Here is a 56,794-nt window from a genome sequence, read left to right as displayed (position 1 = left end):
GCCGACCGCCTCATAGAAGGCGACCGCGCGGGGCAGGTCGGTGACGGGCAGGTTGACGAAGATCATTTTGCTCATCGGATGAACTCCAGTGGGTATGCGTTGTGAGTGTTCTCTTGGCGATTGTCCCGCAAAGGACGGTTGGCCCGGCCGCGATCCGACATCGGCTCCAAAATTCTTTCGATATTTTTGCCGGCGGAATTTTTCTCCCCTGCGATCAATATTCTAGCCCGGCGATCTCCGCGTGCAGACGGAATGTCGCATGGCTCATCCTGATTGCGAATTGCGGCGGCGGTGAAATCATCGTTGATTGCCAAAGACGCAAGACGCGTTCGCAGTCGGGTTCGAAACATGTCCTTTTCCTGGGTTTGTTCCGGGCTAGACTGAACGACAATAAAAATACAGCCGGTCCGGGCATCACCCCCGGAATCGCAGAGGGAGAAACACATGTTGCAACGCAATCGCCTTGCTATGTCCGCTGCTGTCGCGCTCGCCGCGGCCGCCACCATGTTCGGCGGTGCAGCCCAGGCGCAGGACTATCCGACCAAGCCGATCACATTGATCGTGCCATGGCCCGCCGGCGGCTCCACCGACATCTCGATGCGCGCCATTGCTGACGCGGCGTCGAAACACCTCGGTCAGCCGATCGCCGTCGACAACAAGGGCGGCGGTGGCGGCACGGTCGGCCCGGCCACTATGGCAGCCGCCGCGAAGCCGGATGGCTACACCATCTCGCAGATTCCCATCACCGTGTTTCGTCTGCCGCTGATGCAGGAAGTCTCGTGGAATCCGGACAAGGATTTCTCCTACATCATCCATCTCACCGGCTACACGTTCGGAATCACCACGAATGCGGAGTCGCAGTTCAAGACCTGGAAGGACGTGGTCGATTTCGCCAAGGCCAATCCGGGCAAGGTGACCTATGCGACGCCGGGCACCGGCACCTCGCTGCATGTCGGCATGGAGCAGATCGCGGCGATGGCCGGCATCAAGCTCACGCAGGTGCCGTTCAAGGGCGGTGCTGAAACCAACGCTGCCGTGCTCGGCAATCACACCATGCTGCAGGCGGATTCCACCGGCTGGCGGCCGCTGGTCGATGCCGGCAAGCTGCGTCTGTTGATGGTGTGGACCGACAAGCGCTCGCCAAATTTCCCGGATGCGCCGACGCTGAAGGAAAGCGGCTATCCGATGGTTTATGACTCACCGTTCGGCATCGCCGGGCCGAAGGGCATGGATCCGAAGATCGTCGCCAAGCTGCACGACGCCTTCAAGAAGGCCATCGAGGATCCCGCCGTCATCGCGACGCTGGCGAAATACGACATGGTGCCGAACTACAAGAACACCGAGGACTACAAGAAATTCGTTGTCGAGGTCACCAATTCAGAGCGCAAGGTGATCGAGGGAATCGGGTTGGGCAAGAAGCCGAATTGATCGTCGAATAACGACGTCAGGCGCATGCGATGGGTCCATCGCATGCGCCTTCATTTCATGTCGATGTCCCGGGACAGAAACGATGACTGATCAAACCCGCCCGCCATTCCGGCTCAACAATTCAGAACTCTGGACCGGCGTGCTCGGCATTGCGCTTGGCGTGTTCGTCATTCGCTCCGGCCTCAAGCTGAAGCTCGGCACCATCAACGATCCCGGCTCCGGCTTCATGCTGTTCTATATTGGCCTGCTGATGTGCGCTTTCGCGCTCACTATCGTTCTCGCTTCGGTAACGGAAGGCGGACCGACCTTTGGCTCGCGATGGGAAGGCGCAAGCTGGGGCAAGCCGGGCGTGATCATCGTCATCCTCTCGGCCTATGCTTTCGCGCTCGAACCGCTAGGCTTCCTGATCTCGACCATTCCGTTGATGCTGGTGTTGTTGCGCGTCATCGATCCCGTGCGCTGGACGCTGGCGATCCCGCTCGCGGTGCTGGCGCCTGTTGGTGTGTGGTGGGTGCTGAAACGCGGCCTGCTGATCCAGTTGCCTTCGGGCATGTTTGAAATCGGCTGACGGGAAACACAGATCATGGATGTTCTCGTCAATGTCATGCACGGCTTCGGCGTCGCGCTGCAGCCCGTCAATATTCTCTACTGCTTTATCGGCGTCTTCATCGGCACCCTGGTCGGCGTGCTGCCGGGCATCGGGCCGATCTCGGCGATGTCGTTGCTGCTGCCGGTGACGCTGTCCGGCACGCCCGAGTCCGGCATCATCATGATGGCCGGTATCTATTATGGCTCGATGTATGGCGGCTCGACCACGTCGATTCTGGTCAACATCCCCGGCGAGGCCGCCTCCGTCGTCACCTGTATCGACGGCCATCAGATGGCGAAGCAGGGCCGCGCCGGTCCGGCGCTTGGCATCTCCGCGCTCGGCTCCTTCATCGCCGGTACTTTCGCGCTGGTGATGCTGATGCTCCTAGCGCCGTCGCTCGCCTCGGTCGCCATTGCCTTCGGTCCCGCCGAATACGCCAGCCTGATGGTGCTCGGCCTCGTGGTGCTGACCTTCCTGACACAAGGCTCGATGGCCAAGGCGCTGCTAATGGCCTGTATCGGCATCGTGCTTGGTCTCATCGGCCTCGACAGTATCACGGCGCAGCCGCGGCTGACCTTCGGCCGGATCGAGCTGATCGATGGCATCGGCCTCGTGCCCGTGGTGATGGGTCTGTTCGGGCTCGGCGAGGTGCTGCTCAACACCGAGCAGGTCATCAAGCGCGACATCATCAATGCCAAGATCACGCAGCTCCTGCCCAACATGGAAGACTGGAAGGCCAGCGCCGGCCCGATTGGGCGTGGCACCATCCTCGGCTTCTTCCTCGGAATCCTCCCCGGCGGCGGCGCAGTGGTCGCGTCCTTCGCGTCCTATGCGCTGGAGAAGCGGCTGTCGAAACATCCGGAGCGCTTCGGTCATGGCGCGATCGAAGGCGTTGCCGGACCTGAGGCCGCGAACAACGCGGCAGCAGGCGGTGCGTTCATTCCGCTGATGACCCTTGGCATTCCGCCGAACGTCGTCATGGCGCTGCTGCTCGGCGCCTTCGTCATTCATGGGCTGCAGCCCGGTCCGCTGCTGATCACGCAGAACCCCGGACTGTTCTGGGGCATCGTTGCCAGCATGTATATCGGCAACCTCATGCTGCTGGTGCTGAACCTGCCGCTGATCGGCATGTGGGTGAAGCTGCTGAAGCTACCTTATAATGTGCTGTTCCCGCTGATCATCCTGTTCACGATCATTGGTGTCTATTGCAGCAGCAACAATGTGTTCGACGTCTATGTCATGATCGGCTTCGCCGTGATCGGCTACTTCATGCGCAAGTTCGGCTATGAGCCCGCGCCGCTGGTGCTGGCCTTTGTGCTGGGTCCGCTGCTGGAGAACAATCTCCGCAAGTCACTGATCCTGTCGCAAGGTAATCTCATGACCTTCATCGAGCGGCCGATTTCGGCGGGGTGTCTTGCGCTGGCAGTGGTGCTGCTGATCGCGCCGCTGTTGCCTGCACTGCGCAAGAAGCGCGAGATGGTCGCGCTCGACGAGGGCGCGTAGCCGGGAGGCATTTGTCATGGACACCGAACTGGCCAGGACATTCCTTGCAGTTGTGAGCGCCGGCAATTTCGTGACTGCGGCGGACAAACTCCATGTCACGCAGTCCACGGTCAGTGCGCGGATCCAGACGCTCGAGCAGTTGCTGCGCGTGACGCTGTTCGTCCGCAACAAGGCCGGTGCGATGCTGACGCCCGCCGGCCGCCAGTTTCAGAAACACGCGTCCACGCTGGTACGTACGGTGGAACATGCGCGGCAGGATGTCGGCATTGCGAAAGGCTTCAGCGGTACGCTGACCGTCGGCGGTCGCATTGGGCTGTGGGAGGAGCATCTGCTGCACTGGCTGCCGCTGATGCGCGCGAAACATCCGGATATCGCGATCCGCGCCGAGAGCGCTCTTGAAGCCGAATTGATGCAGGGCCTCGTCGAAGGCAGGATCGATATCGGCGTGATGTATACGCCGCAGAGCCGGCCCGGTCTCAAGGTCGAGCAGTTGTTCGATGAGCAGCTCATTCTGGTCTCGACCAGCACGCACAGCGCGCCGGAGCCACAGTCGGGTTACGTCTATATCGACTGGGGCCCGGAATTCTACGCCCGCCACATGGCGCTGTTCCCCGATTTCGCCGGGCCATCGCTCACCGCCAATATCGGCTGGCTCGGGCTGCAGCATGTGCTGGAGAATGGCGGCTCCGGATATTTCCCACGCCGCATCGTTGCACCCCAGCTGAAGGCTGGGCGGCTGCATACCGTCGCCGATGCGCCGGAATTTTCGATGCCAGCCTATGTCGTCTATCCCGGCGATCGCGACGATGCGATCATCGCCGAAGCGGTCGCACTCATGCATCGCCTCGCGCGTGACGCGGCCAACAAAAAGCCCGCGCCTGCTGGTCAGGCGAGGGCGCCGAAACGTCCGGCAAGGCGGACGTGATGCGGGGCTGAGGCGCGCCTAGGCGCCGGACGGATATCCCGATGTCGCAACGATGGCCGCGATCTGATCGGCGCGGTGCGGGGAACGCTTGGTGGCTGTCAGGCGTGCGATGATCGCCGCGGCAAAGGCGAACAGCGCGAGAGCGACCGATATGTCGGGGTGGATGATCGTTTTCATGGTCGGCTCCTGTGTGGCCGGGGCGCAGCGTCGCTTCTCGGTTCCATCCAGCTTAGGACTGCCGTGAATTTTGACAAACGAATATTATTCGCGCTTGTAATCGATAATATCGATTTTAAATCGACACGAGCCAAATGCCGTGGCGGTCGCGCGGAGCGCGTCGACAATGGTGCGTGGGAAAGCAGCGTCCTGCACTTTGCGGAATGCAAGGATTGCGAGACAGACACCCGCGGCCACTGCAACAAGGATGTGACCATGCGTGTGCGGCCATCAGCGCCGCGCATGACTCAATCTGCGTGTGAAAACAGCACATCGCGATGTGCGATGAAACAGAGCGGGGCGGTGGCTCGATCGCAAGCGTGCTCGTTGCATCGAGACAAGGCGGCCGCGCCGAATGCACAATGGGATGCAATTGATTCAATGCGAGCACGAACAATTCGCGCTCGACAAATATCAGCCCCAGATTCGTCCGATTGCAGATTCACGCTCCGGCGAAATGAGCTGGGGGCTGCATCATGGCGTTTGTCGGGCTGGAATTTCCCGTCAACAGTACGACGGACTTTGGTCAGGCCTATTCGGCACAGACCACGCTGCCCGATGGCCGGGTGATGGTGGTCTGGAGCTCGGAACTGAGAGATCAGGATGGGTTCACCAGCGGCTTCGAATTGCGTGGCCGCGTGTTCGACGCGAACGGAGCAGCGACAGCATCCGATTTCATCATCGCAACGACATCGCCGCGGGACATCATCCTGCCAACCATTGTCACGCTTGCGGATGGTTCCGCTCTGGTGTCCTGGGGGGCATTTGCATCCGACACGACTGCTGACATCCATGCACGTATCGTCACTGCCGATGGAGTGAGCGGCCCCGACCTCATCGTCAATACGACGCCGACGGCGCTGGGGCAGCCTGGCCCGAATGCGACGGTGCTGGCCGATGGGCACATCCTGCTGACCTGGACCTCGAACGAGGATTCCTCTGGCGGTACGAATCCTTATCCGCTCGAGATCCGCGGGCGTGTTCTTGATGCGCATGGTGCGCCCGAGGGGACCGATTTCATCGTCAATGGCGATCTCGCCGGCAGCCAGCTCGGCGCGAAGTCGATCGCGCTGTCGGATGGACGCGCGCTGACATTCTGGACCGACATCTCCCCGGATGCTGGCGCCCATGTCGAGGGCCGCTTCATCAACAGCGACGGAACATCGACGTCGCCGGACTTTCCGCTGCTGCCTGCATCCAGCATGGACCAGAATGGCATCTCCGCTGCCGAACTCGCGGATGGGCGTATCCTGCTGACATGGACGCAGCAGCAGGTCGGTACATTTTCAAACGATGTGCATGGCCGGATTCTGAATGCCGATGGGTCCGTGAGTGTATCGGACATCATCATCAACGCGTCGAACGCCGCTTATGCCAACTCTCCTGTGGTGGCCGCCTTGCCTGACGGCCGCGCGGTGGTGATTTGGGAAGGCAGTGATTTCAGCGCCGGGACCAATGGGATTCTCGGTCATATCGTGAATGCCGATGGTTCGGTGAGCGGACCGGATTTCGTGGTCAATTCTGCAGTCGGCAATATCGATTCGTTGCCGAGCCTGATCTCGTTGGACGATGGAGAACTGCTCGCGACATGGACAGCCTATGTGCCGCCCCTCGGGTCCGACGACATCCACGGTCGCATCATGTCGTTCAACACGATCACGAACGGCACGCCGGCTGCCGACATGATCTCCGGCACCGCGGATAACGATGTCATTCACGGCGGCGACGGTCGCGATACAATTCATGGCGCGGCGGGACATGACGTCCTGCATGGCGACGGCGGCAACGACTTTCTCTACGGCGATTCGGGCAATGATTTTCTGTTCGGCGGCGATGGTGACGACCGCATGTGGGGCGGTGACGGCAATGACATTTTCGTCGGCGGCAAGGGCGCCGATGCTTTCGCCGGCGCGGCTGGCATCGATACCGTGCGTTACGAGACATCGTCTGCCGGTATTCATGTCGATCTGACACTCGGTACGGGCAGCGGTGGCGATGCCGCCGGTGACAGTTTCAGTTCGATCGAGATCGTCATTGGTAGTCGCTTCGACGACACGTTGATCGGCGACGGTGCCGCCAACACGTTATCAGGCGGCAGCGGCAAGGATGTTCTGGACGGTCGCGACGGCAATGACGTGCTGGATGGCGGCGAAGGCAACGATGCGCTGACCGGCGGCGCCGGCAATGACATTCTGCACGGCGGTGCCGGTAACGATCAGCTTTGGGGCAATGCGGGTGACGATGTCCTCGCCGGCGGCGCAGGTACCGATATGCTTGCTGGCGGCGCGGGTGCCGATTGCTTCGTATTCACGGTGGTCGCCGACAGCACGCCCGGCGCGATGGACCGGATCACGGATTTCGCGACCGGAGACCGGATCGATCTTTCGGCGATCGATGCCGACAGCAATGCTGCGGGCCATCAGGCCTTCGCCTTTGTTGGCGCCGCTGCTTTCGGCCACATCGCGGGACAGTTGCGCTATGCCGATCATCTGCTGCAGGGCGATGTCAATGGCGATGGCAGCACCGACTTTCAGGTCGAGGTCAATGTCGCGAGTCTGAAAGCGGACGACTTCATCCTGTAACCCCGCGGGACATCGTATCGCAGGCCTATGCGGCTGTTGGAGCCCGCATCGTCGCGCCCGGCATCAGTTGGAACGGCTGCTCGATCACGATGCTCGGGCAGCCCAGCGACGCCGCGACCTGGCTGGTCGAGGCGACCACCGCATGGTCGATCTGCGAGCCGGGAATCTGGGCCACGATCAGCTGCGCGATACAGAGTTGTTTGGTGCCGCGCAGGTCGAGATCGACCCGGTAGGCAAACAGCGCATGGACGATATCGCGCCGGTCGCGGATCACGATCAGCCCGTTGTCGCCGCCATCGGCATCGGTCCGCCGGCGCACGAAATCCAGCCATGCATCCAGTGTAACGCTGGCATCATGCAGATAGACGAGCGGATAGGCCGCGCGAGCGTCCGCCCAAGTCATTGGTTGCGCCTGATATTCCTCATTCATGGCCGGATTCTCGCATGGCCTGCGAAATTGGCGGGGATGGGCTGTTCCGACATTGATATGGGTCAAAGCGTCCACGATTGATCCATGTCAAATGGTGTAGAGTGATTTTCAAGACCTGCCACATATGACCAAACCGAAGATGGACAGTGCCATGACCTTCGCGGAACCAGCGGCCGAGACCTGTGCCGGAGAGCGCGACTGCAAGCACGGCCGCAGCAACAACGGCTGCGACGATTGCAAGGTGCGCCTGTTCAGCGTCTGCGGCGCATTGGAACCGGCGGAACTCGACGAACTCGATCGCCTCAGCCAGGTCAAGAATTTCGCGGCCAAGACCATGCTGTTCGATCAGGGCGCGCTGGCCGGCAGCGTGTTCAACGTGACCGAAGGCATCGTCCGGCTCTACAAGTCGCTGCCCGATGGCCGCCGTCAGATCGTCGGCTTCGCGCTGCCCGGTGATTTCCTGGGACTTGCGCTGATGGACCGCTACGGCGTCGCCGCCGAGGCCGTAACGCAGGTGCGAGTCTGCCGTTTCTCCCGCGCCCAGTTTCTCAGCTATGTGGACGGCAAGCCGCATCTGCTGCGCCGCCTGCATGAATTTGCCGGCCATGAACTCAGCCTCGCGCAGGACCAGATGCTGCTGCTCGGCCGCCGCACCGCCGACGAGAAGGTCGCCGCCTTCCTGCTGAACCTGCAGGCGCGCTATGGCCGCATCGGCGCGATGTCGGTCAACGTGCCACTGCCCATGAGCCGCCAGGACATCGCCGACTATCTCGGCCTGACCATCGAAACCGTTAGCCGCACCTTGACCAAGCTCGCCAAGGAAAAGACCGTGCTGGTGGTGCCCGATGGCGTGCGCCTGCTGTCCACCGATCGGCTGGATCAACTCGCCGCGGCCTAGCTTCGTTTTCTTACCTCTCCCCGCCTAACGAAGCTTTGCTTCGCGCGGCGGGGCGAGGGCAGCGCCGCATCTCCCACCGCAATCTTGACCCACCTCAAGGCGCAGTCATCGCGCGAGGCGCAAGCCCTTCTCCGTCACTCAAGGAGAAGAGATATGCCTTTCGACAGTATGCTGGTCGCCGCCGCCGTGGTCACGATGTTCGTCTGCTTCGCCCTGCCGCTGGCCTGGGTCTCGCGCGGGACCTTCGGGCAGTCCTGAGCCCTTCGGCGGCATGCCGGTGCCCCTCATAACCGGCTGATTTGTCCTCCAAAACATGCCATGAGTCCTGACCCCCGCGACGGTTGCGCCGCGTCTGGGGTCTTGGTGTGCGAAGGAGAACAAATGGCTGCTCATGTGAGTCCGCTGGCCGGCAAAACCATCGATCCGTCCCTGCTGGTCAACGTGCCTCGGCTGGTGACGGCCTATTTCGCCGGCAAGCCGGATCCGTCCATCCCCGCCCAGCGCGTCGCCTTCGGCACCTCCGGCCATCGCGGTTCCGCGCTCCATAATTCCTTCAACGAGAACCACATCCTCGCCGTCAGCCAGGCGATCTGCGATTACCGCAAGGGTGCCGGCATCGATGGTCCGCTGTTCATCGGCATCGACACCCATGCGCTGGCTGAACCAGCGCTGGTCAGCGCGCTGGAAGTCTTCGCCGCCAATGGCGTGCATGTGCGGATCGACCAGGACGACGGTTATACGCCGACGCCAGTGATCTCCCACGCCATCCTCACCTACAACAAGGGCCGCTCGTCCGGTCTGGCCGATGGCGTCGTGGTCACGCCGTCGCACAACCCGCCGGAAGACGGCGGCTTCAAATATAATCCGCCGAACGGTGGCCCGGCCGATACCGACATCACCGGCATCATGGAGAAAGCTGCCAACGGCTTCCTCGAGAACGACATGGCCGGCGTCAGGCGCATCCCGATCGCGCGTGCGCGCAAATCCGAATTCGTGAAACGCTACGATTTCATCACGCCCTATGTGACCGACCTCGCCGATGTCGTCGACATGGAGGCGATCCGCGCATCAGGCGTCAAGATCGGCATCGATCCGCTCGGCGGCGCCGGCGTACATTACTGGCAGCCGATCATCGAGCGCTACAAGCTCGATGCGACCATCGTGAATACCGCGATCGATCCGACCTTTCGCTTCATGACGCTGGACTGGGACGGCAAGATCCGCATGGACTGCTCGTCGCCCTATGCGATGGCCAAGCTGATCGGCATGCGCGACAGATTCGACGTCGCTTTCGCCAACGACACCGATGCCGACCGCCACGGCATCGTCACCCGCACCGGCGGCTTGATGAATCCGAACCATTATCTGGCGGCGTCCATCGACTATCTGTTCGCGCACCGGCCGCACTGGCGCAAGGATGCGGCGGTCGGCAAGACCATCGTCTCCAGCGCTATCATCGACCGGGTGGTCAACAAGCTCGGCCGCCAACTGGTCGAGACGCCGGTCGGCTTCAAATGGTTCGTGAACGGTCTCGTCGATGGCTCGTTCGGCTTCGGCGGCGAGGAAAGCGCTGGCGCCTCGTTCCTGCGCAAGGACGGCACGGTGTGGACCACCGACAAGGATGGACTTATTTTGGGCCTGCTCGCCGCCGAGATCACGGCGGTGACCAAGGAAAATCCGAGCCAGCGCTTCGAGAAGCTCACGCAGGAATTCGGCGTGCCCTATTACGAGCGCATCGATGCCGCGGCGACGCCCGAGCAGAAGAATGTGCTGAAGAAGGTCACGCCGGAGCAGATCGGCATGACCGAACTCGCCGGCGATGCGGTGACCAAGACCGAAAGCAAGGCGGCCGGCAACGATCAGTCCTTCGGCGGCATCAAGGTTTCGACCGCCAATGGCTGGTTCGCCGCGCGGCCGTCCGGCACGGAGGACGTCTACAAGATCTATGCCGAGAGCTTCCGCAGCGCGGATCATCTCAAGCAGATTCAAAGCGACGCGCAGGCGGCGATCGGGAAAGTGTTTGCGAAATAGCCTCACGCGCAACCCCACACTCGTCGTTCCGGGGCGCGCGCTTCTTCGCGCGCGAACCCGGAACCTCGTGGTGTTTGGCGCGATCAGAGAGTCACAGGATGAGGTTCCGGGTTCGCTCGCAAGAGCGAGCGCCCCGGAACGACGAGTATGTTTCTCAATGCCCGCTTGTCCGCCACCGCAGCAGGCGCTGCTCGACCATCGACATCGCCAGTGCGGTGACATAGCCGATCACGCCGAGCAGGATCACGCCGGCGAATAGATCTGCCGAGCGAAACGCGCGTGCCGAGAGCAGCACCCAGTGGCCGAGGCCGTCGAGCCCCGCGAGAATCTCGCAGACCACCGCCAGGATCAGCGACACGGTCAGGCTGAGTCGCATGCCGGAGATGATGTCGGGGCTCGCAGATGGCAGAGCTATCTTGAAGATCACCGCGAGGCGCGACATATGCAGCGAGCGCGCGACCTCATAGAGACGCGGCTCTACTGCGCCGAAGCCGTGAACGGTCGCAAGCAGCATCGGCCAGATCGCGCCGAAAGCGATGACGAACAGGGCCATGCCCTGGGTCAGCCCGAATAGGGCGATGGCGACGGGAATGATCGCCGATACGGGCAGGGGCCGCAGGAATTCCAGCGACGGAGCGACATAGCTGCGCATCGCCCTGGACGAGCCGATCATGGCGCCGAGTGCGATGCCGACGACGGATGCGACCAGCCAGCCATAGAACATGTGTTCGAGGGTGCCGACTGTCTTGTCCAGCAATGTGCCATTGCTGAAGCCGCGCATCAGCGCGGCCCATGCGCGATCGGGGCCGGGCAGGAACACCGGCGAGACCAGCTTCAGATCGGCGATCAACTGCCACAGCGCAATCAGGCCTGCAGCCACGGCGAAGCTGGCAAGGCGCCAGAGGGTGAGCGTCCAGTTCATCGGATCTCTCCCGCCAGTGCTGCGGGGCCAAACAGATGCTGCTGCGCTGCCAGTAATCCGGCATTGAGTGCATAGCCGATCAGGCCGATCCAAAGCAGATAAGCGAGCATCAGGTCCGGGCGCAATGCCTGCTGCGCAATCATGATACCGGCGCCGAGCCCGATGGGATTGATCGCGATTTCCACGGTCACCGCGACGATCAGCGCGATGCCGGCGGCGAGGCGGAAGGCGAGAAAGATGCGCGGCAGTGCGGCGGGAATGATGATCTTGCGGACGCGGTCGCCTGGCGATAGCCGCAGCGCGCGGGAGACTTCTATCAGTCGTGGCTCGATGCTGCGCACCGCAGCGCGGCTGAGAATGAGGATCGGCCACACACAGGCAAAGGCGACGATCACAATTTCCATGCGATAGCCGAAGCCGAGTGCGATCAGGGCGATCGGTAGCAGCGCGATGGAGGGGATCGGCCGCAGGGATTCGATGGTGACTTCCATCAGCCGATCCAGCGGCTGGAAGATACCGAGTGCAATTCCGAGGAACAATCCGATGGCGCCGCCGACCACGAGGCCGGCAAAGGCCGAAGCCAATGTGTCGCGTGTGGCTGCCAGGATCGAGCCGTCACCGAACGCATTGAACAGCGCCAGCACCACGGCGCTCGGTGGCGCCAGCGCATCGCTGTGGATGTCGACGGAGCGCGCCCAGATTTCCAGCACGATGAGCAGGCTCACCGGAAGGATCGCCGCTTTCAGGCGCTCGGACCTCATGCTTCCGATGCCTTGATGAAGTCGAACAATTCGCGGCGCAGCCGCAGGAATTCCGGGTTCTCGCGCGTGGTCAATTGATCGCGCGGGCGCGGCAGGTTGATCGGAAGATCAATGCCGATGCGGCCGGGATGCGGCAGCAGGCCGACCACGCGGTCGCCCAGATAAATGGCTTCTTCAAGATCGTGGGTGACGAAGATCACAGTAGCCTTGCTGGCATCTAGCAGCGACAGGACCTCGTCCTGCAGACCCTGCCGCGTCATGGCATCGAGCGCGCCGAACGGCTCGTCCATCAGCAGTGCTTTCGGTTCCTGCGCCAGACATCGCGCGATCTGCAGCCGCTGCTGCATGCCGCCGGACATCTCCGCGGGATATTTCGCGTCGTGATGGGGCAGGCCGACTTTCTTCAGCAACGCGTCGATGCGCGCCGGGCGCTGGGCCTTGGGCATGCCGATGGTTTCCAGCGCCAGCGCGATATTTCCGGCGGCGGTGCGCCATGGCAGCAGCGCCTTGCCATAATCCTGGAACACGATGGCGACGTCGCGCCGCGGCGCGCGCATCGGCTCGCCGTCGAAGCTGACATGTCCGGATGTCGGCTGGTACAGGCCGGCCGCGAGGCGCAGCGCCGTCGTCTTGCCGCAGCCGGAGGCGCCAATGATGCAGAGGAACTCGCCGGGCTTTACGTCGAGGCTGACGTTTTCGATAATCGTCTTGCCGCCGAGATCCAGCGTGACGTGGGAAAACGCGATCTGCGACTTTTCGAGTTCGGTCGATGGGGTGTCCTTGCGAAGGGCAATGGATGTCATCGCGCTCAATCTCCCTGTCCGGGCGGATAGACGTAAGCGAGCGTCGAGTGCAGATGCGACGTCAGCATGGCCTGCGCGGGACCGGTTTCACGCGCAAGCACGCGATCGGCCAGAAGCTGATGGGCTGCGACAAAGCGGCTGCCGCTGTCGAAGCCGCGCATCATCACCCGCCGATAGCGATAGGCCTGATCGTAAAGCTCCGAATGCGCCGCGAGCAGGCGCTTCGACCCGCAAGCCGCCAGCAAGGCGGTGTGAAATCCTTTATGGAGCTTGTCGAAATCCGGCGCGCCCTCGCGGAATTCATCGCCGGTCCGTTCGATATGCCGGCGCATCTGGTGAAGCGAACTGATGATGCCAGCCTCCCAGGCATCGTCGCCATGTTCGATGGCCAACCGCAGCGCCTCCATCTCCACCACGCTCCGCATCCGTGTGATGTCGGCCAGATCCTCCCGGCTGATGTCGGCGACGCGGAAACCGCGCTGGCCGATGCCGATAATCAGGCCGCGTGAGATCAGGCGTGACAGTCCTTCGCGCATCGGCGTGGCGCCGATCTCGTAACGCTGCACGAGATCGACGATGCCAAGCCGCGTTCCCGGGGCGAGATTGCCGGCAATGATGTCATGCTGAAGCAGTGTCGCTGCACGCTCGCTCAGCGTATCCGAGCCGGATACATCGATTGGACTGCTAAGGGGCTGGCCCGCCATTCAGTTCGACCTATTTCAGAATTAGTTTGTTGAGATCGAGTTTGGTCTCCAGCATTTTCTGCGAGGACATGACGTCGATCCACCATGCCAGTTGCTCGGGCTTCAGCACCGGCTCCGACTTGTTCGGCGGCGATGCCTTCACCAGTTCGATGGTCTGTTTGGTGAATTTGGCGATTGCGGCCGAGGTCTTGTCTTTGTCGCTGTTCACGATCGCCGCACCTTCGGCGATGGCAGCACGAAATTTCCTGATGGTGTCGGGATTCTTCTCGGCCCATTCGCGCGAGGCCGCATAGAAGATGATCGGTTCTGTGCGCTCGAGCTCCGACGCGTAACGCGCGCCGATGCTGCCGCTGCCGGCCGCCAGCATGCGCGATACCGTCGGCTCGGCGGTCAGCACGGCATCGACACCGCCGGACTTGATGATGTCCGGCATGGTCGGGAAGGTCACTTCGACGAAATTGACCTTCCTGGGATCGACACCCTTGTCGACCAGCCATTTGATGAACAGCACGTGGAGAAACGCGCCGAGGCCCGGCGCGCCGACCTTCTTGCCGACGAAATCCTTTGGCTCCTTGATCGTGATGCCGTTACGCACGAAGGCGGTAATATTGGCGTTCGAGGTCGGGCTCATCACCGTCGCGCCGGCGACCGCGACGAGATCGAGGCCGCCGTCGGCAGCCTGCAGGAAGACGGTGGAGGTCGGGCCACCGATCTGGATCGAGCCGGACAGAATGGCCGCCGGGATATTGGAATTGATGCCGATCGGGATCATCTCGGCATCGAGTCCGTGCTTCTTGAAGATGCCTTCATCGACCGCGACCATCGCCGAGGCGCAGTCCGTTGTTGCAGTGCAACCGATCTGGAGCTTCGTCTGGGCATGCGCGGTGCCCGTCACTGCGAGCGTGGCCAATAGAGCTGCCACCGTCCACTTGGTCATGGTCGTCTCCCTCACCCGAGCATTTTTCGATCGTGAAGCCATCTTTGCGATCGCCTCTTGTTTATCGATATTTTTTTTGATCATATATTTTATCGAAGAACAAGCAAGTGGGAGACGCCAGTGAAGCTCGCGACATTTCGTGCCGGCGGTCAGCAGGATGGCCAAGCCAGGGTCGGTATCGTTCACGCCAATGACGGCAGGCTGTTCGATCTCGCCAGCGCCGCTGGCCGCGATGGCGGAAATCCCGCCTTCGGGTCGATGCTGGCGCTGATCGATGCAGGTGAAGGCGCGCTCGACGCCGCGCGAAAGGTTTTCGAGAAACATGGCAGCGACGCAACGCTGTCAGTGAATGTCGCCGGCACGGACATTCTCGCACCACTACCTGAGCCGCGGCAGATGCGCGATGGCATGTCGTTTCCGTTGCATATCCGGCAGTCGCCGCGTGGCCAGCTGAAGCTGGCTGCCCGTGCGAAGGGGGACATGGAAGAACTGGCGCGGTTGGAAGCCGAGCCGCTCGGCGAACTGCCCGAAGTGTATCGCCGCCAGCCGATCTACTACATCACCAATCGCTTCAGCGTACGCGGCACGAACACGACGGTGAAATGGCCGCGCTACAGCAAGGTGATGGACTACGAACTCGAATTCGGCATCATCACCAAAAACAAGGGCGCCAATATTTCCGCGGCCAAGGCGAAGGATCACATCTTCGGCTACACCATCTTCAACGATTTCTCGGCCCGCGATGCGCAGCGGCTCGAGATGGAAGGTCGCCTCGGCCCGGCCAAGGGCAAGAGCTTCGATGGCGGCAATGTGCTGGGGCCGTGGATCGTGACGCCCGACGAGATCGGCGATCCCTACAGACTGAAGATGGAATGCCGCGTCAACGGCAAGGTGCGCTCGTCATCGACCAGCGAGGGCATGCTGTTCTCCTTCGAGGAGATCATCGCCCATGTGACGCAGGACGAGACGCTAATGCCTGGCGAATTCATCGGCTCCGGCACCGTTGGCAATGGCTGCGGCCTCGAACTCGGCTGGTATCTCGAACACAATGACGAGATTGAACTCGAGGTCGAGAAGATCGGCGTGCTGAAGAACAAGGTGGTGCGGCAGGACGTGTGAAGGCGCAGCGCTCTCCACCGTCATTGCGACCACACACTGTCATTCCGGGGCGCTCGCTCTTGCGAGCGAACCCGGAATCCCGAGATGTTCAGCGTCGAACACGTGGAGATTCCGGGTTCGGTCCCGCCGCCTGCGGCGCCGGTCCCGCCCCGGAATGACGAGCTAAATCCAAATAAAAACAAAACCCGAGGAACCATCATGCCCCGTCGCCTCATCGACATTTCCGTTCCCCTGCAGAACGACGTCCCCGCCGATCCCCCGGGCAATCATCCCACCATCAATTATGTCGATCACCAGCAGGGCCTGCCGCGGATGCTGCAGTTTTTCGACGGGCTGAAGGCCGAGGATCTGCCGGACGGGCAGGGCTGGGCGGTGGAGCTGGTGCAGCTCTCGACCCATAACGGCACGCATCTCGATGCGCCCTATCATTTCCATCCCACCATGAATCGCGGCGAGCGGTCATGGACCATCGACGAAGTGCCGCTGGACTGGTGTTTGCAGCCCGGCGTGAAGCTCGACTTCCGGCATTTTCCGGACGGCTATGTCGCGACGGCCAAGGACGTCGAGGACGAGCTCAAGCGCATCGGCCATACGTTGAGCCCGCTGGAGATCGTCGTCGTCAATACGTCTGCCGGCGTCAAATACGGCCAGCAGGACTATGTCATCTCCGGCTGCGGCATGGGCTATGAAGCCACCATGTATCTGCTGGAGCGCGGCGTGCGCCTCACCGGCATCGATGGCTGGAGCTGGGATGCGCCGTTCGTCTACACCGCGAAGAAATATGCCGAGACCAAAGATGCCAGCCTGATCTGGGAAGGCCACAAGGCCGGCCGCCACATCGGCTATTGCCACATCGAGAAGCTGCACAATCTCGAACAACTGCCATCGACCGGCTTCATGGTGTCGTGTTTCCCGGTGAAGATCGAGAAGGCATCGGCGGGGTGGACAAGGGCGGTAGCGATTATTGATAGTTAAACATCGCGAGCGCAAGCGCTGCCCCACACCGTCATTCCGGGGCGCTCGCCTCTTCGCGAGCGAACCCGGAATCCTGACATGTTCATCACTCTACTACTTCGAGATTCCGGGTTCGCGTGCGCAAGATGCGCCCGCGCCCCGGAATGACGAGGTTGGGGCAAAGCGCTACGAGGTGCGTTGCTACACCGCCGCAGCTTCCTCATGCCCGAAATACGCCCGCTCCAGCCGCTGCGGCAGGTTCGCTTCCGACGTCGCCGCTTCCAGCACGATACGCCCCTGCGACAGCGCGTAGACGCGGTTGGCAGCGCCGAGCGCTTTCTCGACAAGTTGCTCCACCAGCAGTACGGCGGTGCCTTGTTTCTGCAATTGCGCGATCACCGTCAGCACGCGGTCGACCAACACTGGCGAGAGACCGGCGGATGGTTCATCCAGCATCAGCAGTCGTGGCCGCCGCACGAGGCCTTGTGCCACCACCAGCATCTGCTGCTGTCCGCCCGAGAGTGACGCTCCGCGCTCATGGCGCTTCTCGGCAATCTCCGGAAAGAACGACAGTGCCTCATCGACACGCGCGTTGCGCTCGCCGCGCGGCAGGTCGTAGGCCGCGAGCAGCAGGTTTTCGGTCACGGTCTGCTGCGTGAACACACGATGGCCCTCGATCACATGGACGAGCCCGGCACGCGCCGCTTCGCGCGGTGTGCCGTTGCTGATGTCGCGCCCGTCGAAGCGCACGCTCGCCGCATTGACCGGCAGCAGGCCGGAGATCGCGCGCAGCAAGGTCGATTTGCCGGCGCCGTTGGGGCCGAGCAATGTCACCACTTCGCCGGCGGCGATATGCAGGTCGATGCCATGGAGCACGCGGATCTTGCCGTAGCCGGATTCCAGCGCGGTGACTCTGAGCAGCGGTTCAGCCTCCGAGGTAAGCACTGACGACCTCCTTGTGAACGCGGATTTCGGCGGGGGTGCCGGCGGCGAGAATCTTGCCGAGGTTCAACACCGTGACCTGATCGCAGATGTCGAAGATCAGGTCGGCGTGATGTTCCACCAAGAGTACGCCGGTGCCGCGGCGGCTGATCCCCTTGATCAGCGCGCCGAGCCTTGTGATCTCGTCGCTGGAGAGGCCGGCGGCGGGTTCGTCCAGCAACAGGAAGTCCGGCTGCAGCATCAACGCCCTGGCGATCTCGATGAAGCGCAGCTCCGAGTGTTGCAGGCGATCGGCGCGGACATCGGCCAGCGCCTCCAGCCCGACGACGCCGAGCATGGCGCGCGCCTGTGCGGTCAGCTTGCGTTCGTCGCGGTGATGCCGCGGCAGCGACAGCAGCGCCTCGGCAAATGTCGCTTCGCCCTCGATGGTGCCGCCGACCATCACATTCTCAAGCACCGAGGCTTCGCCGATCACGCGGGGCGTCTGGAAGGTGCGGGCGATGCCTTTGCCGGCGCGCAGTTCCGGCATGCCGGGCGGCAGCGCGTCGTCGCCGAGCGTGATGGTGCCGCCCTTGGCGGCGTAGTAGCCGGAGATCACGTTCAGCGTGGTGGTCTTGCCGGAGCCATTGGGCCCGATCAGGCCGTGGATCTGGCCGGGCTTCACATCGAGATCGAGGCCGTCGATGGCCCGGACATTGCCGAAGGTGAGGACGACTTCGCGCAAGGTGAGCGTCTTGGTCGTGGCAGTCTTGCGCAACACGTCCGACAGCCCCGCGATGCGCGGCACGATGGCGCGGTTGCTGGCGAGCGGACGGCGGCTCTTGAAATCCAGCAGCGCCGCGATGCCGCCGGGCATCACCAGCACGATCAGCAATAGCAGCACCGCATAGAGGAAGGTCGACCACGCCGCGAGCGGCGCGGCGATCTCCGGCAAGATCGTGAGAATGATGGTGCCGAGCATCGGGCCGAGGATGGAGCCGCGACCGCCGATCAGGATGGCGATGAAGAACAGGACCGAGAGGTCGAAGGTGAAGGCGTCCGGCGTGATATAGGTTTGCAGGCTGGCGAACAGCCCGCCGGCAAAGGCCGCCATCGCGCCCGCCAGCAGGAAGATCGACACCAGTAATTTCGGTTTCGAGATCCCGGTGGCTTCCGCCGCGACATCCGCATCGCGGATCGCGATCAGTGCGCGGCCGAACCGGCTATAGGCGATATTGGCGCTGAGCCATGTCGCCACCGCCGCGAAGCCGATGCACAGATAATAAAAGCCCCATGGCGTGTTGAACGGCGCGGAGAATTCCGGGCCGACGATGCCGATGCCGCCGCCGGTGACGCTCTGCCAGGCCAGCGCGATCTGTGTCACGATGGTGGCGAAGCCGAGTGTGGTCATGGCGAAGTAGAAGGTGCGCAGCCGCATCGCCGGCAGGCCGACGATGACGCCGAACACCGCGCCGACGCAGCTTGCAATGATCAGCGCGCCATAGATCGGCACCGGCGGCAGCACATTGCCGGCGGCGAGTACGCTGGTCGTGTAGGCACCCAGCGTCAGTAGTGCCACATAGCCGATGGCGAGATGTCCGGCGAAGCCGACCACGAGATTGAGCCCGGCGACGAGCACCCAGTAGATCGCCGCGCGGGTGCCGATCAGTGCCCAATAATCATTGCTGACAAAGGGCAGGATCATCGCGAGCGCGAACACGCCGAGGAACGGCAGCAGTGCCGGCAGTACGGAGTGTCTGGTCGTGGCGTCGCGCGAGGTCGGAATATCGGTGATCGCCGTCATCACACCCTCCGCGCCGTTGCGGAGCCGAACAGGCCCGAGGGCGCTGCCAGCAACACGATGATGAAGATCGCGAACACCGCGACCGACGAGAAGATGCCGCCGACCAGGAAATTCGCTGCCTGCTGGAACAGGCCGAGTGCGAGGCCGCCGATCAGCGCGCCGCGATTGTTGCCGAGGCCGCCGAGTGCTACCGGCACGAAGCCGTAGAAATTCAGCAGCGCGCCATTGGCGAAGAAGGCCAGCATCAGTTCGCCGCCGGCAAAGCCCGCGACGCCGCCGATCACGCCGGCGAGGGCATAGCTCGCCACGCGCAGGTTGCGCTCGGGCAGGCCGAGTGCACGTGCCGCAAAATTATCCTCGGCGATGGCCATGAAGGCATGGCCGACCAATGTGCGGCGATAGAGATATTCGAGGCCGAGAATGGTGAGGCCGCAGGCCACGACGGGGAGCCAGAATTTCTCGTCCCAGACACCGGTGCCGAGACCGACGATGCGCGGGAAGGGCTGCGGCTCGGTGCCCCATTTGATCGCGGTGACCTGCTGGATCATCAGCGCCAGTGCCAGCGTCGACAGCACATAGAGATGCTGTTCGAGGCTTTTGAGCACCGGCCGCACTGCGACGAATTCGGTGATGACGCCGATGATCGCGCAGGCGATCAGTGTGAGGGCGAAGCCGACCAGGGTCGGCATCCCCATTTTCAGCATGAACAGCGAACCGAACACCCCGCCAAGCATGGCGAGCTGTCCGGCGGTGAAGCTCATCACCCGCGAGGTCGAGAACATGGTGTTGTAGGTGATGCCGACGAGCGCATAGATTGCGCCCGCCGCGAGGCCTGAAGCTATGATCGAGCCGAGCATGTGTGTCGTCCTCGCGCCGGCTTACGAGTAGCCGGGGGCGAGGGCGAAGGTGCCGTTCTTGGCGGAACGTGCTTCCGACATGACGATCTCGTCGGTCGGATAGCCGTTATGCTGAGTGGGTGAGAACGAGTAGTTGCCGAAATAGCCAGGATATTTGGTCAGCGAGTTCCAGTATTTGACGATGCCCTCGCTGTCGGTCGATCCGCTGGCCTCGACGGCTTTGGCGATCAGCTCGACGGCGTCGATCCCGCCGGCAATCCACCACAGCAGCGTGTCGTTGAGCGGCACCTTGGCCTTGTTCAGGCGATCGACGAGATCCTGGCTCTTGGCAGGCAGTTTGCCGGCTGAATCATAGCTGCAGCTCTTGTAGCCGATGGCGTAGACCTTCTCCCAGTTGGCCGGCTTCTCGATCAGGCTGGCGAGTTCGCCGGAGGCCAGCGACGGATGGCCGACAAAGGCAACGTCCCAGTTCATCGACGCGCGGGTGTTGAACATGCGCGCTTCCATGCCGGTGGACACACTCCACACCACGATGACCTGCGCAGCGGCATTCTTGGCGCGCAGCATGTCCGGCGTCATGTCGGGCTGTGTCGCGTCGATATTGGCGCTGTAGACGACATCCGCGCCGTCTTTCTTGAAGGCCTCGACCGAGGCTTTCACCGCGGTGACGCCGTAGCCGGTGGTGTCGCCGATCACGGCGATCTTGCTGACTTTCAGCACCTTGAGACAGTAGTTCCTGACAGCGTCGTCCCACTGGCCGTTGGATGGCGCGATGCGGAATGCGGCGGGGAATTTCGCGGGATCAATCAGCGTATCGACGACGCAAGGATGCAGGTCGGGCATCTTGGCGCGCGCCATCAATGGCGTCGTGGCCAGTGCCTCGCCGGAATTCACCGGCCCCCAGATCGCATGGACCTTGGCCTGGCTGATCAGTTCCTGGGTGGCGTTAACGGCCTTGGTCGGATCGCCTTGGGTGTCGCGGGTGATGATCTCGATCTTGCGGCCCTTGACGCCGCCGGCGGCATTGATGGCCTCCGTGGCAAATGTGACGCCGCGGTTGAAGCCGACGGTTGGCGCCGAACTCGGTCCGGTCATGGCCGCGAGCCAGCCGATCTTGATCGGTTCGGACGATTGCGCAATGGCGGGACGTGCGAGTGGAAAGCTTGCTGCGCCGAGTGCGCCGGCGCCGCCCAATAGAATACCACGACGAGAAATGCTCATCTTGACTTCCTCCCTGTGTTTTTCCCTTTGCGGTGCCTGTCATTGATGCAGGCATCCGTTTCGTCCGCCCGGTCGTTGCCGGATCATGTGTGTGATATCGTTGGTCGGTCAGATACTCCGGATCGTCATGACATATGCCGATGTTGCGCAGTGGCAGAGCGCGACGCGCAGATCCATCTCCATCGCCTCAGGCTGACCTGTCGCGGTGGCTTTGGCAATCGGCTTGTGATCTTTGACGATGGCAAGGACGTTGCCAAGGGCCTGGCTGTTGCAAGTCACACGGTGCTGCTCTGCAGTCCCGCTCGTCTGTTGCAACGCAATGATGCGCGGCCGCCGTCAGGTCGCGCTGAAGCCGCCATCTGCTGATAGCACATGGCCGACGATGTAGCCGGCATCGTCAGACGCGAGCCACACCACGGCTTCGGCGACTTCATGCGGCTGGCCCATACGCCGGATAGGCAGGCCGGCTGCGACGGCCGACATGTCGGCGATCCCCGAGGCGAGCATCATGTCGGTGACGACGCGCCCCGGTGCCACCGCATTGATGCGGATGCCGCGCGGCCCGCATTCCATCGCTGCCGAACGCATCAGTGAGATCACCGCGGCTTTCGAGGCAGAATACAGCGCAAGGCCGGGATTGGGATTGCGGATGCCGCTCACAGACGCATTGATGACGATGCGGCCGCCGCCATTCAGCTCCATGGCCTGGATCTGATGCTTCAGGCCGAGAAACACCGACCGGACATTGGCATCGAACACGGTGTCATAGACCGCCTCGGTCTGCTGCTCGATCGGCGCGCGCCGTTCCTGATAACCGGCATTGTTGAAGGCCACGTCGAGCCGTCCGAACCTGTCCATCACGCTCTTCACCAGACCGGCGACCTCGGCCTCCTCGGTTACGTCGGTGCGCACGAACAGCGTTTTGGCACCGAACCGGCCGCAGTCGTCGGCGGCGGCCTGTCCCTCGGCCTCGCGACGGCCTGCGATCACCACCGCAGCTGCGCCTTCCTGCGCCATCAGCAGCGCAGCCGCCCGGCCGATGCCGGTGCCGCCGCCGGTCACGAGGCAGATGCGTCCGGCCATGCGGTCGCGGGGGCGGAACTGGGCAGCGCTGGTTGTCATGATCATTCCTTGCACGGATCGTGCTAACACGGTCGTTATTCGTCGCCAGCAATATAGTTGTATCATGCAACTATCGTCAAGGAGCCTGCGATTGTCCGATATTGACGCCGATTTGATCGATCACATCCGCGCCGCGTCGCGTCTGATGGTGCGCGAACTCGGTTTCATGCAGGCAACGGTTGCAGCGACCGACTATCCGCCATCGGCGGTGCATACGCTGCTGGAGATCGGCGCGCGCGAGGCGATGACCGCGGTCGAATTATCGGCGTTTCTCGGCCTGGAGAAATCCAGCGTCAGCCGGATGATCCGCAAGCTGATCGACGCCGGCGAATTGAAGGAAGCCGCCAGTGCCGGCGACGGCCGCGTCAAGCGGCTGCTGCTGACGGCCAAGGGGCGGCGGACCCGCGAGGCGATCGAGGCCTATGGGCAGCGGCAGGTCACCAATGCCTTGCAGCAACTGGCCCCGGCCCAGCGTCAGAAGGTGGCCGAAGGTCTCGCGCTCTATGCCGAGGCACTGGAAGCGCATCGGCTGGCAGACGCACAGACGCCGGACCGGACATTGGCCAGGCGGTCTTGAACCGCTACAGTCGAATCCGGCACACTCGACCGGCTTGACCGGTTCGCATCGTGCAAAAGTAAGTCGTGCCAAAGCAAAAAGAAACAGGGATGGAATTATGCCGGGCCACAAGAAGACCCCCGATCAACTCCGCAGCGCACGCTGGTTCGCGCCGGACGACCTGCGTGCCTTCGGCCATCGCTCGCGCGCCATGCAGCAAGGCTATGCGCCGGTGGAGTGGGCCGGGCGTCCCGTCATCGCCATTCTCAATACCTGGTCGGAAGCGCAGCCGTGCCACATGCATTTCAAGACCCGCGTCGATGATGTGAAGCGCGGCATCCTGATGGCCGGCGGCTTCCCGATGGAGCTGCCGGCGCTGTCGCTGTCGGAGAGCTTCCTGAAGCCGACCACGATGCTCTATCGCAACATGCTGGCCATGGACGCCGAGGAACTGTTGCGCGGCCATCCCGTCGATGGCGTGGTGCTGATGGGCGGCTGCGACAAGACCACACCGGGTCTGCTGCTCGGCGCCACCAGCGCGGGCTATCCCGCGATCTATCTGCCGGCTGGCCCGATGCTGCGCGGCAACTGGAAGGGCAAGACGCTGGGCTCCGGCTCCGACGCCTGGAAATACTGGGACGAGCGCCGTGCGGGGAAAATCTCCAACAAGGAATGGGTCGAGGTCGAGGGCGGCATTGCCCGCAGCTACGGTACCTGCATGACCATGGGCACGGCCTCGACCATGACGGCGATCGCGGAGTCCATCGGCATGACGCTGCCGGGCGCATCGTCGATCCCTGCTGCAGACGCCGGTCACATCCGCATGGCCAGCGAATGCGGCCGCCGCATCGTCGAAATGGTGTGGGAAGATCTGACACCGCAGAAGATCCAGACGCGCAAGGCCTTCGAGAACGCGATCACGGTGGCCATGGCGATGGGCTGCTCCACCAATGCGATCATCCATCTGATCGCGCAGGCGCGCCGCGCCGGTCAGGATATCGGCCTCGACGATTTCGAGATCGCCAGCCGCAAGGTGCCCGTGATCGCCAATGTGCGCCCGTCCGGCGACAAATATCTGATGGAGGATTTCTTCTATGCCGGCGGCCTGCCGGGACTGATGAGCCGCATCAAGGACCATCTGCATCTCGACGTGATGACCGTCACCGGCAAGACGCTCGGCGAGAACATCGCCGGCGCCGAAGTCTATAACGACGACGTCATCCGAACCGTCAAAGATCCCATCTACGCCGAGGGCGCGCTCGCGGTGCTGAAGGGCAACCTCGCGCCCGATGGCTGCGTCATCAAGCCATCAGCCTGCGAGCCGCGCTTCCTCAAACATACTGGCCCGGCGATGGTGTTCGACGACTATCCCAGCATGAAGAAAGCGATCGATGACGAGAGCCTCGATGTCACGGCCGACCACGTGCTGATCCTGCGCAATGCGGGTCCGCAGGGCGGGCCGGGCATGCCGGAATGGGGCATGCTGCCGATCCCGAAGAAGCTGGTGAAGCAGGGCGTGCGCGACATGGTGCGCCTCAGCGATGCACGCATGAGCGGCACCAGCTACGGCGCCTGCATCCTGCATGTTGCGCCGGAATCCTTTATCGGCGGCCCGCTGGCGCTGGTCGAGAATGGCGACATGATCACCCTCGACGTCGATGCGCGCACCATCAATCTCGACATCTCCGATGCCGAAATGGAAAAGCGCCGCGCGGCGTGGAAAGCCCCGGAACGCAATTACGAACGCGGCTATGGCTGGATGTTCACCAAACATATCCAGCAGGCCAATGAAGGCTGCGACTTCGACTTCCTGCGCACCGACTTCGGCGCGCCGGTCAAAGAACCCGTGATTTATTGAGTGAGTGATCCCATGACCAAGCTCAGCGACGCGACCCGCGCCAAACTCAAGACCATCTCCACCGCCACCGTGGCCACCGCGCTCTACAAGCGCGGCTTCCGCAATCAGTGCATCCAGGACGTCCATCCGCTCGGCCCCGACCAGCCGACGCTGGTCGGCGAGGCTTTCACGCTGCGCTACATGCCGGCGCGCGAGGATCTCAACAAGCTCGATGTGTTCAGGGACCGCTCGCATCCCCAGCGCAAGGCGGTCGAGGATTGCCCGCCCGGCGCGGTGCTCGTGATGGACAGCCGCAAGGATGCGCGTGCGGCCTCCGCCGGCGCCATCCTGATCAACCGGCTGGCCCAGCGCGGCGTTGCCGGTGTCATCACCGATGGCGGCTTTCGTGATTCCGCCGAGATCGCCAAGCTCGGCTTCCCCGCCTATCACCATCGCCCGAGCGCACCGACCAATCTGACGCTGCATCAGGCCATCGAGATCAACGGCCCGATCGGCTGCGGCGACGCGCCGGTGTTTCCCGGCGACGTCATCCTCGGCGACAGCGATGGCGTGATCGTCATCCCCGCGCATCTCGCCGACGAGATCGCCAACGAGGCCTTCGAGATGACGGCCTTCGAGGATTTCGTCACCGAACAGGTGCAGAAGGGCAAGGGCATCTTCGGGCTTTATCCGGCGACCGATGAGCAGACGCTGGTGGATTTCGCGGCGTGGCGGAAAGAGAAGGGGCGGTAGGGCGCGATCACGGCGGGCATCGCGTCAGGATGGAACCAGAGGCGGTTCTTGGCTTTGTCTTGGAGAGGTGCGCCGGTGCGCATCATCCATCACTCAGCCGGAAAGAGACGCTATGCGCAGCCTCATCGTCGCGGTCGGACTGTCGCTGCTGGCGCAGGGCGCAGCCCTCGCCAAGGATTCCGACAAGCCGTCCAGGGCTTTCAATGCCGAGACGATCAACGCCGCCAATTTCACCGGCAAGCTGCCGCCCGACGAGAAGCTCAGCCCGCTGGCGGTGAAGCTACAGGTGCTGCTCGACCGCGCGCATTTCTCGCCGGGCGAGATCGACGGGATGTTCGGCGACAATGTGGAGAAGGCGCTGCTGGCTTTCGCCGAGGCTAACAACCTGCCGCCCGGCAAGGTGCTGACACCGGAGATCTGGACCAAGTTACAGGCCGCGTCCTCCGAACCGGTCATGACCGATTACGTGCTGACCGAGAAAGACGTGAAGGGTCCATATCTCGACAAGCTTCCGGTCAAGATGGAAGAGATGAAATCGCTGAAGAAGCTGGACTACACCAGCGCCCGCGAAGCCCTCGGCGAACGCTTCCATATGAGCCAGGATCTGCTCGAGACGCTCAATCCCAAAGCAAAGTTCGACAAGGCCGGTGAGACCATCACCATCGTCAAGCTCTCGGATCGCAAGCCCGACAAGGTCAGCCGCCTCGAGGTCGACAAGGTCCGCCAGACCGTGAAGGCCTTCGCCAAGGACGGCGCGTTGCTCGCCTTCTATGCCGCCAGTGTCGGCAGCGATGAGAAGCCGACGCCATCGGGTGCACTGAAAGTGACCTCGGTTCACGCCAACCCGGTCTATCGTTACGATCCGAAATACAAGTTCAAGGGCGTGGAATCGTCGAAGCCCTTCACCATCAATGGCGGCCCCAACAATCCCGTCGGTGCCATGTGGATCGGCCTGTCGGAGAAGAGTTATGGCATCCACGGCACGTCGGATCCGTCCCGCGTCAGCAAGAGCGATTCCCACGGCTGCGTGCGTCTGACCAACTGGGACGTGGAGCGCCTCGGTGCATCCGTGAAGAAGGGTGTGGAAGTCAGCTTCGTCGACGGCAAGCAGGCGGCGAAGTAGTGCGCGCGGTATTGCGCGTCCTCCTCGTCATTCCGGGGCGTGGGCGGCGCCAGCCGCACGCGAACCCGGAATCCCGGAGTGTTTTGCGCTGAACATGCTGGGATTCACCGCCACTCCAATTGGAGTGGCGGTGAATGACGGTGTGGGGCGGCAAGCCTGCACCAAACATTTTTTCCTATTCTCCGTTGACAACATCCCCATCGGGTTTATATTCCCCTTCGTCCTGCCCCACCGAGAGGGGCGATCGCGATCGTCACGTTCGCGGGGCAGGATGCGGTGGACGCCGGAGATGCGGCGTTACGCGGTTTGGGGGTGACGTCTGTCTTCGGGCAGGACGGATCTGCGCCAGCACTGCCACTGGCAAGGAGACGGCCGACCTTGGGATGGACAGAGCCCTGGACAGTGTGACGGACGACCAAATCGAAACGCGTTCGGCCAAGTGCTTTGCGGCTACCCTGTCCCTCCGCCCTGGGACATTAATTTTGGTGATGGGACCGTTCGCCATGGCAGATGTGCAAGCAACCGAAAAAACACCGCAGGCGGAACGTCGGGCACTTGCTCGGCGCCTCCGAAAGTCCTGATGCACTCTAGATTGCGGAAGACCGCATCGCATCAGGCCCAAGGGTGCAACGGGCACCTGGCGTTCCGCACGCCCTCTCACAAGGGGCGGGAATGCAAGCGACGACGGCGCCCCCGCGCCGCAAACAATGGGGGTGATGACGCATGTCTGAAGAGCCGTGGCTGTTTGAAATTCTCGGTTTGCGATGGCGCGACGGCGCCAGAAATATCCCTCCCCCGCGCGAAGCGAAGCTTCGCTAGGTGGGGAGGGTCGGCCGATAGGCCGGGGTGGGGGAGCCACAAGCGACGCTCTCACGTGGGGCACCCCCACCCGTCACGTTTGCTCGCTGCGCTCGCAACGCGCCACCCTCCCCGCAAGGGGGAGGGAGAAGGAAGATGCTATCCCCTGAAATCCCGCACCCGCTTCACCATCTGCTCCACATGGGCGATTGGCGTTTCCGGCTGGATGCCGTGGCCGAGATTGAAGATGAAACGTCCGCTTGCGTAGTTGGCCAGCACGTCATCGACGGCGCGATCGAGGGCCGCGCCGCCTGCAATCAGCACCAGCGGATCGAGATTGCCCTGCACGGCGACGTGGCTCTGCACCCGCTCGCGCACGAAGGACGGCTCCGCGGCCCAGTCGATGCTCACGGCATCGACACCGGTCGCGCCGACATAACTCGGCAGCAGCGCGCCGGCGCCGCGCGGGAAGCCGATGATCTTCGCATTCGGCACCTTGGCGCGCACGCCGGCGATGATGCGCTTGGTCGGCTCCACCGACCAACGCTGGAATTCCGCCGCGGGCAGTATGCCGGCCCAGGTATCGAAAATCTGCAGCACATCGGCGCCGGCGTTGAGCTGGCTGAGCAAGTAAGTGATCGAGTTCTCGACGATGGTGTCGATGATTTTTGCGAAGGCCTCCGGATGCCGATAGGCCATCATCCGCGCCGGCGCCTGATCCGGCGTGCCCTTGCCGGCGACCATGTAGGTCGCAACGGTCCAGGGCGCGCCGCAGAATCCGATCAGCGTAATCTTCGGGTCGAGCTGCGCGCGCACGCGGCGCAGTGCTTCGAACACCGGCTCAAGCTTCGTGAAGTCGGCCTCGGGCGAGAGCGTCGCGACCTTTTCCGGCGTGTCCAATGGGTCGAGCCGCGGGCCTTCGCCGACCTCGAAGCGGACCGAGCGGCCGAGGGCATAAGGGATCACTAGGATGTCGGAGAAGATGATTGCGGCATCGAAACCAAAACGCCGGATCGGCTGCAGCGTCACTTCGGTGGCGAAATCCGGATTGAAGCACAGATCGAGGAAACCACCGGCCTGCGTGCGGACCTCGCGATATTCAGGCAGATAACGCCCGGCCTGTCGCATCATCCAGAGCGGCGGCACCGCCTGGCGCTGGCCGGCGAGAACATCGAGGAACGGCTTGCGGGGCGTGGACTGGGTCAAATGCTTGGGTTCCGGAAACTGGTGCCGAAAGGCATGATTTTGCCGCCTCTGATACACCGCCGCTTCGCTCTTGGCGAGGCGCGGCAATTTCGCAAAAGCGGGCGATTCGCCTCACGCTTTTGACGCATCTCAAGGTGTCATCGCGCCGCAGGCGGCATATAGACTGTACGAACATCATGAGCGAAAAGACCATGAACATCATGACCCCGATCGTCAGTCCAGAAATCGAACAGAATCGCACCCGTGCCAAGGTCTGGTTCGAATCCCTTCGCGACCGTATCTGCGCCGAGATCGAGGCGCTGGAGCGCGAGGCGCCGCAGGCGCTGTTTCCGGGCACGCCTGCCACGTTCACCTACAAGCCGTGGACCCGCGCGACAGGCATCGGCGGCGGCGTCGGTGGTTTCCTCTCGGGCGGTCGCCTGTTCGAGAAGATCGGCATCCACACCTCGAGCGCGAACGGCAAGCTGTCGCCGGAGATGGCGCGGCAAATGCCCGGCGGCGGATCGCAGCTCGATTACGTCTCCAGCAGCATCAGCCTGATCATGCATCCGCGCAGCCCGCGCGTGCCGACCGTGCACATGAACACGCGCTTCCTGTCGACGGCCGTGGGCTGGTTCGGCGGCGGCGCGGATCTGACGCCGATGCTGCCCGAGCAGCGCAAGGTCGACGCGCCGGATACGATCACGTTCCACGACGCGATGCGCGGTGCCTGCGATGCGCATGACCCCGCTTACTACAAGAAGTTCAAGGCCTGGGCCGATGATTACTTCTTCCTGCCGCATCGCGGCGTGGCGCGCGGCGTCGGCGGCATCTTCTACGATCAGCTCAACACCGGTGATTTCGAGAAGGACTTCGCGTTCACACGCGATGTCGGCTCGGCCTTCCTCGATGTCTATCCGCGCATTGTGCGTGCACGGATGCAGGAAGCCTGGACTGAGGAAGAGCGCGCGCAGCAGCTCGAAACGCGCGGCCTCTATGTCGAGTTCAATCTGCTCTACGACAAGGGCACGATGTTCGGCCTGCAGACCGGCGGCAACGTCGAGAACATTCTGAGCTCGATGCCGCCGCTGGTCAGCTGGAAGTAATTTCCTTCTCCCCGCTCGCGGGGAGAAGGTGTCTTGAATGACCGAAGGTCATTCAAGACGGATGAGGGGGAGCCAGAGAGTGAAACACTGGCTCCCCCTCACCCGTCTTCCACATGCTTCGCATGTGAAAGTCGATCTGTCCCCGCAGGCGGGGAGAGGCTAAGAAGCCACCTGCTCCGCTTCGATCGCACCCTGCACGGCCCAGGACAGATCCGTGTTGAGCTGGAACGCGACCGAGCCTTCATCGATGATCGCCTGCGGATTCTTGGCGAGCTTGCCGGCTTCATCGAGCGCGTTGCGATAGTCCGACTTCAATGCAGCCAGATCGGCATAGGCCGGGAAATCGTAGAACGACAATTCCTCCGGCGCGAGGCCGGGCTTCTTGGCGAGCAGGCGCTTGAGAATCTGGCCGCCGGAGAGATCGCCGAGATAGCGCGTATAGGCGTGGGCAATCAGCAATTCGCCGTCGCCCTTGGCGGCATCCACGATGCGCTTGGCATAGGCTTCGCCAGCAGGCAACATCGGCACAGCGGAGAAATCGCCATCGCACAGCACATTGAGATCGGCTTGCATCGCCGATGCGCGATCGAGCCGATACTGGGCGAGTGCGGCGAGCACAGGCGTGTCGCGATGGCTCTCAAGTCCGGCTTCCAGCGCCTGATAGGCGGCCAGCAGGTTTCGTTGCAGCAGGACATAGCCCTTGCGGCTGACGTCACCGCGCAACATGTCCTTGATGATGCCGGAGCGCTCGGCTTCGGTGTGAAGCACCTTGGTGCCGAGATAAAGGGCGGTCACGACGCTGACGGGCGCAGTGCTATCTGCCGAGGCAGCAGGCATTGAATTCTCCGATGACTGATAAAGGGGTGTGTTGGCGCTCGGGCTGTCGACACCATATCACCCTCGCCGGATGCCACAAGGTGAGGCCAGGCCTGTTGCTACAGCGCGCGGCTGCGGGACTTGCGGCGTACCGGCGCAGATTTGCCGGTTTCCGTCGCAGGCAGAAACTGCGCGCCCTGTGCGGCAAGGAAGGCGCGCATCGCCTGCGCCGGCGGCAGCAGCACCTTGTCCTTGCGGTTGAGTACGAACCATTGCCGGATGATCGGCAGGCCGATCACATCGAGCATCACCAGTCGCCGCTGCTCCAGTTCGGTGGCCACCGTATGCGCGGAGATGAAGGCGATGCCGAGCCCGGCCATCACGGCCTGTTTGATGGTCTCGTTGCTGTCCATCTCCATGCCGATCGTGGCGCGCAAGCCTGCGCTCTCGAGCAATTGCTCCATCAACCCGCGTGTGCCCGAACCGGGCTCGCGCGTCAGGAAAGTCTCGCCTGCGAGATCGCTCATGGAGAGGCGCGCCTTGCTCGCGAGGCGATGATCGCTCGGCGCGATGATCACATGCGGATGATCGCCGATCAGGTTCACATCCATGTCGATCCCGGCAGGCGGCCGGCCCATGATTGCGATATCGAGATCGTAGCTGCGCAGGCCTGCGATGGTCTCCTCGCGATTGCCGACCGTCAGCAAGATCTCGATCTTGGGATGGAGTTTCGCGAAGGCTGAGATTGCGAAGGGCACAAAGTATTTTGCGGTACTGACGGCGCCGATGGAGATGCGCCCGCCGGTCTTGCCGGCCATCATGTCCAGCGATGTTGCGCAGGCGGCCATCGCCGCCTCGATCCGTTCCGACAGCGCCAGCACCTCGCGGCCGGCATCGGTCAGGACCATTCCGTCGCCGGTGCGCTGGATCAGCGGCAGGCCGGCGAGGCCTTGCAGGTTGCGCAGTTGCAAGGTGACAGCCGGCTGTGTCAGGCGCAGCTTCAAAGCTGCCGCCGTAATGCTGCCGCTGGCGGCGACGGCGGCCAGTGCACGCAGCTGGCGGATCGAGATGTCGCGGAAGCGCTTCGTCATATAAGGAAAACTTTCGCCGCCTAATTATTACGAAAGTTCCTTTATTTGGCCCCGAGGGTCAATATCTGTGGGCAAAATGGCCCATTTCTGCCATTCCCGGGCCTTCCGGACGCGGCCATGTGCCAGAAGGAGCCCAGTATTTTGCGGAGATTGCGATGACCGACCACATGCCCCTGTCCCGATACACGGCCAACTATGCCGGACAGGACCCGTTGCGGCTGGCGGTGGCTGCTGCGGTCGATGCCTTCGCCAGGGCCTCCATCGAAATCTCCGACCTGATCGGCTGCGGCGCGCTGGCCGGAATTACCGGCGAGGCGCAGGGCGCGCAGAATGCCGATGGCGACGTGCAGAAGGATCTCGATGTCCGCGCCGACGAGATTGTTCGTACCGCGCTGAAGCCGGTGTCCTGGGCAGCGCTCGCCTCCGAGGAAGCCGAGACGGCGGATATCCGCGACGGCGGCGGGCTGCTGGAGATCGCCTACGATCCGCTCGACGGATCGTCGAATATCGAAACCAATATGACCGTCGGAACGATCTTCTCGATCATGCCGACGTCGAAGGACGCTGTGCCGTTCACGCAGAAAGGCAGCGCGCAGATTGCTGCCGGCTTCGTCGTCTATGGTCCGCAGACCTCGCTGGTGCTCACGCTCGGCGACGGTGTCGATATCTTCACGCTTGATCGCGCCGCGGGGAGCTACAAGCGCATTCGTCAGCGCGTGCAGATACCGGCCGAGTGCGCGGAATACGCCATCAACGCGTCCAACCATCGCCACTGGGAAGCGCCGGTGCGCGATTTCGTCGAGGAGTGCCTCGCCGGTGTCGACGGCCCGCGCGGCAAGAACTTCAACATGCGCTGGATCGCAGCACTGGTGGCGGAGGCCTATCGCATTCTCATCCGCGGGGGCGTGTTTCTCTATCCGTCAGATGCGCGTAATGGCTATGCGGATGGCCGGCTGCGTCTCGTCTATGAAGCGCATCCCATGGCCTTCATCGTCGAACAGGCCGGCGGCGGCGCGACCACGGGCCGTACCCGTATTCTCGATCTTGCGCCGACGGCAATCCATCAGCGCGTGCCGTTGATCATGGGTTCGATCAGCAAGGTGAGACGTATCGAGACCATGCATCTCGATGCCAGCGCGGGACAAGCGCAAGCTGCAGCAGAATAGATAGGGCCTGCACTACACATCCTGTTTTGATCCATTCAAAACATGACAGGCTTGAGGGCTTCTAAGGCCCGTGGTCCCGAAACGGGTTGAGCAGGACGCGACCGCGGCCTAGACAAACGCAGGGGTCGCAAAGGATACGCGCATGCTTCCGCAGCAGGTCAAGGTCTCCGATATCACCGATGAGAATTCGGCACAGACCTATCTCAACCAGGCCATCATGACGACGTTCTGCCGCGTGCTCGACAGTTCGCGTCTGCCGCCCGATGTGGTGATGCGTCTTCTGGCCACCGCGATCGGCTCGACCTATCGCGAAGTTGCTGCTGCCCATCAAGACGGCCAGTGCCCCTGCGGGTGGCGCCCTGCGCCGGATGCCGATATCGAGGCCCTGCGATCGTCGCTTGAAGACGCAGCTGCGCCGAAGATGGCCGACGATCTGCACAGCATGGTGATCGCCGGTCGGGCATAGCCGTCAGTCGATCTGCCCTCAAATAAGGCCGTATTTGCGCGAAATGAGCCACTGCGATGACCGCAGATGGCATTTTTGCGCCTGTTCCGCTCTCCCGATCACGTGATTGGGCCAGCGCGATCGACATATGGCAATCCCTTTAAACCTAAACTACTTTGGCCCGATCCTTGAATGTCGAGGAGATCGCGATCGGTGCAAAGTGACCTCATGACATCCTCATCCGCTGCAGTTCTCGACCACACCCCGGCCAATTCGACCGTCTGGCGCGAAGTTGCACGCGCGATCGCCGATATCGGCGCCAAGCGCTGCTTCGGTCTCGTCGGTGGCGCAAATTTCAAGGTGACGCTCGGCCTCACCGAATTCGGCGTCGAATTCGTTGCCGCACGTCACGAGGGAGGCGCGGTGAGCATGGCCGATGTAGCGGCGCGTCTCACGCGCGATCTCACGATCGTCAGCGTAACGGCGGGGCCGGGTCTCACCAATGCGATCACCGGCATCGGCGAAGCCGCTAAGAGCGACACGCCATTGCTCGTTCTCGCAGGCGACGTGGTGCTCGGCGACAAGCAGTCGGCATTTGCCTTCAATCAGTCGGAACTCGTTCACGCGGTCGGCGGCGAATGGCGGCAGATCATAGATGCACAAAGCGCTTACGCCGACACCTGGAAAGCAGCCTCACTGGCTCTGCGTGAGCGCAAGCCGGTCGTGCTCAGCCTGCCGATCAATGTGCAGGAAATGCCGGTCACGGCAACGATGGGCAAGAAGCATTTGCCGATCATGCCGCGGGTCACGATCAACCCGGCGAAGCTGGATGAACTTGTTGCGACGATCCGGACGTCGAAACGGCCGCTGATTCTGGCGGGTCATGGCGCTGTCGTGGCCGATGCGCAGCCGTTGCTGGTTCAACTGGCAGACAGAATCGGCGCGTTGCTGGCGACGTCGTTGCAGGCGCATGGGATGTTTTCCGGTCATCCGTGGAATCTCGGCGTTGCCGGAGGCTTCTCCTCGAAAGCAACGGCTGAGCTGATCGCGCAGAGCGACATGATCCTCGCCTTCGGCATGTCGCTGAACATGTGGACCACGAAGAAGGGCAAGCTGATCTCGGACTACGCCCAGCTCGTGCAGATCGATGTCGAGAAGGGCCGCATCGGCGTCCATCGTCCGGTAGATCTCGAACTTGAAGGCGATGCATCGGCTGTGGCGACCGCGGTGCTACAGGCGTTCGACAAGGCGCCGCCCACTGAGTCCGGCTGGCGCACGCCAGAAGTCGCGGCGGTGATGACCGCCCGAGGAAATCACAATCTGGCCTATGACGACACCAGCACTGCCGAGCACATCGATCCGCGTACGCTGAGCAAGGCGATGGACGATATCCTGCCGAAGGATCGCACCGTCGTTGTCGATGGCGGCCATTTCGTCGGCTGGGTGACGCGTTATATTTCCGCGCCGGACCACAAGGGTTGGTGTATTCCGATTGCGTTCCAGTCCATCGGCCTTGGTCTCGCCGGGGCGATTGGTGCGGCAGTGACGCAGCCGGAGCGGCTGACCGTGCTCGCGGTCGGTGACGGCGGCTTCCTGATGTCGATTGCGGAGCTTGAAACTGCCGTCCGGCTGAAGAAGCGCATCTGCATCTTCATCTACAACGACAGCGCCTATAGCGCCGAGGTACATCACTTCGGGCCGGAAGGCTACAATGCCGGCATGGCGCAATTTCCGGTGACTAATTTTGCCGCCATTGCGCGCGGCTACGGCGCGGATGGCGTGGTGGTGCGCACGCTCGCCGATCTCGATGCCGTGAAGAACTGGGTCGCCGATGGTGCGCAGGGCGTGTTCATCGTCGATGGCCGGATCAATCCAAAGCTGATCGCGGATTGGTATAGCGAGATGTTCAGCGGCGCGAACCTCTAACGAATTTCCTGCGCAAATCTCTCCCCACGTCGTGGCCGGGCTTGTCCCGGCCACCCACGCCTTGTTGTGCGCGAACGAAGACGTGGATGCCCGGGACAAGCCCGGGCATGACGGAGTGTATGGGGCGATGAAAAGTTAAACGGCCACGCTCGTTGGCTGTCTCGCCACCTCAACATTCCCCAACCATTCTTTCGCAATCGTCAGATCCGCCTGCGAGAGCTGATGCCCGACGGGCAGTGTGCGATGCTGCACATCGGCGCCCGCCTTTGTCAGCATCACGGCGAGCCGCTGCGAATTGCTCGGCGGGATGATCGGGTCGGATTGGCCCGACACGATCAGTACCGGCTTGGCTGCGAGATCGGCAACAGGCGCCTCACGCAGCGGCACCATCGCCCGCAACAATATGCCGCCGGCCAGCGCCTCGGGTCGCAACAGCATCATTGCCGCGGCGATATTAGCGCCGTTGGAATAGCCGACCGCGATCGGTGCTTTGAGCCCGTAGCGCTTGCGGGCTTCGACTACGAAGTCCGCAAGGTCATTGGCGCGACGCCGCACGTCGTCCTCGTCGAACACGCCTTCGGCGAGCCGGCGAAAGAAGCGCGGCATGCCGTGCTCCAGCACCTGACCGCGCGGCGACAGCAATGCTGCGCCGGGCGCAATCGCCTCGCCGAGCGGCAGCAGGTCGCTTTCGTCACCGCCGGTGCCATGCAGCAGCAGGAGCGGCGTTGCCTCGCGCCGGTTGCCCGGCACGAAGCGATGGATGTGGGACAGGTCGTTACTCATGACGTCACCTTTTCCGTGTCGAGCACCGGCAATACGCGCTCGATCTCGCCGCGATGCTTCTCGAGGAACGCGGGCAGTTTCAGATGCTCGCCAAGGGATTCGACGGGCTCATCCACGGCGAAGCCGGGGATGTCGGTGGCGATCTCGAACAGCACGCCGCCGGGTTCGCGGAAATAGACCGAACGGAAGTAGTTGCGATCCTTCTGCTCCGTCGGCTGCTGGCCGTGGGTCTTCACCAGCTTGTTGGCCATCACCTGCTGATCGGCATCATCGACGGCGCGGAAGGCGATGTGATGCACCGAGCCACGGCCCTGACGACCCGGCAGGAAACCACCGGCCTCATAGATATCGACGATACCGCCTTCGACACTGTCGGCACTCAGCCGGATGATCGAACCTTCGCGCGCCGTTTCCTTGAAGCCGAACACGTCGGTGAGGATCGCGCTGGTCTTCTCGGCCTTCTCCAGCAGAAGCGTCACGCCATGGAAGCCGCGGATCGCGTGCTCCGCCGGAACGTCGCCATTGCTCCAGCCGGCCTCATTCTCCGCGCCGGCAACGCCGACCAGAGCGAGGCTCATGCCGTCCGGATCGGTGAAGGGCAGCACGGCTTCGCCGAAGCGCTTTTCGAGCGCCTCATGGGCAATGCCCTTCTCGATGAAGCGATGCGTCCAGTAGCCGAGCGAGCGGGCAGGGACCCGGAACGAAGTCTGCTGGGTCTGGCCTACGCCGCCACGGCCGGGGGCCGCATGCTCCCACGGGAAGAAGGTCAGGATGGTGCCCGGCTTGCCGGTCTCATCGCCGTAGTAGAAGTGGTAGGTGCCCGGATCGTCGAAATTGACGGTCTTCTTGACGAAGCGCATGCCCAGCGCGCGGGTGTAAAAATCGAAATTCCGCAAGGCGTTACCGGCGATTGCGGTGACATGGTGGATGCCTGACATGGTCTGTCTCCTGGTTGGGAAGGCGTCTCGTCTTCCGTTGCCGGGATAATTGGGTCATCCCCGTTCAAAGACAATCTGGCCATTTGTGACATGACTGTCTATGAATTGGAGACAGTCAGGAATGCCCCATGGATAAGCTCAACAGCCTGCGCGCCTTCGTCAAAGTCGTCGAACTCGGCAGCTTCTCCGAAGCAGGGCGGCAGCTGCGGCTGTCGCGCTCGGCGATCTCGAAATATGTCGGCGAGCTCGAACAGGACCTCGGCGTCCAGCTTCTCAATCGGACCACGCGCCATGCCAGCGCGACCGAGAACGGCCAGGCCTATTTCGAGCGCGCGCTGACCATCCTCGCCGATCTCGATGCCGCCGATCAGGCGGTGGCGCAGGCGCAATCGACGCCGCGCGGATTGCTGCGCGTCAATGCGCCGATGTCGTTCGGCACGCTGCAACTCGGCCCGGCCATCGCCGACTTCATGGCGCAATGTCCGGAGCTGCAGATTCAACTCGTGCTGTCGGACGATCAAGTCGACCCGATGCAGGGCGGTTTCGATGTCACGCTGCGCATCGCCGATCTGGAGTCTTCGAGTCTCATCGCGCGAAAAATCGTCGCCATCGATCGCGCGGTTTGCGCGTCGCCGGACTATCTCAAGCAACATGGCACACCGAAGCTGCCGGAGGATCTGCGCAGCCACGCGCTGCTCACCTATGGCTTCCTACTCACGGGCAATCAGTGGAAGCTGACCGGCAGGGATGGCAACGATCACTGGATCCAGCCGAGCTGGACGCTCTGCGTCAACAATGCAGAAGTGTTGCGCGATGCCGCGATCAAGGGCAGGGGCGTCGCGCTGCTGCCGACCTTCATTGCCGGCGACGCGTTGCGTGCGGGGACGTTGCGCAGTGTACTCTCCGCCTACAAGGCGCCGCCGCTGACGCTCTATGCGATCTATCCGCCGACGCGGCACCTCGCCGTGAAGGTGCGCCTGTTCATCGATTTCCTGGTGGCGCGCTTCAGCGGCGTGCCGGAGTGGGATGAGAAGCTCTAGCGCCAGATCGCACGCATGCGGGAATTGATATCTATGCGCACACCCTGCGCTGCCCCGCGGGCGGAATCGGCGGCGGCGGCCTGCGGCCAGGTCGTGCGTTCGAACAGGCCGAGCAGCGCTTCCGGGATGAAGCGGGTGCGCGACGCATAGACGTGGCGGTCTCCTTGTGCGTGCTGGCCGTGGGTGAAGAAACGCTGCGGCACCATCAGATGCAGATCGTCCTTGGCGCGCGTCATCGCCACATAAAGCAGCCGGCGCTCTTCCTCGATCTCCGCTGATGTCCCGGTGCCCAAATCCGACGGCATGCAGCCATCGACCACATTCAGCACATAGACAGACTTCCATTCCTGCCCTTTGGCGGAATGGATGGTCGAGAGGATCAGATAGTCCTCGTCGAGCAGCGGCACGCCGGACTGATCGCTGGTCGCGTCCGGCGGATCGAGCGTGAGTTCGGTGAGAAAACGTTCGCGCGACGGATAGCCTGACGCGATCGCTTCGAGCTGGATCAGATCGGCGCGGCGCGTCAGCGAATCCTCGTGAATGCGATCGAGATGCGGCTCATACCAGCGTCGCGCCAGTTCCAGTTCGGCGGGCCAGCCCGCACGGCGTGACTTGATCTCGCTGATGACCTCGACAAAGCCGCGCCAGTCGGCGGCTGCGCGCGGCGGCGCCGGCGCGTGAGCGAGGGCGTCGATCGGATCGGGGGCCGCGATCATGTGATCCAGCGCGCGCTGTGCGGAAGCTGGTCCCACACCGGGTAGCAATTGCATCAGCCGGAAACCGGCGACGCGGTCACGTGGGTTCTCCACGAAACGCAGCAGCGCCAGCATGTCCTTCACATGCGCGGCGTCGAGAAACTTCAGGCCGCCGAATTTGACGAATGGAATGTTCCGCCGCGTCAGCTCCACTTCGAGTGATCCGCTGTGCGACGACGTCCGGAACAGCACGGCCTGTTCCTTCAGCTTCATGCCGCCTTCGCGATTGTCGAGCACACGCGCAACGATGCCGCGGGCCTGATCGGTCTCGTCCCGGATGGTGACGAGTTGCGGCTTGGCGGAGGAGACGCGATCGGTCCACAGATTCTTCGTATAGCGTTCACGCGCGAGATCGATCACGCCATTGGCCGCCGCCAGGATCGGTTGCGTCGAGCGATAGTTGCGGTCGAGCGTGATGATGTCAGCCGGCGGGCTGAACTGCCCGGGGAAATCCAGAATGTTGCGTACGGTGGCGGCGCGAAACGAATAGATCGACTGCGCGTCGTCGCCGACGACGGTGAGGCCCGCCCCGTTGGGCTTCAAAGCCATCAGGATCGCCGATTGCAGCCGGTTGGTGTCCTGATATTCGTCCACGAGCACGTGATCGAAGCGACCGCCGATATCGCTAGCCAGTAGCGGTTCGCTCGCCATCTGCGCCCAGTACAGAAGCAGGTCGTCGTAATCGAGCACGTTCTGCTTCTGCTTGGCTTCGACATAGCCGGCGAACAGCTCGCGCAGCTCGGCTGACCACGCCGCGCACCATGGATAGGATGCGCCGAGCACCTGATCGAGTTCGGTCTCGGAATTCACGCAGCGGGAATAGATCGCGAGGCATGTGCCTTTTGTCGGGAAGCGCGTCTCGGTTTTGGAGAAGCCGAGTTCGTGCCGGACCAGATTCATCAGGTCGGCGGAATCCTCGCGGTCGTGAATGGAGAAAGCGGGATCGAGTCCGATCTGTTCGGCATAGTCGCGCAGCAGGCGCGCGCCGATGCCATGGAACGTGCCGGCCCAGGCCAGTGCGTCGGTCATGATGCCGGCATTGTCGCCCATCACTTGGCGCGCGAGGCGCTCGACACGGCGGCTCATCTCGCTGGCGGCCCGGCGCGAGAACGTCATCAGCAGGATGCGGCGCGGATCGGCGCCATTGACGATCAGATGCGCGACGCGATGGGCGAGCGTGTTGGTCTTGCCGGAACCGGCACCGGCGATGACCAACAGCGGAGCAGACGTGATGCTGTTCCCATGCGGGAACACGCCATGCTCGACGGCACGGCGTTGTTCTGGATTGAGGGCGTCGAGATAAGAGGCTTGAGCGAGCAAGGCGTGTATCCGAGGTGACGAATCACGCTCGCTGATTCCCGCTTTGTTCGCAATGGAAGAGCGGCGTGCCGAAGCGCGCCGCTGGAAGAATTACGCCGCCCGCACTTCGCGGAGGAACACATCGACCTGCGTGCGCAGATCTTCGCCGTTGCGTGACAGGTCCGCGGCCGACTCCACCACGCGCGACGCGGCGAGGCCGGTCTCGCGGGCGGCGTCATTGACGCCGGCAATGTTCTGCGAGACCTCGCCGGTGCCGCGGGCGGCTTCGGCGACGTTGCGGGCGATTTCGAGCGTGGCTGCGCCCTGTTCCTCGACGGCGGCGGCGATGGCGCTTGCGATCTCGCTGACGCGGCCGATGGTCGAGGTAATGCTTTGGATCGAATCCACCGAGAGCTTCGTTGCGCTCTGAATCGCGCCGACCTGCGCCGAGATTTCATCCGTCGCCTTCGACGTCTGGGTGGCCAGGGCTTTCACTTCGGAAGCGACGACGGCGAAGCCGCGGCCGGCTTCACCTGCGCGGGCCGCTTCGATGGTGGCATTGAGTGCGAGCAGGTTGGTCTGCGCAGCGATCTCACTAATCAGCTTGACGACGTCGCCGATCTTCTGCGCGGCCTCCGCAAGGCTCTGCACTTCGCTATTGGTGACGTTGGCCTGCGATACTGCATCGCCGGCGACGCGGGCAGATTCGTTGACCTGCTGTGCGATCTCGCTGATCGAGGCATTGAGCTCCTCGATAGCAGCGGCGACTGCCTGAGCGCTCTGCGTGGCCTCCTCGGATGCTGCCGCGACAGCTGCGGTCTGCCGGGTCGATTCCTCGGCGGTGGCCGCCATCGATTGCGCGGTTGTGCGGAGTTCGCCGGCAGCCGAACCAACGGCGGTGACTACGGTACCAACGCTGCCCTCGAAGCGCGAGGCGAGAGCACTCATGGTGTCGCGGCGATCAAGCTGGGCGCGCTCGCGCTGCTCTTCCTGGGCGGCGCGCAGCTGCTCGGTTTCGATCAGCCCGGTCTTGAAGATTTCGACGGCGCCGGCCATCGAGCCGATCTCGTCCTTGCGGCCTGCACCCGGCACCGCGATCGTGTGATTACCGCCCGCAATGGTCCGCATCGCAGTTTCGAGTGCGCGGATCGGCTTCGCCATCGAGCGGCCCATGAAGGTTGCGATGGCACCGGCGAGCAGCAGCACGCAGGCAGAAATGATGGCCAGCCAATTCAGCGAGGATCGCATCAGGCTGTGATATCCGCTGGTATCACGGGTGATTTCGAAGACGGCGATGTTGTCGCCCGAAAAGCTCTTGATTGCGCCGAAGGTCGTGGCAACGGGCTTGTTGTCGAGTTCGCCATATTGGGTCACAACTTCGCCGGCAAGCGCGCGACGCAGCATTTCGACACCCGGAGCAGCCGACTTCAGGGTGGACGCCAGCGTCTTGCCGGCCTGGCCGTCGATCTGGTGAATGCCGACATCGACACCGAAACGCGACTTCATGGTGTCGACGAAAGTCTTGCCGAACGGAGCGCCGACATCGATCGTGCCGAGAATGGTATCACCATCCATCGCCGGTGCTACGCCAAAGACGTTGAGCGCATCACGGCCGGGCTCGATGCCGCCGACCGACTTCTTGCTGGTCATCGCCTGCACCACCATCTTGCGGCGTTCGGAAACGTTGTCTCCGAAGGTGCCGGGATTGTGGATGCGGGCGAAGCTGATGGCCGGCGGTGTTTGAATGGTGATCAGTTCGAGGCCGCGCGGCTTGATACGCTGATGGGCCTCCTTCAGATTCGCGAGCGCACTGGCACGATCGTTCGCCTTGATGGCGTCCTTGATCGGCTGTGACGACGCGATCGACTCGGCAACTGCGAGCAGCGTGCGCGTTTCGGCATTCAGCGCTGCCGTGAGATTGGCGTAGTCATCATGCGCTTCGCGTGTAAGGGCCGTGTCGATGATCGCCTGTTGCTGCCACATGCTGAAGGCTGCGAGCGCGCCGCACGATCCGGCAGCGACGAGCGTGATGGCGACAATCATACGTGCTGAAATAGAATTGAGTGCTTGCATCGACATGCCCCTTGGACCGCGGCAAGCAATTTTGCTGCGGCACTGAAATTCCACGTGAAAATAGGGAAGCCGAGTGAAGGAGCCCTTAATTACCTCTGATGTGTAGGTATCCTGGTATCATGATTCCATTATGCCGCAGCAGATTTGGCTTCGGGCGATGCCAGCATCAGTCGTGATCGAATGTGCGAGGATACTAGTGGAGCCGAGACGAGCCATTCCCCGGCGCAAGGCATCGGTCCACGTGCGAGAGAAGAACCGCCGATTTGAGGGGCTTCTGGAGGCGGCAGACGGCGCCGAGCTCGGTGGACATCGCGAGAAAATCGGGCGCGAACACGCCTGCCGGTGAGGCCGCGTGACCTGACATGACGATGATCGGGATCTCCGGACGGCACCGATGTGCCAACTTCATCGTCTCCAGCCCGTTCATCCCGGGCATGAAGATATCGATGATGAGCAGATCGAAATCGGCGTTGCGGAGAATGTGGCGCGCGCGCGGGCCGTCACTCGCGCAGGTGACGCGATGGCCTTCGCGCTCAAGCATCAATTTGGTGAAGATCTGAACGACCTTGTCATCGTCGACGATCAGGATGCTTGCCATCTGCCGGTCCCCCGGATGCCGTCGCGCCAGTGCGGAGCATGGTTGTCTGGTTACGCACGCATCGCTACATGCCACGTTGCAAATGTGGCTTCTCGTTAAACGCCGCATCGAGCAGCGATCTGTGGACCTGAATATGTCCGTCATAGCTGACGAAGCCGAGCTTACGAAACTTGTTCATGAAGAAGCTGACGCGCGACCGCGTGGTGCCGATCATCTCCGCCAGCATTTCCTGACTGATGTCGATATCGATGGGATGGCTGGCGCCTCCCTCGCCATAGTGAGCGAGGATCAGCAACAGGCGCGCGAGGCGCTTCTCGCTTGAATTGAACAACTGATCGATCAAGTCTTCTTCGATGCGGTTGTTGCGCGACAGAAGATAGGCGACGAAGAATTCTGCGAAAGCTGGCTCGTCGCGCAGATGGGCGAGCATCACCGACTTGCTGATGGTAACGATGGTGCAGTCTTCCATCGCCGTCGTTGTGACGGTGCGCAGCGGATGACCATTCAGGCAACCCTCACCCAGGAACTGTCCGGGTTCGAGCAGGCCGACGACGGCTTCCTTGCCTTGTTCGGACAGGACCGTGAGCTTGATACGTCCGCTCAGGATGTAGCAAACAGAATCTGCCGTCTCACCCTGACAAAAGATGTTCTGGTTTTTCTTGTAGTCGGTCGTAACCTTTCCGATGCCGGGACAGGTCAGAAAATACGGCGCATCGAACTCGGCTACAGCAGGGACCTTCAAGGCAGCTAGCCGTGTCATCGCGAATCTCCGGAGATCGATCTTTGCAGGTCAGCGTAAATCTATTCAGGGTTGTATTGTTCCCGCCAGATCTAGTTAAATTGCCGGCATAAGAGATCAAAACGCACATGCGCGAGCCGGAGGATTGATGGGGTCATCAATCCCGATGCGCACATAGATACCACCAGGCGCGTGAGGCGACGTAGTTACGTCATCGGATTCACTGCCCTGAAACAACTTCCCTCCATGTTGCTACGCAACTTAACGCGCAGATCGTTTGTCATGTCCGCAACACACGCTGCCCTCGAATTGCGAGGGTTAACGAAACGTTTCGATCGGCCTGCCGTCGACGGACTCGATCTCACGGTTCGTGCTGGCGAGTTCTATGCGCTGCTGGGTGCCAACGGAGCCGGCAAGACGACGACATTGCGCATGGTCGCTGGATTGCTGCGCCCCGATTCAGGATCGGTGTCCATACTTGGTATCGACGCGCTCGCCGATCCCGTTGCAGCGAAACAGATCATGGCCTGGGTGTCCGATGAGCCGATGATCTATGACAAGCTGACGCCGCTCGAATATCTCGAATTCGTTGCCGGTCTATGGGGCTGCGATGCTGAAACGGCAGAGCGCACGTCGCATGAATTGTTGGCATCACTAGGTCTTGGTCCACATCTGCATGAGCGATGCGAAGGCTTCTCCAAGGGGATGCGCCAGAAGGTAGCGCTGGCCGGCGCGCTGGTGCATGAGCCCCGGCTGATCATTCTCGACGAACCTTTGACCGGGCTCGATGCCGTGTCGGCGCGTCATGTCAAAGGCCTGTTGCAGGATCGCGTGCGCTCCGGCTGCACAGTGATCATGACCACGCATATTCTCGAAGTCGCCGAACGCATGGCCGACCGGATCGGTGTGATCGCCGCAGGCAGGCTGATCGCCGAAGGTACGCTTGCCGAATTGCGTCAGCAGAACGGACAGGGCGACACCAGCCTCGAAGACATGTTCGTGGCCCTGGTGGACGGCGCGCCGGTTGCCGCATGACACCATCCGCCAGCGTGATGTGGTTTGCCGGCCATGAAGTCCGGCTGGCGTGGCGAGAGATGCTGGGCATGCTCACGGCGGGCCGTCGCTGGCGTCCGCGCAGCGTTTCGCTTCTGCTGATTGTCTTCGTGATCTTCCTGCATTTGCCGGCTTATGCGGTGGTCGGCCGTTTCGCAGATGTGCAGACGCCGCTCGATCAATCGACGGCGATTGTCATCACCGCCAGTATCTTCCTCGCCTGGGCGCTCGTTTTGTCGCAGGCGATTGAGTCCGTCACCCGCGTATTCTACGCGCGCGCCGATCTTGATCTCATCATGTCGTCGCCGGCGCCGCTCACCAACCTGTTCTCCGTCCGCATCGCAGCGATCGCACTGACGGTGACCCTGATGGCGATGTTGCTGGCGACGCCTTTTGTCAACGTACTGGTGATTGGCGGCGGTGCGCGCTGGTTTTCCGCCTATGCCGTCGTCATTGCCATGGGCCTGTCGGCGTCTGCGTGCGCTATTGCCATCACTGTCGGATTGTTTCAGCTCTGCGGCCCTGCCAAGACGCGGCTGGTCGCGCAGATTATTTCGGCGGTCACTGGCGCAGGCTTTGTCATCGCATTGCAGGTCGCGGCGATTCTCTCTTACGGCACGCTGTCGCGTTTCGCTGTGCTCACCTCCGATGCCGCAGCTGCCTTTGCGCCTGAAGCGCACAGCATCGTGTGGTGGCCCGCGCGCGCGATGCTTGGCGATATCGCAGCACTGGTGCCGCTGCTGGCGGCCGGATTGATCCTGCTGGGAAGCGCCATGGCGATCTTCTCGCCGCGATTCAGCAACTACGTGGCCAGTGCCGCACCATTGGCGCAAGTTCGACGCAAGAAAGTCGCAAGACGGTTTCGACTGGGCTCTCGACGTAACGCCTTGCACCGCAAGGAGTTTATCCTGTTGTGGCGCGATCCGTGGCTCGTCTCGCAAACCCTGATGCAATTGCTGTATCTGCTGCCGCCGGCCCTGATGCTGTGGCGCAGCTTCGGCGAGGGCGCCGGCGCCTTCATCGTGCTGGCTCCGGTGATTGTGATGGCCGCGGGTCAGCTCGCCGGCGGCCTGGCCTGGCTGACGATCTCCGGCGAGGACGCCGCGGATCTGGTGACGACCGCGCCGCTTCCGGCAACCACGATCATCACGGCCAAGGTCGAAGTCGTGCTGGTGATCATCGCCGTGGTGTTCACGCCAATGGTCGCGGGTCTTGCGCTCGTCTCGCCGCGGCTGGCTGCGGTAACCGCATTGGCAACTGTCGTGGCAGCAGCCTCGGCGACGGCCATCCAACTCTGGTTCAGGGTGCAGGCGCGGCGCAGCCAGTTCAGGCGGCGTCAGACGTCATCGCGCATCGCGACCTTCGCCGAAGCCTTCTCGTCGATCGGCTGGGCTGCGACGGCGGCGCTGGCACTGGTGCTGCCAATCGCCTCAGTGATCGCAGGCGCCATGACCGCGGGCTTGATGGCGCTGACGTGGAAGATCAGTCCTGTCAGGACCTGAAACGACAAAGCCACCCGCGGACACGGATGGCTTTGAAATTAACGATTGGCTCGAAACAACGATCAGGCCACCATCGACATCGGCGCGATGGCGGGGGTGGCTTCGCTAAAAACCTCTTCCGTAACCACGGTAAAACGCACCAGCGGCGTCGGGCCGAAATTGGTGGAGATCGCGACGTCAGCTGCGTCGCGACCGCGGGCCATCACGATGCGCCCGATGCGCGGATGATTGTGACGGGCATCGAACGTGTACCACTTGTTTCCGAGATAGACTTCGAACCAGGCGCTGAAGTCCATCGGCGCGGGATCGATGGGCACGCCGATATCGCCGAGATAGCCGGTGCAATAGCGCGCTGGAATGTTCATGCAGCGGCACAGCGTGACGGCCAGATGGGCGAAGTCGCGGCACACGCCGATACGCTCTTCATGACCTTCAAAGGCCGTACGATCGTTGCGGGCATGGTGATAGCCGAACTCGATGCGCTGATGTACGTAATCGACAATGGCTTGGACGCGCGCCGCGCCGTCTTCGATATGGCCGAACAGCGACCAGGCAAGATCTGACAGCTTCTGCGTGTCGCAATAGCGGCTGCCGAGCAGGAAGACCATGACATCGTCAGGCAGTTCGCCGACCGCCTGCAACGGCCCTGATGGCGGAGCCGTATCCGGCAGTCCGCTATCGGAGATGAGAAAATTATTCTTGATCTCGATCAGCCCGGGCGGCGCTACGATGCGCGTGCAGGTATTGCCGAACATGTCGAGATAGTCATGCGCCTGTACGTCGTGGGAAAACTGGATGCGGTGCGGACTCTGCAGATCCTTCGCGCGCGAAGGATGAATGCTGAGCATCAGGATCATGGGTGTTTCCTGCAAACACTGGAAAGCGATGTCGTAGCCCGCGCGAATCTTCACTTTTACGTCTCCACTAGCTCGGCAAATCAGGAATTCATCGTTGCCAGACAAGTGTAGTCACCAAACATCGTTCCGAGGTTCAGTGACAGGAATGTGCAGAAAATGTGGGCAGGGAGGCCGCGCCGGCCCCGCTGCGCCATAAGCTATTTCTTCAGGGACAACAGCAGCAGCGAGCGGGCGGTCACCTGATACATATGGCCGAACGGGAAATCCTCGCCACCCTTCGTATCGGGAATGTTGGTATCCACCAGAAGTTCCCAGGCCTGTCCGCCAAACGCCTCGGGCATCGTGAAATCGACCAGTCCTTCGAAGCCGTTGAGAATCATCAGCATGGTCTGATCCTCGGCCGGCTTGTGAATGCCGGTCTTCTGCGCACGGCCGTCCAGCAGCATGCCGAAGCATTTCATGTTGCCGTCTTTCCAATGTGCGTCTTCCATCGGGCCGCCATTGGCGTTGATCCATGTCACGTCGCGAACATCGAGGTCGGAGTCGTGCTCGCCGGTCAGGAAGCGGCTGCGACGCAGGACCGAACAGCCGCCGAGCAGTTTGATGAGCCGCTTGGTGAAAGCGAGCAGGTCCTTGCCCTCGGTCGTCAGGCTCCAGTTGAACCAGGAAATCTCGCTGTCCTGGCAATAAGCGTTGTTGTTGCCGTTCTGTGTGCGGCCGAATTCGTCGCCGCCGAGCAACATCGGTGTGCCCTGAGAGAACAGCAGCGTCGCCAGCATATTGCGCTTCTGGCGCTCGCGCAGGGCGATGATGGCCTTGTCGTCGGTCGGCCCTTCGACGCCGCAATTCCAAGAGCGGTTGCTGGAGCTGCCGTCCTTGTTGTTCTCGCCATTGGCCTCGTTGTGTTTCTCATTGTAGCTCGCCCAGTCGTTCAGCGTGAAGCCGTCGTGAGCGGTGACGAAATTGATGCTGGCCCAGGCACGGCGACCCTGATGGTTGAACATGTCGCCGGATGCGACGAGCCGCGGTGCCAGTGCCGCGACTGGCGCTTTGCCGCGCCAGAAGTCGCGCGCGGTATCACGGAACTTGTCGTTCCATTCCGCCCAACCGGGCGGGAAACCGCCGACCTGATAACCACCGGGGCCGATGTCCCAGGGTTCGGCGATCAGCTTCACTGTCGTCAGCAACGGATCCTGATCGACGGCTTTCAGGAAGCCGCTCTGTTCGGTGAAGCCATAGACTTCGCGCGCGAGAATGGTGCCGAGATCGAAACGGAATCCGTCGATATGCATCTCCCGCACCCAGTAGCGCAGGCTGTCCGCCACCATCTGGATGACGCGGGCATTGGACAGATTCACCGTGTTACCGGTGCCGGTGTCGTTGATGTAATAGCGCGGCTTGTCCGGCATCAGCCGGTAATAGCTGGCATTGTCGATGCCCTTGAACGACAGGGTCGGGCCTAGCTCGTTGCCTTCGGCAGTGTGGTTATAGACCACATCGAGGATGACCTCGAGCCCGCCGGCATGCAGCGCTGACACCATCTCCTTGAACTCGCGCAGCGAGTTCGGCACGTCTGAGGCGTAGCGCGGATCGGGTGCGAAGAAGCCGATGGAATTATAGCCCCAGTAGTTCACGAGCTTCTTGTTCAGCAGATAGTCATCATTGATGAAGGTGTGGACTGGCAGCAGCTCGACCGAGGTAATGCCGAGACCGCAGAGATAATCCACCACAGGCTTGCTGCCGAAGCCGGCATAGGTGCCGCGCAGCTTCTCGGGCACGTCGGGATGCAGCCTGGTGAAGCCCTTGACGTGGGTCTCGTAAATGATGGTCTGGTCCCATGGCACCGGCTGCCGGCCGGCCTCGCCGGCCCAGTCGAAGTCGCGATCAACGATCACGCATTTCGGCATGAAGGGGGCGGAGTCGCGTTCGTCGAAGGTGGTGTCGTCGCCGCTCTCCATCTTGTAGCCGAATACGGCCGGATTCCATTCGAGCTGCCCGGCATGGGCGCGGGCATAGGGATCGAGCAGCAGCTTGTTCGGATTGAACCGATGGCCCTTTTCCGGCTCATACGGGCCATGGACGCGATAGCCATAAAAATTGCCGGGGCCGACGTCGGGGATGTAGCCGTGAAACACCTCGTCGGTATATTCCGGCAATTCGATTCGCGTTTCCTTGTCGCCGTCGAACAGGCAGACCTCGACCTTGGTGGCATTGGCCGAGAAGAGCGCGAAGTTGGTGCCCTTTCCGTCCCAATGCGCGCCAAAGGGATAGGGGAGACCTTCTTCGACTACTCTGTGCGTCACGATTGCCCCACTGTCTGGTGATGAAAATGCGCGGGATAACTGCGCCGCCGCATTTCCGTTGCAATGCAAACAGGCTGTTTCGGAATATATCTTGGCCTGCGAGGGTCGCTAGCCCGGAGTTTTGCTTATGACCGACGTCTCCCATCACAAACGCATCGCATTGCTGGGCGCGCCAGTCGAAGTCGGGGCCTCGCAGCGCGGGACCTTGATGGGGCCGGCGGCCATGCGGACGGCAGGCCTGGGGCCGCTGCTGGAAGAGCTTGGCTTCGAGGTGGAAGACCACGGTGACCTTATGCCACCGTCTGTGCCTCTGTCGACCGATGCGCCGCCGGAGAATGCCAAGCATTACCGTGTGATCCAGAGCTGGATCCAGGCGCTGAGTGCGCGTGCCTACACGCTTGCCAAATCGGGCGCGCTGCCGATCTTCGTGGGCGGTGATCACAGCCTGTCCATGGGATCGGTCAATGGCGTGGCGCGGCACTGGCACGAGCAGGGGCGCGAATTGTTCGTGCTGTGGCTCGACGCGCATGCCGATTACAATACGCCGCACACGACCATCACCGGCAACATGCACGGCATGTCCGCGGCCTTTCTGTGCGGCGAGTCCGGTCTGGATGGACTACTCGGCGCTGAGCCGCGCGCATCGATCACGCCCGATAATCTCGACCTGTTCGGCATCCGCTCCATCGATAAGCTCGAGAAAGAGCTAGTCCACACGCGCAAGGTGGCCATCGCAGACATGCGGCAGATTGACGAGTTCGGTGTTGGCGTCCTGATCCGCCGCGTCATCGAGCGGGTCAAGGCGCGCAACGGCGTGTTGCATGTGTCCTTCGATGTGGACTTCCTCGATCCTGCGGCAGCGCCCGGCGTTGGCACCATGGTGCCCGGCGGTGCCACCTATCGCGAGGCGCATCTGATCATGGAGCTGCTGCACGACTCAGGCCTGATGTGCTCGCTGGATGTCGTCGAGCTCAATCCGTTTCTGGACGAGCGCGGGCGAACGGCACGGGTGATGGTCGAGCTGGTCGGTAGTCTGTTCGGTCAGCAGATCACCGACCGGCCAATGCCCAGCAACGCAATTATACCGCCCGGCTAGCTCGCGGTCGGCAAAACCTCGATTGGTTCCGGACTTTCGCGCGCGTTATGCATGACCGTTTCGTCATGTTCTCGGAACTAACCCTGCAGCGCGGGATTGCTACCTCATGGTTCACACACGAGGAGCACGTCATGATTAAGCATCTTGCCATCATCGCCGTTGCTGCGGCGGGCATCAGCAGCGCAATTCCAGCCAAGGCCCAGGAGTTCGGCGTTGGCGTCGGTCCGGGAGGCGTTACGGTTGGCACCGTCGGCCGCGACCGCTATCGCGACGACTATGATCGCGGGTACTACCGCGATCGTCGTGACCGCAACGAGACCGTGATCATCAAGCGCAGCCGCGACCGCGATCGTGGCTATTACGATGGCGGCGTCGAACGTCGTACTGTCATCGAACGCTACTAATATTGCGCCGAACGAGAGGCGGCCCTTCCTCGGAAGGGCCGTTTTTTCGTGCGTGATGGAAGCCTCAGAACATTGAGTGACAGGATCATGGCAACTGCAGCGACGGTCTGGTGGCAGGCCGGTACCATCTATCAGATCTATCCGCGGTCGTTTCAGGACTCGAACGGAGACGGCATCGGCGATCTGGCGGGCATCGTTGGCCGGCTTCCCTATCTGCGGCAGCTTGGCATCGACGCGATCTGGCTGTCACCGATCTTCCCGTCCCCGATGGCAGACTTCGGCTATGACATATCAGACTATATCGGCATCGATCCGATCTTCGGCACATCGGCCGATTTCGACGCGCTGGTGGCGGCGGCTCACGGTCATGGTTTGAAGATCATTCTCGATCTGGTGCCGAACCACACCTCGGATCAGCATCCGTGGTTTATCGAGAGTCGATCGTCGCGCGATAATCCCAAACGCGATTGGTATATCTGGCGCGATTCGAAGCCGGACGGCAGCGCGCCGACCAACTGGATGTCGGAGTTCGGCGGCAGCTCCTGGCAATATGACGAGGCTACTGGGCAACATTACTACCACGCCTTTCTCGACAAACAGCCGGACCTGAATTGGCGCAATTCTGCTGTTCGCAACGCGATCTATGAGGTGATGCGGTTCTGGATGCGTCGCGGCGTCGATGGCTTTCGCGTCGATGTGATCTGGCATCTCATCAAGGACGAAGAGTTTCGGGATAACCCGACAAACCCGAATTTTACGGTGGGACGTCCGCCGCACGAGGCCTTCCTGCCACTCTACTCGACCGATCGGCCGGAGACGCTGGATGTGGTCGCTGAGATGCGCCGCGTTGTCGATGAATTCGACGATCGCGTGCTGATCGGCGAGATTTATCTCCCCTTCGATCGGTTGGTCGCCTATTACGGAAGTGACCTGTCGGGTGCGCATTTGCCGTTCAATTTTGCGCTGCTCTCCGCGCCGTGGAATGCTTTCGCCATCGGCGAATTGATCGCGCGCTACGAAGCCGCACTGCCGCTCGGCGCCTGGCCGAACTGGGTGCTCGGCAATCACGACCGGCCGCGCGTCGCCAGCCGGGTTGGCATGGCTCAGGCGCGCGTCGCCGCGATGTTGTTGCTGACGCTGCGCGGGACGCCGACGCTATATTATGGCGACGAGATCGGTATGAAGCAGGTGCCTATTGCACCGGATCAGATTCAGGATCCGTTCGAAAAGAATGTGCCTGGGATTGGTCTCGGTCGCGACGGATGCCGCACGCCGATGCAATGGGGGGCGGCCGAGCATGCGGGTTTCACGACCGGCGAGCCTTGGCTGCCGCTGGACACGGACTATCACCATCAGAATGCGGCTGCTCTCGCGGCCGATCCCCATTCGATTCTCAGCCTCTATGTGAAGCTGATTGATTTGCGCAAGCACATGCCTGAGCTTGTGTTCGGCGGTTACGAGCCTGTGGACGCTGCGGGCGATGTGCTGGCCTATCGGCGTGTCTATGACGGGCAAATGGTTCTGATCGCCCTCAACCTCAGCGGAGAGCCGGTGTCATTGCATGTGGGCGGTGGCGAAATATTGTTGGCGACGGGACTGGATCGCCATGGCGAGAATGTTTCGGGCGCGCTGGAATTATCGGGCAACGAAGGCGTGATCGTCAGGCTGCGGTAGATATCCGCGTTCCGCGACCACATGCACGGCAAGAAAAAGCGCCGCCGATTGCTCGGCGGCGCTTCCTGATTTCGCAGTGGACCAGAGAGGCTCAGTCCAGACCGATCGTCGTCAAATCCTGGAACCAGTGCTGCGCCTGCACGAACTTCTTCACCTTCGGCGACAGCGCATGCGGGTTGGTGTCGTGAACGACCCAGACCAGCACCGCATCGTCGACGATCTGGGCATGGGCTTCAGCCAGCAACTCGTCCTGCTTCTTCGGATCGAACGTGTTCTTGGCTTCGTCGATCAGCGCATCGACCTTTGGGTTCTTGTAGCCGCCCCAGTTCACGCCGACCGGTGCGATCTGGCCGGAGTGGAAGAAGCGGACGATGGCGTAGAGCGGATCCGAGGTGACGTAAGCGATGTTGTTGGACGTGATGCCCTTCATGCTCTCGTCGGCCGCGCCCTTGCGCCACGCGGTGTAGAGAACTTCGAGCTCGACGACCTTGAACTCGACCTCGACACCGATTTCCTTGAAGCTCTGCTGCAGGAATTCGTTGATCGGCAGCGACAGCATCTGGCCGGTGCCGCCATTGGCGATGATGAAGGTCGCCTTCAGCGGCTTCTCCGGGCCGTAGCCGGCTTCCTTCACCAGTCTCTTGGCTTCGGCAAGATCATACTTGATCTTGAATGTCGGCTTGCCGAACCACGGGCTCGACGGATCGACCTGGCCAATGGCTGGCTTGGCGAGGCCGTTCATCAGGGCGACGACGGCATCGCGATCGATGGCGAGGTTGAGCGCCTTGCGCAGACGGACGTCGGTCCAGGGCGAGCCCGGCAGCACGCTGAGGTGATAATTCCAGACATGCGGCGTGACGTTGTCGACGATCTTCATGCCGGCGCCCTTGAGCTGCGGCACAGCGTCAGGAGCAGGGGTCTCGATCAAATCGACCTGACCGGCGAGCAGTGCGTTGGTGCGGGTGAGGGCTTCCGGCATCGGGACGAGCACGAGCTTGTCAGCTTTCGGAATGCGCTTCTTGTCCCAGTAATCCGGATTCTTGCTGAGCTCGGCGAGCTCGCGCGGAACAAGCTTGGTCAGCTTGAACGGGCCGGTGCCCGAGGGCTGCGACGCGAACTTGTCCCAATCCTTGCCGACCTTTTCATACTGCGTCGGGCTGGAGACCAGGAACCAGAGCATCTGATAGGGGAAGAAGGAGTCGACGGTCTTGGTGGTGATCTCGACGGTGCCGTCGTCGATCTTGGCGTAGCTCGCGACCGAGGGCAGGCGGGTCTTCACCTGCGCGCTCTGGCGCTTGTCGAATTGCGGCGCCTTCTCGTTCAGCACCTTGTCGAGATTCCAGATCACCGCATCGGCGTTGAAATCGCTGCCATCGTGAAACTTGACGCCCTTGCGCAAAGTGAAGCGCCACTTGGTCTTGTCGGTGTCGTCGACCTTCCATTCGGTGGCGAGGCCGGGAATGAGTTTGCCCGGACGATCGGCGACATCCATCTCCCAGGCGACCAGTGGATCGTAGATCGTATAGCCGGTGAACTGGTAGCCGCCGGCGCCGCGATCGGGCTGCCCCGTGGTCAGCGGCACGTCCGCCATCGAGATGCCATAGCGCACCACCGTTTCGGCTTGCGCCGGCGCGGCTGCGCTTATGACGGCGGCGATGGCCGCAACAAATAACGAGCTTCGAACGCGCATAAACCAGACTCCGTATGGTGGGATATTGTCCGCCAGATACCTGCAATCCTGATGCCAGATTGGGCATATCGAACGGTTGGTGTGTGCTGGTGTGCTGCAGTGCCGCAGTTTGAGTCATTGCGGTGCAAGGTTGCAGGCCTTGGCACAAGCGTTGCATAAGAATTAGCCAGTTTAGAACAAGCCAACACTGGCGAAAGCCAACGTGTCATCCAAAGCCAAGAGGGACTGATTACGATGCGTATCGAAAAGCCGACAAAGAGCCGTCTCGCGACAGCAATCACCTTGCTGACGCTCGCCACGGCCCTGACCTTGCCACAGGTGGCGCGCGCCGAAACGGTGCTGCGCATCGGCATGACCGCTGCCGATATTCCGCGCACGCTCGGCCAGCCCGATCAGGGCTTCGAAGGCAATCGTTTCACCGGCAACACGATGTATGACGGCCTGACCGGCTGGGATCTGTCGTCCGCGACCAAAGCGAGTGTTGTTATCCCGGCGCTCGCCACTGAGTGGGCAGTGGACGACGGCGACAAGAAGAAGTGGACCTTCAAACTGCGTCCCGGCGTCACTTTCCACGACGGTTCGGCCTTCAATGCGGATGCCGTGGTCTGGAATGTGGACAAGGTGCTCAAACAAGATGCAGTCCAGTTCGATGCCAGCCAGGTCGGTGTAACCGCCTCGCGCATGCCGACCCTGGTGTCGGCCAAGAAGATCGACGACATGACCGTCGAACTGACCACCAAGGAGCCGGACTCCTTCCTGCCGATCAATCTCACCAACCTCTTTATGGCGAGCCCCACCAAGTGGCAGGCGCTGTTCGACAAGGCCGAAGGCGCCGATGCCAAGGCCAAGTCGCAGGCCGCATGGGCGGCCTTCGCGCGCGAGGCATCCGGTACCGGACCGTGGAAGATGTCGAAGTTCACGCCGCGCGAGCGTCTCGAACTGGTGAAGAACGACGCCTATTGGAACAAGGACCGCGTTCCGAAGACCGACAAGATGGTGTTGCTGCCGATGCCGGAAGCCAATGCCCGTACTGCGGCGCTGCTGTCCGGTCAGGTGGACTGGGTCGAGGCGCCGGCGCCCGACGCGGTCAAGGAAATCACCGCGCGTGGCTTCAAGATCGAGAAGAACGAGCAGCCGCATGTCTGGCCGTGGCAGTTCTCCCGTGCCGAAGGCTCGCCGTGGAACGATATCCGCGTCCGCAAGGCCGCGAATCTCTGCATCGATCGCGAAGGCCTGAAGGATGGCCTGCTCGCCGGGCTGATGGTGCCGGCGACCGGCACCTTCGAGCCCGGTCATCCATGGCGCGGCAAGCCGAGTTTCGAGATCAAGTATGACCTGAAGGCTGCACAAGCGCTAATGAAGGAAGCCGGTTACGGCCCTGCCAAGAAGCTCGAAGTGAAGACCCAGACCTCGGCGTCCGGCTCCGGCCAGATGCTGCCGCTGCCGATGAACGAATATCTGCAGCAGGCGCTGGCGGAGTGCTACTTCGACGTAAAGCTCGATGTGATCGAATGGAACACGCTGTTCACCAACTGGCGCCGCGGCGTCAAGGATCCCTCGGCCAACGGCTCCAACGCCACCAACGTCACCTATGCGGCGATGGATCCGTTCTTCGCCCTGGTTCGCTTCCTGCAGTCGTCGATGGCACCGCCGGTCTCGAACAATTGGGGCTTCATCAACAATCCGAAGTTCGATGAACTGGTGACCAAGGCACGCACCACCTTCGACGCAACGGCACGTGACGCGGCGCTGGCCGAGCTTCATGCTGCTTCGGTCGATGACGCAGCCTTCCTCTATGTGGCCCATGACGTCGGTCCACGTGCGCTGAGCCCGAAGATCAGGGGCTTTGTGCAGCCGAAGAGCTGGTTCGTCGACTTCTCGCCGGTGTCGATCACGCCGTAAGCAACAAGTGAATATCGGCCGCACATTGTGCAGTCGATATTCGCACGAACCTCTCCACGTCATGGCCGGGCTTGACCCGGCCATCCACGCCTTCTTCGCTGCAAAGACGTGGATGCCCGGGTCAAGCCCGGGCATGACGAACGAGGAGGCAGAGTTTCTGAATCGAAGGTGATCAGTGTTCGTCTACATCGCGCGACGCGTCGTCTATGTGATTCCTATCGTCCTCAGCGTGGCGCTGGTGTGTTTCCTGCTGGTGCACATTACGCCCGGCGATCCTCTCGTTGCCATTCTTCCCGCTGACGCATCGCAGGAGCTGGCGCAGCAACTGCGAGTCGCTTATGGCTTCGATCGTCCGCTGCCGGTGCAGTTCGGCCTTTGGCTGTGGCGCGCGCTACACGGCGATCTCGGCAGCTCCATCGCCACCGGACGTCCTGTTCTGGCGGAGGTGATGAAAGCCGTCGGCAATACCGTGACGCTGGCCATCGCGGCCGCCGCCATCGGCTTCACGCTCGGTCTGTTCTTCGGGCTGATCGCCGGCTACTTCCGCGATACCTGGATC

51 protein-coding genes (2 of these 51 cut by a window edge) are annotated in these 56,794 nt (G+C 62.2%); 25 read left to right on the top strand and 26 right to left on the bottom strand.

Annotated elements, in window-relative coordinates:
* Positions 1-75: the 5' portion of a VOC family protein gene (locus SFY93_RS28450; RefSeq protein ID WP_320445463.1), read on the bottom strand. The gene continues 348 nt to the left of window position 1, outside the view; the window shows 75 of its 423 coding nt (coding positions 1-75); its start codon is at positions 73-75; its stop codon lies beyond the left edge, outside the window.
* A complete protein-coding gene (locus SFY93_RS28445; RefSeq protein ID WP_147421568.1) occupies positions 72-350 on the bottom strand; it encodes a hypothetical protein in 279 nt (92 codons plus the stop codon). The genes SFY93_RS28450 and SFY93_RS28445 overlap by 4 nt, the downstream gene beginning before the upstream one ends.
* A 118-nt stretch (positions 351-468) precedes the next feature.
* Here SFY93_RS28445 and SFY93_RS28440 point away from each other — a divergent pair, with 118 nt between their 5' ends.
* The 4 genes from SFY93_RS28440 to SFY93_RS28425 all read left to right on the top strand — a co-directional run bounded on the left by SFY93_RS28440 (position 469) and on the right by SFY93_RS28425 (position 4,445).
* On the top strand, positions 469-1,428 hold the full coding sequence (locus SFY93_RS28440) for a tripartite tricarboxylate transporter substrate binding protein (RefSeq protein WP_320447876.1): 960 nt from the start codon (positions 469-471) through the stop codon (positions 1,426-1,428).
* Between the two features lie 82 nt (positions 1,429-1,510).
* Positions 1,511-1,996 (top strand): tripartite tricarboxylate transporter TctB family protein, encoded by a 486-nt coding sequence (locus SFY93_RS28435; RefSeq protein WP_320445462.1) that lies wholly within the window; start codon positions 1,511-1,513, stop codon positions 1,994-1,996.
* Between the two features lie 15 nt (positions 1,997-2,011).
* Positions 2,012-3,520 carry a tripartite tricarboxylate transporter permease gene (locus tag SFY93_RS28430; RefSeq protein ID WP_320445461.1) on the top strand — a complete coding sequence of 503 codons (1,509 nt, stop codon included), beginning with the start codon at positions 2,012-2,014 and terminating at the stop codon, positions 3,518-3,520.
* Positions 3,521-3,536: 16 nt separating this feature from the next.
* On the top strand, positions 3,537-4,445 hold the full coding sequence (locus SFY93_RS28425) for a LysR family transcriptional regulator (protein ID WP_320445460.1): 909 nt from the start codon (positions 3,537-3,539) through the stop codon (positions 4,443-4,445).
* Between the two features lie 18 nt (positions 4,446-4,463).
* Here the strand turns inward: SFY93_RS28425 and SFY93_RS28420 are convergent, their stop codons facing one another.
* On the bottom strand, positions 4,464-4,622 hold the full coding sequence (locus tag SFY93_RS28420; protein WP_320445459.1) for a hypothetical protein: 159 nt from the start codon (positions 4,620-4,622) through the stop codon (positions 4,464-4,466).
* 515 nt (positions 4,623-5,137) lie between these two features.
* Between SFY93_RS28420 and SFY93_RS28415 the strand changes: the two genes are divergently transcribed.
* A complete protein-coding gene (locus SFY93_RS28415) occupies positions 5,138-7,243 on the top strand; it encodes a calcium-binding protein (protein ID WP_320445458.1) in 2,106 nt (701 codons plus the stop codon).
* A 25-nt stretch (positions 7,244-7,268) separates the two neighbouring features.
* Here the strand turns inward: SFY93_RS28415 and SFY93_RS28410 are convergent, their stop codons facing one another.
* The gene (locus tag SFY93_RS28410; RefSeq protein ID WP_320445457.1) at positions 7,269-7,646 is read right to left on the bottom strand and encodes a hypothetical protein; all 378 of its coding nucleotides are present in this window, start codon (positions 7,644-7,646) and stop codon (positions 7,269-7,271) included.
* A 151-nt stretch (positions 7,647-7,797) separates the two neighbouring features.
* On the opposite strand from SFY93_RS28410, the gene SFY93_RS28405 reads away from it, so the two are divergent.
* The gene (locus SFY93_RS28405; RefSeq protein ID WP_414717004.1) at positions 7,798-8,571 is read left to right on the top strand and encodes a Crp/Fnr family transcriptional regulator; all 774 of its coding nucleotides are present in this window, start codon (positions 7,798-7,800) and stop codon (positions 8,569-8,571) included.
* Positions 8,572-8,952: 381 nt separating this feature from the next.
* Positions 8,953-10,602 carry a phosphoglucomutase (alpha-D-glucose-1,6-bisphosphate-dependent) gene (gene pgm / locus SFY93_RS28400; protein WP_320445456.1) on the top strand — a complete coding sequence of 550 codons (1,650 nt, stop codon included), beginning with the start codon at positions 8,953-8,955 and terminating at the stop codon, positions 10,600-10,602.
* A 154-nt stretch (positions 10,603-10,756) separates the two neighbouring features.
* Here pgm and SFY93_RS28395 read toward each other — a convergent pair whose 3' ends face one another.
* Genes SFY93_RS28395 through SFY93_RS28375 form a run of 5 tightly spaced genes read right to left on the bottom strand, consistent with a single transcriptional unit; the run spans position 10,757 to position 14,729 of the window.
* Positions 10,757-11,524, bottom strand: coding sequence for an ABC transporter permease (locus tag SFY93_RS28395; RefSeq protein WP_320445455.1), 768 nt, complete (start codon positions 11,522-11,524; stop codon positions 10,757-10,759).
* Positions 11,521-12,285 carry an ABC transporter permease gene (locus SFY93_RS28390; protein WP_320445454.1) on the bottom strand — a complete coding sequence of 255 codons (765 nt, stop codon included), beginning with the start codon at positions 12,283-12,285 and terminating at the stop codon, positions 11,521-11,523. Before SFY93_RS28390 ends, SFY93_RS28395 begins: the two co-directional genes overlap by 4 nt.
* On the bottom strand, positions 12,282-13,088 hold the full coding sequence (locus tag SFY93_RS28385; RefSeq protein WP_320445453.1) for an ABC transporter ATP-binding protein: 807 nt from the start codon (positions 13,086-13,088) through the stop codon (positions 12,282-12,284). The genes SFY93_RS28390 and SFY93_RS28385 overlap by 4 nt, the downstream gene beginning before the upstream one ends.
* Positions 13,089-13,093: 5 nt before the next feature.
* Positions 13,094-13,792: a GntR family transcriptional regulator gene (locus tag SFY93_RS28380; RefSeq protein WP_320445452.1), complete on the bottom strand. Its 699-nt coding sequence runs from the start codon at positions 13,790-13,792 to the stop codon at positions 13,094-13,096.
* Between the two features lie 10 nt (positions 13,793-13,802).
* Positions 13,803-14,729, bottom strand: coding sequence for an ABC transporter substrate-binding protein (locus SFY93_RS28375; protein WP_320445451.1), 927 nt, complete (start codon positions 14,727-14,729; stop codon positions 13,803-13,805).
* A gap of 120 nt (positions 14,730-14,849) precedes the next feature.
* On the opposite strand from SFY93_RS28375, the gene SFY93_RS28370 reads away from it, so the two are divergent.
* Together SFY93_RS28370 and SFY93_RS28365 are read left to right on the top strand one after the other, a co-directional pair.
* The gene (locus SFY93_RS28370) at positions 14,850-15,848 is read left to right on the top strand and encodes a fumarylacetoacetate hydrolase family protein (RefSeq protein ID WP_320445450.1); all 999 of its coding nucleotides are present in this window, start codon (positions 14,850-14,852) and stop codon (positions 15,846-15,848) included.
* Positions 15,849-16,046: 198 nt separating this feature from the next.
* Entirely contained in the window at positions 16,047-16,823 is a 777-nt protein-coding gene (locus SFY93_RS28365) for a cyclase family protein (protein ID WP_320445449.1), read from the top strand.
* Positions 16,824-17,003: 180 nt separating this feature from the next.
* On the opposite strand, the gene SFY93_RS28360 is transcribed toward SFY93_RS28365, so the two are convergent.
* The 5 genes from SFY93_RS28360 to SFY93_RS28340 all read right to left on the bottom strand — a co-directional run bounded on the left by SFY93_RS28360 (position 17,004) and on the right by SFY93_RS28340 (position 22,727).
* A complete protein-coding gene (locus SFY93_RS28360) occupies positions 17,004-17,747 on the bottom strand; it encodes an ABC transporter ATP-binding protein (protein WP_320445448.1) in 744 nt (247 codons plus the stop codon).
* Positions 17,728-19,527 carry a branched-chain amino acid ABC transporter ATP-binding protein/permease gene (locus tag SFY93_RS28355; protein WP_320445447.1) on the bottom strand — a complete coding sequence of 600 codons (1,800 nt, stop codon included), beginning with the start codon at positions 19,525-19,527 and terminating at the stop codon, positions 17,728-17,730. Before SFY93_RS28355 ends, SFY93_RS28360 begins: the two co-directional genes overlap by 20 nt.
* Complete coding sequence (locus SFY93_RS28350) at positions 19,527-20,384, bottom strand: branched-chain amino acid ABC transporter permease (protein WP_068734444.1); 858 nt, start codon at positions 20,382-20,384, stop codon at positions 19,527-19,529. The genes SFY93_RS28355 and SFY93_RS28350 overlap by 1 nt, the downstream gene beginning before the upstream one ends.
* A 21-nt stretch (positions 20,385-20,405) precedes the next feature.
* Complete coding sequence (locus tag SFY93_RS28345; RefSeq protein WP_320445446.1) at positions 20,406-21,605, bottom strand: ABC transporter substrate-binding protein; 1,200 nt, start codon at positions 21,603-21,605, stop codon at positions 20,406-20,408.
* Between the two features lie 336 nt (positions 21,606-21,941).
* Positions 21,942-22,727, bottom strand: coding sequence for an SDR family NAD(P)-dependent oxidoreductase (locus SFY93_RS28340; protein WP_320445445.1), 786 nt, complete (start codon positions 22,725-22,727; stop codon positions 21,942-21,944).
* A 91-nt stretch (positions 22,728-22,818) separates the two neighbouring features.
* Here SFY93_RS28340 and SFY93_RS28335 point away from each other — a divergent pair, with 91 nt between their 5' ends.
* The 4 genes from SFY93_RS28335 to SFY93_RS28320 all read left to right on the top strand — a co-directional run bounded on the left by SFY93_RS28335 (position 22,819) and on the right by SFY93_RS28320 (position 26,996).
* Positions 22,819-23,304, top strand: a complete 486-nt coding sequence (locus SFY93_RS28335; protein ID WP_374725612.1) for a MarR family winged helix-turn-helix transcriptional regulator — start codon at positions 22,819-22,821, stop codon at positions 23,302-23,304.
* A gap of 97 nt (positions 23,305-23,401) precedes the next feature.
* On the top strand, positions 23,402-25,141 hold the full coding sequence (araD, locus tag SFY93_RS28330; protein WP_320445444.1) for an L-arabinonate dehydratase: 1,740 nt from the start codon (positions 23,402-23,404) through the stop codon (positions 25,139-25,141).
* Positions 25,142-25,153: 12 nt separating this feature from the next.
* Entirely contained in the window at positions 25,154-25,873 is a 720-nt protein-coding gene (locus SFY93_RS28325) for a ribonuclease activity regulator RraA (protein WP_184511945.1), read from the top strand.
* A gap of 112 nt (positions 25,874-25,985) precedes the next feature.
* Positions 25,986-26,996 (top strand): L,D-transpeptidase family protein, encoded by a 1,011-nt coding sequence (locus tag SFY93_RS28320; RefSeq protein ID WP_320445443.1) that lies wholly within the window; start codon positions 25,986-25,988, stop codon positions 26,994-26,996.
* Between the two features lie 957 nt (positions 26,997-27,953).
* Here SFY93_RS28320 and hemE read toward each other — a convergent pair.
* Entirely contained in the window at positions 27,954-29,000 is a 1,047-nt protein-coding gene (gene hemE / locus SFY93_RS28315; RefSeq protein WP_320445442.1) for a uroporphyrinogen decarboxylase, read from the bottom strand.
* Between the two features lie 191 nt (positions 29,001-29,191).
* Here hemE and hemF point away from each other — a divergent pair, with 191 nt between their 5' ends.
* Positions 29,192-30,085, top strand: coding sequence for an oxygen-dependent coproporphyrinogen oxidase (gene hemF, locus SFY93_RS28310; RefSeq protein ID WP_309943510.1), 894 nt, complete (start codon positions 29,192-29,194; stop codon positions 30,083-30,085).
* A 159-nt stretch (positions 30,086-30,244) separates the two neighbouring features.
* Here the strand turns inward: hemF and SFY93_RS28305 are convergent, their stop codons facing one another.
* Positions 30,245-30,922 (bottom strand): biliverdin-producing heme oxygenase, encoded by a 678-nt coding sequence (locus SFY93_RS28305; RefSeq protein WP_320445441.1) that lies wholly within the window; start codon positions 30,920-30,922, stop codon positions 30,245-30,247.
* A 98-nt stretch (positions 30,923-31,020) separates the two neighbouring features.
* Entirely contained in the window at positions 31,021-31,992 is a 972-nt protein-coding gene (locus tag SFY93_RS28300) for a LysR family transcriptional regulator (RefSeq protein WP_320445440.1), read from the bottom strand.
* Between the two features lie 155 nt (positions 31,993-32,147).
* Between SFY93_RS28300 and SFY93_RS28295 the strand changes: the two genes are divergently transcribed.
* The 3 genes from SFY93_RS28295 to SFY93_RS28285 all read left to right on the top strand — a co-directional run bounded on the left by SFY93_RS28295 (position 32,148) and on the right by SFY93_RS28285 (position 35,529).
* Positions 32,148-33,158, top strand: a complete 1,011-nt coding sequence (locus SFY93_RS28295) for a class 1 fructose-bisphosphatase (RefSeq protein ID WP_414717001.1) — start codon at positions 32,148-32,150, stop codon at positions 33,156-33,158.
* 142 nt (positions 33,159-33,300) lie between these two features.
* Complete coding sequence (locus tag SFY93_RS28290; protein WP_320445439.1) at positions 33,301-33,624, top strand: hypothetical protein; 324 nt, start codon at positions 33,301-33,303, stop codon at positions 33,622-33,624.
* A 207-nt stretch (positions 33,625-33,831) separates the two neighbouring features.
* Positions 33,832-35,529 (top strand): thiamine pyrophosphate-binding protein, encoded by a 1,698-nt coding sequence (locus SFY93_RS28285; protein WP_320445438.1) that lies wholly within the window; start codon positions 33,832-33,834, stop codon positions 35,527-35,529.
* A gap of 135 nt (positions 35,530-35,664) precedes the next feature.
* On the opposite strand, the gene SFY93_RS28280 is transcribed toward SFY93_RS28285, so the two are convergent.
* Together SFY93_RS28280 and SFY93_RS28275 are read right to left on the bottom strand one after the other, a co-directional pair.
* Complete coding sequence (locus SFY93_RS28280) at positions 35,665-36,312, bottom strand: alpha/beta hydrolase (protein WP_320445437.1); 648 nt, start codon at positions 36,310-36,312, stop codon at positions 35,665-35,667.
* Positions 36,309-37,250: a ring-cleaving dioxygenase gene (locus SFY93_RS28275; RefSeq protein WP_320445436.1), complete on the bottom strand. Its 942-nt coding sequence runs from the start codon at positions 37,248-37,250 to the stop codon at positions 36,309-36,311. The genes SFY93_RS28280 and SFY93_RS28275 overlap by 4 nt, the downstream gene beginning before the upstream one ends.
* A gap of 128 nt (positions 37,251-37,378) precedes the next feature.
* Here SFY93_RS28275 and SFY93_RS28270 point away from each other — a divergent pair, with 128 nt between their 5' ends.
* A complete protein-coding gene (locus tag SFY93_RS28270) occupies positions 37,379-38,290 on the top strand; it encodes a LysR family transcriptional regulator (RefSeq protein ID WP_184511936.1) in 912 nt (303 codons plus the stop codon).
* On the opposite strand, the gene SFY93_RS28265 is transcribed toward SFY93_RS28270, so the two are convergent.
* From SFY93_RS28265 to SFY93_RS28250, 4 genes are all read right to left on the bottom strand, one after another.
* Positions 38,287-40,365: an ATP-dependent helicase gene (locus SFY93_RS28265; protein ID WP_320445435.1), complete on the bottom strand. Its 2,079-nt coding sequence runs from the start codon at positions 40,363-40,365 to the stop codon at positions 38,287-38,289. The genes SFY93_RS28270 and SFY93_RS28265 overlap by 4 nt on opposite strands.
* A 90-nt stretch (positions 40,366-40,455) precedes the next feature.
* On the bottom strand, positions 40,456-42,417 hold the full coding sequence (locus SFY93_RS28260) for a methyl-accepting chemotaxis protein (RefSeq protein ID WP_320445434.1): 1,962 nt from the start codon (positions 42,415-42,417) through the stop codon (positions 40,456-40,458).
* Between the two features lie 193 nt (positions 42,418-42,610).
* Positions 42,611-43,015: a response regulator gene (locus SFY93_RS28255; protein WP_320445433.1), complete on the bottom strand. Its 405-nt coding sequence runs from the start codon at positions 43,013-43,015 to the stop codon at positions 42,611-42,613.
* A gap of 64 nt (positions 43,016-43,079) precedes the next feature.
* Complete coding sequence (locus tag SFY93_RS28250) at positions 43,080-43,775, bottom strand: Crp/Fnr family transcriptional regulator (protein ID WP_320445432.1); 696 nt, start codon at positions 43,773-43,775, stop codon at positions 43,080-43,082.
* A gap of 225 nt (positions 43,776-44,000) precedes the next feature.
* Here SFY93_RS28250 and SFY93_RS28245 point away from each other — a divergent pair, with 225 nt between their 5' ends.
* Both SFY93_RS28245 and SFY93_RS28240 read left to right on the top strand, forming a co-directional pair.
* On the top strand, positions 44,001-44,789 hold the full coding sequence (locus tag SFY93_RS28245) for an ABC transporter ATP-binding protein (RefSeq protein WP_414716999.1): 789 nt from the start codon (positions 44,001-44,003) through the stop codon (positions 44,787-44,789).
* Positions 44,786-46,309, top strand: a complete 1,524-nt coding sequence (locus SFY93_RS28240) for a permease (RefSeq protein WP_320445430.1) — start codon at positions 44,786-44,788, stop codon at positions 46,307-46,309. Before SFY93_RS28245 ends, SFY93_RS28240 begins: the two co-directional genes overlap by 4 nt.
* Before the next feature lie 62 nt (positions 46,310-46,371).
* On the opposite strand, the gene SFY93_RS28235 is transcribed toward SFY93_RS28240, so the two are convergent.
* Together SFY93_RS28235 and glgX are read right to left on the bottom strand one after the other, a co-directional pair.
* On the bottom strand, positions 46,372-47,220 hold the full coding sequence (locus tag SFY93_RS28235; protein WP_320445429.1) for a transglutaminase-like domain-containing protein: 849 nt from the start codon (positions 47,218-47,220) through the stop codon (positions 46,372-46,374).
* Between the two features lie 143 nt (positions 47,221-47,363).
* Entirely contained in the window at positions 47,364-49,469 is a 2,106-nt protein-coding gene (gene glgX / locus SFY93_RS28230; protein ID WP_320445428.1) for a glycogen debranching protein GlgX, read from the bottom strand.
* Between the two features lie 127 nt (positions 49,470-49,596).
* Between glgX and rocF the strand changes: the two genes are divergently transcribed.
* The 3 genes from rocF (at position 49,597) to SFY93_RS28215 (ending at position 52,643) form a co-directional block, all read left to right on the top strand.
* Positions 49,597-50,565, top strand: coding sequence for an arginase (gene rocF, locus SFY93_RS28225; protein ID WP_320445427.1), 969 nt, complete (start codon positions 49,597-49,599; stop codon positions 50,563-50,565).
* 131 nt (positions 50,566-50,696) lie between these two features.
* Entirely contained in the window at positions 50,697-50,969 is a 273-nt protein-coding gene (locus SFY93_RS28220; protein WP_320445426.1) for a hypothetical protein, read from the top strand.
* Positions 50,970-51,056: 87 nt separating this feature from the next.
* The gene (locus SFY93_RS28215; RefSeq protein ID WP_320445425.1) at positions 51,057-52,643 is read left to right on the top strand and encodes an alpha-amylase family glycosyl hydrolase; all 1,587 of its coding nucleotides are present in this window, start codon (positions 51,057-51,059) and stop codon (positions 52,641-52,643) included.
* Positions 52,644-52,734: 91 nt separating this feature from the next.
* On the opposite strand, the gene SFY93_RS28210 is transcribed toward SFY93_RS28215, so the two are convergent.
* Positions 52,735-54,333, bottom strand: a complete 1,599-nt coding sequence (locus SFY93_RS28210; RefSeq protein WP_320445424.1) for an ABC transporter substrate-binding protein — start codon at positions 54,331-54,333, stop codon at positions 52,735-52,737.
* Between the two features lie 234 nt (positions 54,334-54,567).
* Between SFY93_RS28210 and SFY93_RS28205 the strand changes: the two genes are divergently transcribed.
* Together SFY93_RS28205 and SFY93_RS28200 are read left to right on the top strand one after the other, a co-directional pair.
* Positions 54,568-56,235 (top strand): ABC transporter substrate-binding protein, encoded by a 1,668-nt coding sequence (locus SFY93_RS28205; protein ID WP_320445423.1) that lies wholly within the window; start codon positions 54,568-54,570, stop codon positions 56,233-56,235.
* A 175-nt stretch (positions 56,236-56,410) separates the two neighbouring features.
* On the top strand, positions 56,411-56,794 hold the start of the coding sequence (locus tag SFY93_RS28200) for an ABC transporter permease (RefSeq protein ID WP_089265970.1). 570 nt of this gene lie beyond the right edge of the window; only the first 384 of its 954 coding nucleotides appear in the window; the start codon lies at positions 56,411-56,413; its stop codon lies beyond the right edge, outside the window.

This window comes from Tardiphaga sp. 42S5 (genome assembly GCF_034044155.1).
Taxonomy (GTDB): Bacteria; Pseudomonadota; Alphaproteobacteria; order Rhizobiales; family Xanthobacteraceae; genus Tardiphaga; species Tardiphaga robiniae.
This window is presented reverse-complemented; position numbering and strand designations above follow the sequence as displayed.

What these genes read in the sequence shown, in the direction of transcription:
- rocF (WP_320445427.1), top strand. Translation starts at nt 49,597, where the DNA reads ATGACCGACGTCTCCCATCACAAACGCATCGCATTGCTGGGCGCGCCA.
- SFY93_RS28295 (WP_414717001.1), top strand. Translation starts at nt 32,148, where the DNA reads ATGACCGACCACATGCCCCTGTCCCGATACACGGCCAACTATGCCGGA.
- SFY93_RS28250 (WP_320445432.1), bottom strand. Translation starts at nt 43,775, where the DNA reads ATGACACGGCTAGCTGCCTTGAAGGTCCCTGCTGTAGCCGAGTTCGAT.
- SFY93_RS28345 (WP_320445446.1), bottom strand. Translation starts at nt 21,605, where the DNA reads ATGAGCATTTCTCGTCGTGGTATTCTATTGGGCGGCGCCGGCGCACTC.
- SFY93_RS28420 (WP_320445459.1), bottom strand. Translation starts at nt 4,622, where the DNA reads ATGAAAACGATCATCCACCCCGACATATCGGTCGCTCTCGCGCTGTTC.
- SFY93_RS28285 (WP_320445438.1), top strand. Translation starts at nt 33,832, where the DNA reads ATGACATCCTCATCCGCTGCAGTTCTCGACCACACCCCGGCCAATTCG.
- SFY93_RS28300 (WP_320445440.1), bottom strand. Translation starts at nt 31,992, where the DNA reads ATGACGAAGCGCTTCCGCGACATCTCGATCCGCCAGCTGCGTGCACTG.
- SFY93_RS28410 (WP_320445457.1), bottom strand. Translation starts at nt 7,646, where the DNA reads ATGACTTGGGCGGACGCTCGCGCGGCCTATCCGCTCGTCTATCTGCAT.
- SFY93_RS28440 (WP_320447876.1), top strand. Translation starts at nt 469, where the DNA reads ATGTCCGCTGCTGTCGCGCTCGCCGCGGCCGCCACCATGTTCGGCGGT.
- SFY93_RS28445 (WP_147421568.1), bottom strand. Translation starts at nt 350, where the DNA reads ATGTTTCGAACCCGACTGCGAACGCGTCTTGCGTCTTTGGCAATCAAC.
- SFY93_RS28355 (WP_320445447.1), bottom strand. Translation starts at nt 19,527, where the DNA reads ATGACGGCGATCACCGATATTCCGACCTCGCGCGACGCCACGACCAGA.
- SFY93_RS28395 (WP_320445455.1), bottom strand. Translation starts at nt 11,524, where the DNA reads ATGAACTGGACGCTCACCCTCTGGCGCCTTGCCAGCTTCGCCGTGGCT.
- SFY93_RS28260 (WP_320445434.1), bottom strand. Translation starts at nt 42,417, where the DNA reads ATGCAAGCACTCAATTCTATTTCAGCACGTATGATTGTCGCCATCACG.
- SFY93_RS28375 (WP_320445451.1), bottom strand. Translation starts at nt 14,729, where the DNA reads ATGACCAAGTGGACGGTGGCAGCTCTATTGGCCACGCTCGCAGTGACG.
- SFY93_RS28245 (WP_414716999.1), top strand. Translation starts at nt 44,001, where the DNA reads ATGTTGCTACGCAACTTAACGCGCAGATCGTTTGTCATGTCCGCAACA.
- pgm (WP_320445456.1), top strand. Translation starts at nt 8,953, where the DNA reads ATGGCTGCTCATGTGAGTCCGCTGGCCGGCAAAACCATCGATCCGTCC.
- SFY93_RS28280 (WP_320445437.1), bottom strand. Translation starts at nt 36,312, where the DNA reads ATGAGTAACGACCTGTCCCACATCCATCGCTTCGTGCCGGGCAACCGG.
- SFY93_RS28275 (WP_320445436.1), bottom strand. Translation starts at nt 37,250, where the DNA reads ATGTCAGGCATCCACCATGTCACCGCAATCGCCGGTAACGCCTTGCGG.
- SFY93_RS28215 (WP_320445425.1), top strand. Translation starts at nt 51,057, where the DNA reads ATGGCAACTGCAGCGACGGTCTGGTGGCAGGCCGGTACCATCTATCAG.
- SFY93_RS28270 (WP_184511936.1), top strand. Translation starts at nt 37,379, where the DNA reads ATGGATAAGCTCAACAGCCTGCGCGCCTTCGTCAAAGTCGTCGAACTC.
- SFY93_RS28255 (WP_320445433.1), bottom strand. Translation starts at nt 43,015, where the DNA reads ATGGCAAGCATCCTGATCGTCGACGATGACAAGGTCGTTCAGATCTTC.
- hemF (WP_309943510.1), top strand. Translation starts at nt 29,192, where the DNA reads ATGAACATCATGACCCCGATCGTCAGTCCAGAAATCGAACAGAATCGC.
- SFY93_RS28325 (WP_184511945.1), top strand. Translation starts at nt 25,154, where the DNA reads ATGACCAAGCTCAGCGACGCGACCCGCGCCAAACTCAAGACCATCTCC.
- SFY93_RS28305 (WP_320445441.1), bottom strand. Translation starts at nt 30,922, where the DNA reads ATGCCTGCTGCCTCGGCAGATAGCACTGCGCCCGTCAGCGTCGTGACC.
- SFY93_RS28320 (WP_320445443.1), top strand. Translation starts at nt 25,986, where the DNA reads ATGCGCAGCCTCATCGTCGCGGTCGGACTGTCGCTGCTGGCGCAGGGC.
- SFY93_RS28380 (WP_320445452.1), bottom strand. Translation starts at nt 13,792, where the DNA reads ATGGCGGGCCAGCCCCTTAGCAGTCCAATCGATGTATCCGGCTCGGAT.
- SFY93_RS28365 (WP_320445449.1), top strand. Translation starts at nt 16,047, where the DNA reads ATGCCCCGTCGCCTCATCGACATTTCCGTTCCCCTGCAGAACGACGTC.
- SFY93_RS28210 (WP_320445424.1), bottom strand. Translation starts at nt 54,333, where the DNA reads ATGCGCGTTCGAAGCTCGTTATTTGTTGCGGCCATCGCCGCCGTCATA.
- SFY93_RS28385 (WP_320445453.1), bottom strand. Translation starts at nt 13,088, where the DNA reads ATGACATCCATTGCCCTTCGCAAGGACACCCCATCGACCGAACTCGAA.
- SFY93_RS28405 (WP_414717004.1), top strand. Translation starts at nt 7,798, where the DNA reads ATGACCAAACCGAAGATGGACAGTGCCATGACCTTCGCGGAACCAGCG.
- SFY93_RS28205 (WP_320445423.1), top strand. Translation starts at nt 54,568, where the DNA reads ATGCGTATCGAAAAGCCGACAAAGAGCCGTCTCGCGACAGCAATCACC.
- SFY93_RS28350 (WP_068734444.1), bottom strand. Translation starts at nt 20,384, where the DNA reads ATGCTCGGCTCGATCATAGCTTCAGGCCTCGCGGCGGGCGCAATCTAT.
- SFY93_RS28425 (WP_320445460.1), top strand. Translation starts at nt 3,537, where the DNA reads ATGGACACCGAACTGGCCAGGACATTCCTTGCAGTTGTGAGCGCCGGC.
- SFY93_RS28430 (WP_320445461.1), top strand. Translation starts at nt 2,012, where the DNA reads ATGGATGTTCTCGTCAATGTCATGCACGGCTTCGGCGTCGCGCTGCAG.
- SFY93_RS28240 (WP_320445430.1), top strand. Translation starts at nt 44,786, where the DNA reads ATGACACCATCCGCCAGCGTGATGTGGTTTGCCGGCCATGAAGTCCGG.
- SFY93_RS28435 (WP_320445462.1), top strand. Translation starts at nt 1,511, where the DNA reads ATGACTGATCAAACCCGCCCGCCATTCCGGCTCAACAATTCAGAACTC.
- araD (WP_320445444.1), top strand. Translation starts at nt 23,402, where the DNA reads ATGCCGGGCCACAAGAAGACCCCCGATCAACTCCGCAGCGCACGCTGG.
- SFY93_RS28290 (WP_320445439.1), top strand. Translation starts at nt 33,301, where the DNA reads ATGCTTCCGCAGCAGGTCAAGGTCTCCGATATCACCGATGAGAATTCG.
- SFY93_RS28415 (WP_320445458.1), top strand. Translation starts at nt 5,138, where the DNA reads ATGGCGTTTGTCGGGCTGGAATTTCCCGTCAACAGTACGACGGACTTT.
- SFY93_RS28220 (WP_320445426.1), top strand. Translation starts at nt 50,697, where the DNA reads ATGATTAAGCATCTTGCCATCATCGCCGTTGCTGCGGCGGGCATCAGC.
- SFY93_RS28390 (WP_320445454.1), bottom strand. Translation starts at nt 12,285, where the DNA reads ATGAGGTCCGAGCGCCTGAAAGCGGCGATCCTTCCGGTGAGCCTGCTC.
- SFY93_RS28340 (WP_320445445.1), bottom strand. Translation starts at nt 22,727, where the DNA reads ATGACAACCAGCGCTGCCCAGTTCCGCCCCCGCGACCGCATGGCCGGA.